The following is a 57191-nucleotide window of genomic DNA, read 5'->3' on the forward strand; positions in this document are numbered from 1 at the left end:
GAATAAGGATTCTATAATTATCGTTTACTACATGGTTTTAAGGTTAAGAATAATGGTCTAAATATAATGCACAGTGACGCGCATTTTGACTTACTATAACCAATTATTTGATTGTGAAATTGGAAAAGGTTACGAGTATGTGAAACTCGGAAAAGAGCTTCTTTTGACTGATAAAGAGATATAAATAGTTGTTTCTGTACTATAAAGTCAATCACATTGAAGCTAATATTATTTATTCTAGTTGAAATTTATAGAGTAAAATGAGGTAAATTGCCTCTTGATACTAACTCAGGAGGCTCAGAATTAATAATATAGATTAATAGAGAACGGTAAGTTATAAACCTTAGTCACGTTGGTGGATATAGCCATCTTTGGATTAGGGTTAATTGTTAACTCACTTGTCATTGTTAAATAATGCATATTTTAATGGCAAGAAAAGTTGAATAGCATATGAAATAATCACAAAAAGCAGTAAGATATATCAACCAATTAAAAATAAGAGATAAAGAATATTTAATCTTGAGCAGATTGGGCATGTGGTAAGAAATAGCATGCAGATTATTGCTGATGAGCTTAAGCTTAACCTTGCTGTAGGGGATATCTCTGATGATGATTACAGAATCCTTTCTCGCGGATATGGCGAACTAAACTGGGATGAATGTTTATCTAGGATAGGAAACAGAGAAGATAAATTTGAATTTTGCTTAAAGCTGGTAGAGTGTGGAAATGTACAAGGACCTCCTTCTGAGCTAGCTTTATGTACGTATTCCATTGATGAGGAAAGTTTTGAGATTCATATGATAGAGAACTTCTATCGTGATGATGCAAAACACCCTTTAAATGGGAAAATGTTTCAACTTACCCTGATGGCTGCTTATTATGGATTTAACATGATTAAGTGTAGTTACATTATGGAGGCTGATATTGATACGTTTGAAACAATATTCAAGATAATCAAAGATCGATGAAAAAAAGACTAGATACTAGGGTTTATAGGGATAGCATACGGAAATCAATAATTGTTAGTTTGTTTTTTGTGCAATGGAAAGCTTTTTTAATGTGAATATCCCTTATGGGCTCAAAGCTATTGGAGAGAAAATTTCTTAGGAGTCAGTCTGGAAAACCTAAACCATCACGGAGTTACAAAATACAGGTTGAATGGGCTGATTGGTCGCAGGCTAAACGTACAGTGCTTCGTAAAGAGCTGGAAGCCGCTCAGGAAGAAGCAAAGGATGCCCGGAAGAAAGGGCTCAAAGACAAAGCCCTGGTCTTTTTCATCGGTGAGCAAAGTGCCGATAACCACGAGATATTCTACGTTAGCGATTACCGGTTAATCTGTGCGATCATCGGGTATATCACTTACCCATAAGCTTAACAGTTAATGGTTTTCCCACGCAGAAAAGGCAAGTTCAAGGGAGGCTATAGCAAAAGTTTCCTTCGTTTCTTTTTATATATAAAAACAATAAAATATACTCGACTAGTTAATGCCCGTAGATCAAGATGAACTTGTGCCAGAGAGGAATGATGAATAGTAACCTAACGAAAATATGCTACAAGGGAGAGGCAGGTGAAAGCGATTTGAGAACTCTGGTAATTGATGAGATATTATATATTTCCTTACGCGATGTATTAGTCACTCTTAACAAAGAGAATAGAGAAATAAATGCTGACTATACCGTAAAATCAATGGTAGGGATCATCAGGGCTCAACTACAGGCGCTTGATCCTGACGAATATATGGCGATTGACGTCGAAAATGGAGTCTTTGAAGGGCAGAGAGAAATCTTTGTCACTCAACCCGGTTTGTATCGCGTAATGTCCAGTGATAGAAGTGCAGCAGGTAAACGCTTTCAGAAATGGTTATTTCATGAAGTAATACCATCCTTGACTAAACATGGTGTTTACCCCCCTCCGCCAGAAGCTAAAGGTTCTGCTTTTGCTCAAATGGCAGAAATGCTTGCTCAAAATTCCAGAATGCTTGCTGACGCTATTCACAAACATGAAAAATTAGCTGAAGATGTGTCTCAGGTAAAAGGTAAGGTTGCTGATGTTGAAAGCCGATTGGAAATTTTAGAATCCGGTTCATCACATCTTACAGAGGATGTACAAACCCTCAAAGATCGACTCGTTTTTTTAGATATTTGCCTAGAAGAAAAACACGTTCCAGAAACGCTGGCCTGGTGTGAAAATATTTCCATGAAAAATAACAGAAAGGTAGTTCGTGGAGATAGCAGAGAAAATTCATTATTTACGACGCAGACTATTGATGAAGCCATCTCTATAATGAATGACAACGGCAGGATATCATCAAAATAACTCTAATTTAATTTACCTACACTTAACCATTACCTTTTCATTGGATGAGAAGGTAATGGAGCGACCTTATATACCCGTGCTCATTGAAACTGCTTGATTTTCGCCCAAATGAGGTTCATGGTATCCGTCATGAAAATATTCATTACCGATGAACAAAAAGCCGAACTTGAACACCTCCATCACACCTGCCGTGATAAGCGGGAGTGTGATCGCATCAAAGCGGTCCTGCTGGCCTCTGAGGGCTGGAGTTCTGTCATGATCGCTCAGGCCCTGCGCCTGCATGAAATGACCGTTAATCGTCATATCAGCGATTACCTTAATCACCGCAAACTCAAGCCCGACAATGGCGGCTCTCAGAGCCACCTCAGCGAAACACAGACGCAGGAACTTATCGCTTATCTGACCGCGAATCTTCTGCCTACCACACAGGCGGTTATCCACCTTGTCAAAGAAGCGTGGAATATCAGTTACACCGTTCCCGGCATGAATAAATGGCTGCACCATAATGGATTCAGTTATAAAAAACCGACCGGCGTACCACACAAGTTCAACGCGGAACAGCAGCGGGCCTTTATAGAAACCTACGGGAAACTCAAGCAGGAAGCCGGAGACAATGAGCCCATCCTGTTCATTGATGGCGTCCATCCTACTCAGGGGACGAAACTGGCTTATGGCTGGATGCGTAAAGGCCAGAAAATCGTAGTGAAAACCACAGGAAGCCGTACCCGTCTGAACCTGATGGGAGCCCTGAATCTGGCCGATATCAGTAAAACAGTCGTACGCGAATATGACCGTATCGACAGTTATCACATCGCAGAATTTTTCATTGCGCTGCGTGAAACCTATCCGGTCAGTCAGAAGGTTCATATTATCCGTGACGGAGCCGGTTACCATCGAAGTGAGCTGGTGAAAGACTGGGCTTATGTGATGAATATTGAGCTTCATTACTTACCGCCATATAGCCCGAATCTGAACCCGATAGAAAGGCTGTGGAAAGTGATGAATGAAACAGTCAGAAATAATTGTTACTTCGCCTCGGCGGCCTTGTTCAGGCAGGAGATACATCGCTTTTTTACGGAAATATTACCGGAACTTGCCGGGAGGCTGTCGTGCCGTATTAATGACAATTTCCAAATTCTGAATCCTGCATCTTCAAGTTAAGCGAGTATATATGTCTATTTATGCAAAGATATGGATGTATTACTTACTACAAGCTCTTCTTTCATTAGATCACCCTTTCTTTAATCGTAACATTCCCACCTAAAATGCAAATAACAACTGGATAGATACAAATCCAAAACTATCAGTTAGTTAGAGAAAATGACTTATCTTCGCTCATATCTAAAACCAATGAACTTACACTGGTCTTACGAGGTTGGATAAGTTACTTTCGATACACAGAAGTGAAAGGGGGGTTGGAGGAACTGCATAGCGGGATTAATCGTAAACTGCGTTGCCTCCTGTGGCGACAATGGAAGCGTGCTTACATCCGAGCCAGGATGTTAATGTTTGCAGGATGAAATGAAGAACGCGCGTGGAAATCAGCTTGCAACCAGCGTGGTGCGTGGTGGAACTCAGGCGCTAGCCATATGAACCAAGCAATAAAGACAGTGTTGTTCAGAAGGTGGGGCTTAATATCACTGTTGGAGCCGCAACGGCAGTTCCAGTATTAACATGAAGGCCATATATGGAACCGTACGTACGTTACTGTGAGAGGACGGCGGGAGTGATCCCGCTTCCTACTTGATCTTGCCATAGCCGGGTTTCCATAGAGTTTTAGGCACCTCAAAAACACGAGGTGCCTAAGATTGTTGGATTTGATAGGGTGACATCAGACTACGCAGGACATAAAAAAGCCCATAACTCGTTGTGACTACGGGCTTTTCTGTCTTTTTTGGATTGGTTTAGAACCAAATTTGGTGGAGCTGGCGGGAGTTGAACCCGCGTTAATTGTTTTACATCTTATTGTTATAAATAATATTTTTATGAAATATCTTTGCCGCGTATTCTTTGTAGTTCCTTTCATGTCCTACTACTGGCCTGTTTAGGTTTGTATGTGCTGTTATCATATTCCTTCAGATATGAGCCATAATGTCTGAAAAGCATCTCTGGGCCTTTATGCCCCATTTGAGCGGCAAGCCAGAAAAGATTAACCCCTTGGCTGATGTGCTTTGTTGCAAATGTGTGCCTTGTTTGATAAGGGTTGCGATACCGAATTCCCGCCTTTTTTAGTGTGGGTACCCAGGCTTTTTTACGAATGGCATCTGCACCTGCCCAAGCCTCACCTTTTTTGGGGTCCTCAAAGACCACTTCGCCTTTCATAAAAGTGAATGCCTTCTGATTTAATAGGGCTGACATAGCGTTAGTGTCCAGTTCAACTTTTCTGGTACCGGCTTTTGTCTTTGTTCCTTTTATTATTCCTACTACTCGTGCCGATTGGACATGTACGGTTTTGCCAATGAAGTCGATATCTTGCCATCGAAGCGCGCATAACTCGGAGCTTCTAAGCCCTGTATGTATCGCAAAAAGGAATAAATTTTCCCATTGTTTTTGTTTATTGCCTGCTGCTGACAGTAATGCAGTAACCTCGTTAGGAGATAGAGGGTCAACAATATATTCGTTATCGTTTTCTATTCGTTCAGTTTGATACCGTGATGCTGTGACTAAATTCACAGGATTCATACTAATCAGGCAATCAGTAACTGCTTCATCTATGGCGCTTCGTAAAAATGACAGATTGTTCCTGATTGTTTTCAGAGCAGTTGATCGTTTTTGAATCCAAGTTTTTAATATTGCTGGTGTTAGCTCTACAACGGGAATTTTATGTAATTCAGATAGAGCAGTTTTACATTTTTTATATCCATTAATTGTGGATGGTGATAAATTGCGGGTTTCACAGATTTTTAAATACTCATCTAAATAATCTTTTATTGTTTTGCCTTTATTGACATTTCCGAATATTTTTAAACGTATTGGGTTCGTATATCTAACGCAATAAGCGAGTTAATAGATCGAGATATTCATATTCTTGATACTAGTGAATTAAGCGTTGAGCAGATATGTGCTATCAGTGAAACTCATAAACGCAGGTATCCGAATCTGAAAGGAATTTTTGTTGATTATCTGGGATTGATAGAAAAGCCCAAAGCCGAACGTAATGATCTTGCTATCGCTCAAATATCTAGGGTCCTCAAAGGACTGGCTAAACGACTGCATACACCAGTTACCGCATTGAGTCAGTTATCAAGAGAAGTTGATAAGCGGCCAATGCATCAACGTCGTCCTGTTGCGGCTGATTTAAGAGATTCAGGTAGCTTAGAGCAAGATGCAGACAGGATTATTTTTACTTACCGGGATGTTGTTTATAGCCCACGAAGTCCAGCCAGAAATTATGCTGAGATTATTTTGGATAAAAATCGTCACGGTGAAACCGGAACGATATTCCAGGAATTTAAAAACGGGCATTACTTACCAACTGATCAAATTGTTGCTGCTGAAATATGTCGTACACAGCAACAGACTAAACAAAAAGAGCGCCGATACGCGGACAAAGCATTTTAACTAAAGACCAAAAGAGGCAGACCAATATGACCATAAACAGTAAACTGATTTTATTAGATAATTGGGGTATTTACAGATTATTGACAAAGTGCTGGTTTTTTATCCGGCACTTTGCTTTAATCAAATTCCGTTTACCCGACGGAGCTTGCCGCCATGTTAAGAATCCCCCCTCCCCAGACGTTTCCCCCCGAAACGCTCTCACTCGATGACCTCGTGCCTCAAAATCACCTAGTTCGCAAAGTCGATGCCGCCGTTGATTTCGAATTTATCCGGGACTTAGTTGCCCCTTTGTATTGCCACAATAATGGCCGCCCGGCGATAGACCCGGTTATGCTGATTAAGATGATGTTACTGATGTACTTATTTGGCATCCCCAGCGAACGCCGGCTGGTGCAGGAAATTCAGGTCAATATGGCCTACCGCTGGTTTTTGCGGCTCGGGCTGACAGAGAAAGTCCCCGATGCCTCCACGCTCAGCCAGAATCGGCGGCGCCGATTCAACCATTCCGATGTGTTCCAGCACATTTTCGACAACATTGTCGAACAGGCTATCGGTAGAGGTTTTGTCGGCGGCCGGGAACTTTATACAGACAGCACTCATCTGAAAGCCAGTGCCAATCCCCATAAATCCGACAGTATTCTGCGTCCCGTTCCTCCGGGCGCTTATCTGGACGAGTTGGAAAAAGCAGTGAATGAAGACCGGGCTAAGTCCGGAAAAAAAGCCTGAAGCCAGCCCATAAGGAACGGCAAAGACAGACCAAAGTCAGTACGACTGACCCGGAAAGCGGGTTTATGCACCGGACGAACAAACCCAAAGGATTCTTCTATCTCGACCACCGTACCGTGGATGGAAAAGCCAATATTATTCTGGATACCTATGCCACAGCGGGCAATGTCCACGACAGCCAGCCTTTGATAGGGCGTCTGACGCGTCAGTTGGATCGTTTTCCGCTTAATCTGGTCGCCATCGTACTGGATGCAGGCTATTTTACGGCCCCAGTTTGCCACCTGACCCTGGAGCTGGGTCTGACACCGGTCATCAGTTATCGGCGCCCAAACAAAGGGCCGAATCTCTTTCAAAAGAAACAATTTATTTATGATCCGCAACAGGATTGCTATGTTTGCCCGCAGGGCGAAAAGCTGATTTATACCACCACAAGTCGTCAGGGATACCGTTATTACCGGACGGCGGCGGGTATTTGCCAGAATTGCCCGCTGCGGGCGGCCTGTACCCGGGCGAAAAAGGGAAAAACCATCACACGGCATATCTGGGAAACGGGCAAAGAAAAGGCCAGAGAAATCCGTTTGAGTCCGTGAGGTAAAAAGGTGCACAAGCGGCGAAAAGAAACGATAGAACGGAGTTTTGCGGATGCGAAGCAGCATCATGGGCATCGTTATGCCCTTTTTCGCGGGTTGCGGAAAGTTCAGATACAATGCCTGTTGGCGGCAACAGCACAAAATATCAAGAAGATAGCTTTACTGGTGGCGGCACTTTATTGGTTTTATCTGTGGTTTACCCGTGAATGTATTGGGGCAGAAAGCCAATCCTGTGCAGGAAAAGGGCGTATCGGGGATCTATAAGGAAAAATCGGAAGATAATGAGTGATAACGACAAACCCCGTTACTTTCAACGAGGTTTGTCAGCAGTCTGGGTATTTATTAATTATCCCATTTTGGTGTAGTGCCGAAAACATCGCTATCTTACAAAGTTAGACTTGAAAGCTAGTCGATTCAATGTAAACGCCAGCAGGATGCTGGCTTTACCAAAATAGAATTGCTGGTGGATAACTAAGAGCTGGAGATGCTGAAGCTCAATTGTACTCTTCGAAGATCGGATAGGGAATCTTACAAAGTTAATGAATACCTCACTATGCTGATTAGGATGGATGATCATTCATGAAAAAAGTAGGTAGTTCAGTTGCATAAACAGCAAAGTGAAAAGTGTGTGGGAAAGCCTTTTTGTAGCTGAATATTGTTTTTCTAGTGAAGTGGCCTGCTGGAACACACTGGGATGGTATAAGAGTTGAAGTTGTATTTGTAACGTACAAATTACATATTAAGTATATTGCTTGCGTTCAAAACGAAAAAAAAATACCATAAAATCTGCTTAACGCAATCAGGGTATCTAAATGAGCATTAACGACACACAAAGTGATATTACCGATTTGATAATAAACGCTTTCAGGCGTGATTTTTGGCTTAACGTACAAGATGAATTATATGCTAAGTATGCCGCAGCACAGGAAGTAACTATAGGCGATATATTAAAACTTGGTGAGCCGGAGCAACGTAGATTTAGGCCTCAGGCTAGGCACTATGGCCTTAACTCAGCTTTGAGGGAAGCTGCAAGTCGTTCAGGTTATCTTTGTTACGATGCTGATACATTCCCGAAAGGGGAGCATTATATTATTATTGATTCAGAAGGTGTTAAAATTAGCCGTATTGGGTTAAATCACGATGAGCGCCACATAAGGGGCGCGAAACATCGTTCATTGATAGCCCAATTGAATGAAAAATTTGAAGGCTATACTCCAGATCTTTTTAGAGAAGAAGATAGTAAACATCATAATGACATTGATACGTTAGGTGTGTTGTTAATAAATATTAATCCACCATATCATGAATCTCAGGCCAGCATGATGGATTTAAGGATTGTGGTTCCTTTTACCAATATGAAAGGTTTTCACTATAATAAATCTGTAACGGAGCTTTTTGCGCTCTATACTGGAGAGAAAAAGATAGTCATTCCTGATATGGTTTTACCTAAGCTCAAGAAGCGCCTGAAGGATCAGGAAAAATAGAATAGGTGAGACATTATGAGAGTGGGAATTTCTGGTTTCCAATCTGAAAGGTTGACACAGATAAGAGAAGCGAGGGGATTATCGAAAATTAACCTTGGTAGGTTAGTGGATCGTTCGCCATCAACTATTACCAAATGGGAAAACGGTAATCATTCCCCCGATGCAGAAGTATTGCATAGCTTAAGTCAGATTCTTAATTGCCCGGTAAGTTGGTTCACAAAGCCTATTGTTAAGTACGAAAAAAAACCAGTATTCTTCCGAACACTTTCAACCACGGCAAAAGACTTATGTATTGCTTCAGAGCGATACATGGGATGGTTTCAAGAGTTATCATGTAAGATGCAAGAATATCTTGATTATCCAGAAGTTAACATTCCTCATCTTAGCGTAAAGGATTACAGAGCGATAGATGATCAGTTGATTGAAAGAATGGCTTTTGAGTGTAGGAAAGCTTGGGGATTAGGTATTGCACCGATAGATGATCTATTGCTTGTAATGGAGAATGCGGGGATAGTCTGTTCCAGATTTGAACAAGGTAGTTCTGTAATGGATGGCTATTCTCAATGGAATGATTTAGATAATAGACCGTATGTGGTTTTAGCTAGTGACAAAGATAACTATTATCGTAGTCGATTTGATGCTGCTCATGAATTAGGTCATATAGTCTTACATCGATATATAAATAAATTTGATACTATTAATTTTAATCCAATAGAAGAGCAAGCACATAAGTTTGCGTCGAGTTTCATGTTGCCGGAAGAGTCATTTTCTGTAGAGCTTCCGCCATATCCTACATTACAGAATTTCATATCTTTAAAAAATCGCTGGGGGATGTCGGCACAATCTATGATCCTTAGAGCGAGAAATTTAGAGTTAATATCTTCTCTGGAATATCAGAGGTTATATAAAAATATTTCTGCTAGAGGTTGGCGAAAAGGAGAGCCGCTTGATGATCTTAGAAAACCAGAGTCGGTTCGTTTGTTACCTAGGTGCTTGAACCTATTATTAGATTCTGGAACTTTTAGTAAAAAAACACTTCTTGAGGAATTTGGTTTCCCAAAAGGAGATTTAGAGGATTTATGTTCAGTTCCTAAGGGATTTTTGTCAGAATCACAGGTACTTGATTTTCAATCCAGAATACAATTGAAGAGTAGTATTAATATATCTACGACACAACAAGATACAAACGTCGTTAACTTATTTAATAAAAAGTAAAATTGGGAATTAATACTAACACCTGTTATTCTATTCGTATCGGCCTGAACATCCGATAACCTAAACAAAAGCTGCTGTGTCATAACTTTGAGGATAAGTGATGACGCAGCATAGTTTTATCAAAATCTCGAATGACACCCTGAGACCGGCGACTCCCATAGCCAGGGAATACCTGCACTTCAAAGTGAAGTGTGGCGATGTGCTTTATGCGGATTTTAAGAAAGCACGTAACCCGCGTTTCCATCGTAAATATTTTGCCCTTCTGAATCTTGGCTATGAATACTGGCAACCTACTGGAGGCACTATTTCCCCGAAAGAGAAAGCGCTTGTGCGTGGCTACGTACAATTTCTTGCACACTTCGCGGGCAGTGAAGATGTCTTACAATCCGCTGCGGATGAATATCTTGCTGGCATATCCAAAAACCGAGCCCAGAACATTACTGCCACTAAATCCTTTGATACCTTTCGGCGCTGGGCAACAGTGGAGTCAGGGCACTATGACACTTACGAGATGCCTAACGGAAGTCTATATCGTGAACCTCGTTCAATCAGCTTTGCTAAAATGGAAGAGCTGGAATTTCAGGAGCTTTATAAAGCCACATTAAACGTGCTTTGGAACTTTATATTGTATTGCAATTTCCCGACTAGAGAAGCTGCTGAGAATGTCGCCTCTCAGCTGTTCGATTTTATTTAATGCAGAGCGAGACTGATGACCAAAAGTGAAAAAGGAAGTTGAAGAGGTACGGCTATGTCGGGTGTGATGTTTCCAACGGATGGGCTACAGTTGAGCCAATCACAAGAAATCTGGTTGCAGGATTGGTTATCTAAGTTTGGCGCGTGGGTTTACTCTGGCAGGTTTGATAAACGTCAGAGCAGTATGATTGCTGAGTTTATGGCGACAGTAGAGCGAGAGGTTATCCAGAACGTCCGATATGTAATGATGATGATGGTATGTTAATCGCTAGGGTAGTAGACCATATTTACCATATTGATCGGGTTGCATTTGGGATGTTGCTTAGTCGATATGTTTATTGTGTATCTGATAGAGCAATTGCTAGGCATTATCATGCAACGGTTCAGCCAAGAATTATGATCCGCAGAAATGGTATGTTGCGTAAGCGAAAGCCATCAATGTCAACTTGTCGGCGTGAGGTTGAGGAAATATTAAGAACAACGGAATATTTGATTTATCAACCATTGCAAGATGCCTTTATAAGACGGGAACAGGAAAGAAAATCAAAACTTTTGTCACGAACGTGTTGACATCTTTGAACTTATGAGCCACCATTTTAGTATATGTTGCGATAGTAGCATTCGTGACTGATAGCCTCGCCCAGTGCGGGGTTTTTTATTGCCTGAAATCCAGATAAAACTTGCTGTTGTCATCGGTCAGAGTTACATGTGTGTCTATGCACATTAACTGACCAAAGGTTTAAATTATCATGCTAAAACATGAAGATATGACAACAATAGCCTCATGTGTTTTAGAAACCGTACCGATGTATGACTGGGTTTCTATTCCTGATGTTTCAACTCTGACGGGGCTATCAACGCCGCGTTGCCAATTACTTTTAACTCAATTTTGTCTGGCTGGATTGATGGAAAGCCGGGACAACGACACCTTTTTCAAGCGTTGCCCCTGATGGGGTAACTTCTTAAGCGGTGAAATGGACGGCTGGTGGAGTTGACAACACCAGCCATTCGCCTGTTCTGTGCTAACCAGAGAGTAAGCCAGTATCGATTTATGGAAAATATTGTGAATTTAAGTGATATCACATTAATTAATGACGACTCTCTACGATTTATCAAAATGTTACCAGACAACTGCATAGACTTAATTGCCACTGATCCGCCCTATTTTCGGGTAAAAGAGTGTGGTTGGGACAGACAATGGGAGGATGTAACGGTTTATCTTGCATGGCTGGATGAAGTACTGACTGAATTCTGGCGTGTGCTGAAACCCAACGGCAGTTTGTATATGTTTTGTGGTTCGCGTCTGGCGTCTGATACGGAAATCCTTGTTCGTGAACGGTTCAATGTGCTTAACCACATTATCTGGGCAAAACCTTCTGGTCCGTGGCGCAGACAGAATAAAGAAAGTTTAAGGGCTTATTTCCCTGCTACTGAACGGATCATATTTGCTGAACATTATCAGGGGCCTTATCAACCCAAAGGTGATGGGTATTTCCATCAGTGCCGCGAACTTAAGCAATATGTCTTTAAACCGCTTGTGGACTACTTTCGCAACGCACGGAAGGCGTTAGGTGTCACAGCAAAAGAAATTCATAAGGCAACGGGAAAGCAGATGGCCAGCCACTGGTTCAGCGATAGTCAATGGCAATTACCCAATGAAGTAGACTACCAAAAACTGGAGGTACTGTTTGCCCGAATAGCCAAAGAAAAACACCAGAACGGAGAATTAAACAGGTTGTATCATGAGTTAGTAGAATCTCATCTTACTTTATCACGCCAGTATGAAGAATTGAGTCGGGAATATGGGCTGCTGCGTCGCCCGTTTTCTGTAACTGTTGATGTTCCCTATACCGATGTATGGATGTTTCCCTCTGTTCAGTATTACCCTGGCAAACACCCTTGTGAAAAGCCAGCCGATTTGATGGCACATATTATCCAGTCTAGCAGCCGGGAAGGAGATCTAGTGGCAGATTTCTTTATGGGATCGGGTGCAACACTAAAAGCAGCACTAAAGCTGAATCGTCGTGTCTTGGGTGTAGAATTAGAAGAAGAATACTTTAATCAAACTAAGCAGGAAATTGGGGCGATGATATGAATAACTACCTCGCTGCGGTGAGGGGTTATTTGAGTTTCTCTCATTAGTTGTTATGGCGAAATAATGAATTGTTGGATAGTATTTGGCGGATTTCATCGTCAGAAAGTGGTAGTAATCGCGGTGAACAGAGATTAACGTTTTGACTTGAAGTAATTCTCTTAGCGAGATCTATATAAGCTCTGAATTCAACTTGACTGTGTCCACCTTCATTCATTTCCATCGGCTGAATAATCACATGATGGTTTGATAAAAAAAAGTTATACCAAGTATTTTTCCTCACTTTTTTTATTAGTTTTTTAAGCAAAAACATTGCAGGTATCATTTGCCCTAGCAATAAACGAGATGTAGTAAAGGGAGTGTCGGGGGTACCAGAGACTTCTTTACCAGTACTGACGTTGCGAACAACAATTTTATTAATATATAGTCGTATGTAAATTAAGCTCATAAAAATGTGTATGTCAGGTAATGCAAATTTGTTATAAGTATACGTTCTTCTCTTAATACAGTGAAGTCTGATTCTCACTGAGTCTTTTAAATCAATACCGGGCAAATCAGCCCAAACAATTAAATTAACTAAATGATCACCCCATCAGTAGGATGGAATTATGCGTATGGACAAATACACCAGCCCCATTGCATATACTTGGGGCGCTTTTACAGCAATGCTTGGCGCTCTGTCGCTGAACGACTGGGCCATCATTATTGGCATTATCTGCACTGTTGGTACCTTTGGGGTCAACTGGTACTACAAGCATCGGGAGTTTAGCCGCAATGACAAAGACCAGTAAATTAAGTGCTGCGGTTATCGGTCTGGCTCTCTCTGGTGCAGGTGCTATGGCGATACTGTCTCAGTTTTTGGACGAGAAAGAGGGTAACCGGTTATCAACGTATCAGGATGTGGGTGGAGTCTGGACAATCTGCCGAGGTGTGACTCGGATTGATGGAGCTCCCGTTCGTCAAGGGATGAGGTTAATACTGAATCAGTGCCGTGACCTCAATGCACAAGAAGCAAAGCAGGCCATCGCATGGGTAAAACGCAATGTGCGGGTGCCATTAACTGAACCTCAGATAGCAGGTATTGCCAGCTTTTGCCCGTATAACATTGGCCCATCGAAATGCTTCTCTTCCACGTTCTATCGAAAGCTGAATGCCGGAGATAAGAAAGGTGCTTGTGCTGAGGTAAAGCGTTGGGTATTTGACGATGGTCGAGATTGCCGACAAACCAAAGGGCAGGCAAGCGGCTGTTATGGTCAGGTTGAGCGACGCGCCCAGGAATCGGAATTAACTTGCTGGGGGTTGGATGAATAGACATTCGTTGGCCGGAAGATTGTTTCTGTTTGGTTTTGTTCTTACTTTGATAGGTAAAGATGGATGGGGTTGGTTTCTGGGGCGTTGTTGCTATGAAATTTAGCTTTCATTACTACACGATACTAGCGTTGATCCTTATTTCATTGACAGCGTATTGTTATCACTCTGAGTTACAGAAAGAACGGCATATTGCAAAACAGTGGCAATCAGAAATCCAACAACTTACGGACACACTTAATTATCAAAACTCACATATCACAATGTTGAACGAACTAGATATTAAACACACACGAGAACTTGCTAATGCTAAATCTGAAATTGATGGCCTTCGTGATGATGTTGCCGCTGGTCGTCGTCGGTTGCGCATCGCGGCCACCTGTCCCGTGTGTGAGGCCACTACCTCCGGCGGCGTGGGCACTACAACCACAGTCGAACTCACTGGAGAAACTGGATCAACTGTTCTTGATATCCGAGAAGGCATCATCAATGACCGAGCAAAATTAAGATATTTGCAGGATTACATAAAAACTGAATGTTACAAGGTGACAAAATGAAAACAGAAGTTGATCTGATTTACTTCGAGAAAGACAGGGAAACGCAAACACGACTCAGTAAATACTATGTATAGCACAACAATTCAGAGACGATCCTTGATCAAACGCTTATCATCAGCAAAGGCGAATTCGGTAAATACATTGCAAAAATGGCGTTTACTAATGTCCCTAAACTGAAATCAGAGAAAGAGACAGCAATTAAAACTGGCGGACTGGATGAAACGTATGAGTGAAGTGATAAAAGAACACTGGCAGGATAAGATACCGCATCCAGAGGCAGCTCCTTCTAATTGAGGAATAGAACACATTGCCACCTCAGAGCAAATGATACTGGGGTGGCTGGAGTATGTTAGGGGGCAGTGCATTAACTGGGTATTGGAATTTTTTCTTAAAATCGGCTTTACGTCAGAGGACGAAGAAAAAAATAGTGCTATATATTTAGTTAGCGTTTAAAGTTCCTGGCCTCAAAAACGGTTACATTAACACCTTGGAAAGAAAGACAAGATAATGAAAGACATAGACGTGCGGCGTGCTGTTCATTCTAAGATACTGAAGGAGCATCACAAAGATCCAGATACATTGATTATTGACGAGTTTACAATGAGTCTCGGAGCAAGCCGTGCTGATATTACGGTGATTAATGGACTTATGCATGGTTATGAAATCAAAAGTAAAAGTGATAACTTGCTCCGTTTACCATTACAGATTCAATATTATTCATCGGTTATGGATAAGGTAACTCTTGTTGTTTCTGAAACTCACTCTAAGCCAGCAATGGAGATTATTCCTGATTGGTGGGGAGTTAAGATAGTAATGCAAGGTACAAGAAATGGTATACATTTACATACTGAGCGCCACAATCGCCTTAATCCGTCTATAGATAAAGTATCCCTTTCTATGTTGCTATGGAAAGAGGAAATGCTGGAAATTTTCTCTGATTTAGGTAAAGACCGTGGTCTAAAAAGCAAACCACGGCGTGTGTTATGGAATAAATTAGCAGAAACTGTAGATACAGATGAGCTTCGTGATTTGGTCAGGAAAAAGCTTAAAGCCCGTACAAATTGGAGAGCTGAGAGACTACCTTAGTAATATGGTGGTTTTGTCCAATTCTCCTCCAAACTTCTGGACTGCCAAACTTGTGATTTCCCTCAGGATCTTGAAGGTATTGCGTGTATTCTCTCGCGTAATTATCAATATCTTTATCACCCGTAGAGAATGAATTTCCTGAGTATTCAGGGTGGGTCACAATTGCTTTACTATGAGCGCCATACTGTTCATAGCCATATCGATTCGCAACTTGCCCTCTAAATACTAAAAAATCACTATCGGCAGTATATCGAACACTGGCGGTAACACTGGGGAATCGAGTTGCAAGGCGAGAATAATCAGGGTGCTGTATACCATAGTCACTATAAATGACGTTTCTTAATAACTGTCCGCTAGAGTGAAGAGCTTGCCACAATGTCCATTCCAAGCGAGTTTGAGAGTAAGTTCCTAATGATATGCCGCTCAAATCAATAGGGAAAGATCCTGATGCTAATGATATAGAACGGAATCTCTGGAGGTTGCTAAAGTTATTAATCAAGCCCAACGCAAGTATTTTGCTATGCCCTGAGCTGACATCACTTTCTGATAGCATATCTCGTAGATCGATAATTACATCAATATGCTCAGGGGTAATTTGTAATTCATGGATATAATCAGTAATTAGCTGAGGATTGACTAAATCAGTGGTTGTTAATCTGAAGCAAATTTCGCTCTGCACAAGGGTGCTGATAGATTGTTTATAATCAACTGATCTGGTCGGAGATGTTACCGGAATCACTCTAAACCCAGCGTTTCTTGCTTGGATTATCGCATTTTCAATTGGATATGTGTCTGTTGAAGCAATAAATTGCTCTTCGATTAAAATCCCATCTAAAAATACTATAGGAATACCATCACACCCAGAAAGAATTTTTCTCTCAAACCCATTTAACATTTCATTATATGTTTTATCTGGGATATCTGTGTCAGGGTCTATGGGAACTGGCTCAATTTCTAATAGAGGAATAATCTTTGATTTCGTAAAAGTGTCGAGTTGATTTAATGCATTAAATTCAGCTCTTTTGGTCTTTAAGATAGGGATATATGAAATTGTTTCAAGCACTGTTTATCTCCTAATTTTGATAAGGTTAAAGAATAGACAGTCTATTACCTTTCGTTAGATAACACATAGAGAGCTGGATCGTATATTCTTAATATAGATGAAGATATGAATTAATAATCGTGATGTTATTCATGTTTCCTCACTAACATAATTTTCTAACGATAAATTCTTATTTCTGTGTCCATTCCCTGAGTAGCTACAGGAATATCCCCATGCCATCACATCTCGTGGTGGCGTTTTGTATCCATCGCGTACTAGTGATAATACTGATGTATAATCCTCCCATGTAAGGAGGAAGTGATGTTAAAAATATTCAATTGTGTAAAACTTATCGGATTGCTGATTGTTTTTATTTTACCTTGTATTGGGTACTCGGAAACCCAATACGCAGATCCTATGACAACATGTCTAAATGATTATGTTCTTCCTAAATTATCAGCAGACATACTGCCTGAGAAGTTAGTGAGTGATGCTTTTATTACGTGTAAATCTCAGGTTGATGAGTGGCTTAAGCCTTTTGAGGCTATTGATAAACGTGAAGAAAACTATAAATCTATGCATGATTTTTATGTTCGAATGGTAAATATCAGACGGAAAGCCGAATTAAGCAATAACTGAGTGATGATTCTTTGTTATTGAGTAAATATTGCATGTTGACCACCTTTCACGGTGGTTTTTTATTTTAAGGTAAAGAGATGGCAAAAAATACTGACTGGGAGGGAATAGAGCGTGATTACCGTTTTGGCCTTCTCTCAATCAGGGAGATTGCCAAACAACACGGTATTAGTGATGCAGCGATTCGAAAGAGAGCGAAAACTGAGGGATGGGTTCGCACTATTGTTGAAAGTACGCAGTGCGAACCTGATGTGAACCAGGCGCAAAGTCAGGTAGCAAGTAGTACCAGTAATATCTTGGAGTCTGAAAAGTTCGCAGAAAGTTCGCAGGGAACCGCAGGGATTCTAAAGCCGCAATACGAACAGTTTGCTCAGAACATAGCTGCGGGTATGCCGATGAAAGAAGCGGCAATCTGTGCGGGTTATTCTCCCTCTCGCGCTGATTCTCAATCATCCATATTGATACGTAGACCGGAAATCAAAGCCCGCATTCGAGAACTGAGAAACGAAGCGGCGCTCCTTGTTTCATTCAATGCTGGACACTTGGCTGAGTTGTCGTTTCGTGCAGGGAAGGAAGCGTTAGCAGATAAAAAGTTTGGGCAAGTTGCGCTGAATATTAAGAACGCTGCGCAGCTTACAGGTATCGACATGAGCAGCAATAAGACTGAGGTCAATGTCGATCTTGCTGGACTGAGTTACGGAAAAGTCTGCATTGTGACCCCTGCGAATTGCCCGGCTGATGTGTGGGCTTCTCACATGGAGAAGCTCCGCGAGGGAAAACAGATAGCCCGGTCATAATTGATGGTGTTCTGTACGCCTTTAGTAGTGACTGGGCGACAGAGGTTTTATATGACCGTGCATTAGGTTCTGTCCGTTGGCGTTGGACGTATGGCGGGCGGGGTGGCGGTAAATCGGTAGAGATTGCCCGTGCGCTGGTATTGTTGGGCGCAATAGAGCCAATGATTATTCTCTGCGCGCGCGAATTCCAAAACTCTATTAACGATTCCGTCCTTGCCCTGCTTGAGGCTCAAATCATTGATCTTGGGCTGTCCCACTTCTACAAAGTCAAGAACAACGAGATAGAAGGTCGGAATGGCACTCGTTTCACGTTTAAAGGTCTTCGAAACAACATTCAAAGCATCAAGTCGATGCATGGCATTAAGATCTGTTGGGTAGAGGAAGCTCAAACGGTATCACAAGATAGTTGGGATATCCTCGGTCCGACAGTTCGCGCCAATAAATCCGAAGTCTGGGTTTCTTTTAATCCTCGCGAAGAGGAAGACCCGACATATAAACTGATGACCCGGCATCAGGAAGATCCGCCCGATGGTGGCGTGATTATCCGCAAAGTTAACTATTGCGATAACGCCTTTTTCCCTGACGTACTCCGGCAGGAAATGGAATACTGCATCCGATCCCCTTTGGGAAGGGTTAGGGCAGCGCTACAAATTATATTACCTTTTCCCAAGAGAGGTGACTCCATGACGTACAAGCAACGCAATATCAAAGTTGAATTTCAGCTAGTTGACGGCAAGACATTTGATGATAGCGGTAACAATATACTGACTATCGAAAATGCACGCGCTTATGTCAACATAGCGGCGTGGGGCGGCATATCAGGGACACAAATAACATTACAAATCTGGGGGTTAACAACCAGTCAAATGGCAACGTTGAGCTATCGCGGGATCTGGATTGGTAGTGCAAAATTCAACTTAATGCGTGTATGGGCGGATGGTAATGCCATATTCGAGGGTTTTATCAGTGATGCTTATGCAGATTTTAATCAGTTACCTGATGCCCCTGACGATAACAGCCAGTGTGATGTTTGGCCTAAGAACAAAGGAAGTTGAACCGCTCACTGCATCGGGAGATGTGGATATTGTCGATATTATTACTGCAATGGCTAAAAAAGCCGATCTAACGGTTGAAAATTATGGCGCCAAAGGTGTTATCTCAAATCCTAATTTTACTGGAAATGTTGTTAATCAAATCCAGCAAGCCGCAAATGCGTTAGATATAGATACTGACTTCGGGATTGATAAAGTGACTATTTGGCCGCATGGTCAACCGAAAGTTGAAAAATTGTTATTTACGTCTTCCAAATATGGGTTGATTGGCTATCCCATATTTACTGGCGTAGGAATAACAGCAACTATTCTTTTCAGTAATGAAATTATTTTAGGTCGTAAGATACAAATAGAAACCTCTTTACCGAATGCTAGCGGCACTTATCTGATAACAGGGGCGGAGCACTATCTTACATCTTGGCTTGATGGTGGTCAGTGGCACACATCATTTAACGGTACTCCCGTAAAAGAGGAGGGTGACAACAATGCCAAAATTAACAACAAAGCCAGCTGATTTTTATAGTGAGGCGAATACCCTTGATTTTGTTATGAGGCAATTTCTTAGTCAGCATGTTTTTATCACTCTGGGTCTTATCATTAAATCGAATAGGAAAACCGTAGATGTCAAGCCGATGGTGCATAATATGACGGGAACCGGGAGAAAAATCGAGAATGGAATAATCTATAATGTTCCAGTATTTCGCCTCCAGCGTGGTAACAGTGCTGTCATTATGAACCCGGTTGTGGGAGATATTGGACTAATCGCTATTTGTGATCGCGACATTAGCAGCGTCATAGCAACAAAAGCACTGGCATTGCCGGGTTCAAAAAGAACACACAATTATTCAGACGCAATTTACCTGGGTGGAGTTTTAAACGCAGAACCACAACAATATGTTGAATTCGTAGATAATCAGATAAATATTGTCTCACCGAATAAAATTAATGTAGTCGCACCGACAACGGAAATTACTTCATCAAATTCAATCACAATAAACTCACCATCTATTATATTAAATGGTGCGGTTATTCAAGGTGGTGGCGGTAACGGTGGAAATGCAACATTCGGTGGAACCGTAACAGCGAGGGGTGAAATTACAGGAGATGGGATTAAACTTTCATCGCACGTTCATGGCGGTGTAAAATCTGGAGGTTCAAAAACCAACAAACCGGAATAAAAATATGTGTAGAAATCTAACATCAAATATTATTGTCACGGGGCTTTTTTTGTCAGCGTATTTAGCGCCGGGGCAGAAAACAGTGACATTTCTCGGCAGGAAAAGATTTCCGCTATGTGTGTGTCCCAGTCTATATTCCAGTAGTATGCCGCGAGTGCAGGACTGAACTATATAGATCCTTCTACTCCCGCAGAAGAGGTCCTGTTACGCACAGGAAGTTACTCGACTGAAAGCCCGGTATATAAAGCTCAAAAGGAAAATGCTGTAAATCAAGGAATAAAATTGATGCTAAACGAGAAACAAGTAATGAATGTTATCCGGTATTGCTATGAGAACCGTGATGAAGCAATGTTGTCTCAGGGAGAAGAGGCTTCATCCGCTTTTCAGCAGCTATGTGTCGTTAATCCAAAGCGTTATCTTCCTAGCTACAACACGTTAAAAGCAGCGGGAAAAATATAGAATTTATTGATTTTTAAACCCCCAAGCCAAGGATGGCTCAAATCTGAGCCATCATGCTAAGCGTGTTTAGCGGGTTTGATTAAGCTTTCCGCTGGTATTCCGAACATTTTATGTAAATTCCATACCATCGGTAGCGTAAGGCTACGTTTGCGATTAAGTATTTCGTATACACGATTGACTTTACCGATGGCGGGTACCAGGTCTTTTGCTGTTAACCCAGATTGTTCCATTCTGAATTTGATAGCTTCAATCGGATCTGGCGGGTCAATCGGGAAATGCTCGGTCTCATATGCTTCAATCAGCAAAACCATTACTTCCATGTAATCAAATTCAGGTGTTCCGATTTCTGATTGGTTATCAAAAAGTGGCGAAACAGCCTTCAATGCTGCTTGATAGTCTTGTTCGGTGCGGATGGGTTTAATATGCATGATTTACTCCGGTTCTACGATATTGGCATCTATAGCATCGTATTGCTTATGTGTGCCAATGAATTTTACGTACACCCAGCCAGCGGGGTAAAAGATGGAAACTATCAGGCGGTAGCTATTCCCTTTAATGTTAAATACCACGCGATTGTTTTTTAGAATACTCGCATTGCGGTACTGGGCTTTAATTTCAGCAGGGGTTTTCCAGGTTGCTTTCTTGGCCTCGTCAAACCATGCTTTTAACTGTTGTTCAGCATCGGGATACGTTTCCCAGAACTGTTTTAATGTACTGACTGAGATGATTTTCATAAAGTCATGTTAGTCCCAATTTGGGACAAAAGCAACTGTTTATGCCGCTAATTGCGGTTTTTTTATTTCTATAAGGATCGAAAATGCAAACTCGCTCATTTCTTCTTGATATCAAATCATGGGATTTAACGTTAGATGATTCTGGAAATGTCTCTATTACTGATAACCCTTATGCTGTGGCTCAGGATGTCGCTTGTGCCTGTAGTACATATTTGGGAGAGTGTTGGTACGACACAACATTAGGTCTTCCTTATTATCAGCGCATTCTTGGTCATTGGCCCGGAATTCAATTAATTAACAGCAAAATGCAACAAGAAGCAATGAAATTACCTTATGTTCAGTCTGCCATTTGTGAAGTTATAAGCGGGGACGAAAGAACTATTGTGGGTACGATGACAATAACGGACACGAATAATCAATCAGCGGTGGTAAATTTCTGATGACTAACTCTGTAGTACTGACAACAAGTGTTCCTAGCATAACATTTACAAAGACGGGTTTAACTGTACCCGACGAAGTTGATATTTTAAATGGGCGGCTAAATGATTTAGCTACCGCAATGGGCGGTGCAATGAGTACCAGTTTAACAACACCGCAGGGTCAAATGGCAATGAGTGATACGGCTGTCATTGCTGACAAGAACGATCAGTTACTTGCTATCGTCAATCAAATTAACCCGGATTATGCAACCGGACGTTTCCAAGATGCCATTGGGCGGATTTATTTTTTAGACCGAATTCCAGCATCGGGAACAACGGTAACAGCAACATGCACTGGGTTCGTTAATACAGTTATTCCAATTGGTAGTATTGCTCAAGATAAAAAAGGGTATCTTTATCATTCAATAACAGAGGCTAAGATCCCTGACAGCGGCTCTGTTGATGTTGTTTTCCAAAACTCAACAACAGGGCCGTTAGCATGCCAAATTGATGATTTGAACACGATTTATAGCTCGGTACCAGGCTGGTCTGGTATCAGTAATGCGAGTGCTGGCGTACCTGGCACAGATGAGGAAACTCGTGCTAATTTTGAGTATCGTCGTAAACAATCTGTTGCTAAAAATGCGACAAACTCATTACATGCCATTTATGCGGCAATATTAGCAGTAAATGGGGTAGCAGATTCATACGTTATTTCAAATGATACTTCGGTAGTAAAAACAGTCGGGGTATCAAAATACAAAATAGCGCCAAACTCTCTTTATATTGCTGTGTATGGGGGAAAGACTGAGGATGTCGCTAGAGCAATATGGAAGAAAAAGCCTCCAGGTATTCCTACGAACGGGAATACAACTCACACCATTGTGGATGATGAAAACTATGTTCAGCCTTACCCTGAATATGAAATTAAATATGTGATACCGACGCCCATTCGTGTTTATGTTGACGTCTCACTTGCTGATAGCGATTACCTTCCTGCTGATATTGAAACGCAAGTTAAATCAGCTATAGCGCAAGCATTTAACGGTGAAGATGGTGGAACGCGAGCAAGAATAGCATCTACATTATTTGCTGGTAGATATTATTCAGGCGTTTATAACATAGATACATCAAGTGTTGATATTTACAGTATTACACTTAGCCGTGACGGTACTGCTTATTCAACATCAATTAGTTTTGGTATTGATGAAATCCCAACGCTTGACACAGATAATATATTCGTGAAATTAGTAGGTTCATAAATGGAAAATGTGGAAGCAACTATTCTTGCTCAGTATGCCGCTAGCCCAAAACTCAACTCACTTATTCGAAGTTTCAATGCCGCTGTTTCCTCTACTGAATTTATTAATACATTTTACGACCTGATTTGGAATATTGACACGGCAAACACGTATGGGCTGGATGTGTGGGGAAAAATAGTGAATGTTAGCAGGCGGCTGACTGTTAATGAAAATGCAAAATATTTGGGCTTTGGTGAAGCTTTGCTGGGCGTCCCGACAACAACAGATCCAAATCCATTTGACCAGGCGCCATTTTACGCCGGGGAATCAAAAACAAAAACTATTGAACTATCAGATCAGATGTATCGAAAGCTGATTATGATGAAAGCCATGTCAAATATATCTGATTGCACTATACCAAACATCAACAGAATGCTTGTTTATATGTTTAGCGATAGCGGACGTGCATATATCACTGATGGTGGAGATATGAAGATGAGTTATGTATTTGAATTTCAGCTATCAACAGCAGAATTAGCAATTGTTCAAACATCGGGAGCACTACCGTATCCAGCCGGTGTCAGCGTCTCTATTGTCGAAAGAATACCGAAAAATGAAATTAACTGAAAAACCTACTCTTATTACTGTTCCGTTCGCAAAAGATGGGAGTTATAACGAAATTGCAACAAAGTCTACTGAAAACAGTTTGGCGAAAGGCATAGCTACATATCAGAGCGGTTTTCCCCCGTTAACGATGACAGCAATATCTGCTGGTGGAATTCCCCCATCTGGCAAAGATATGAACGGGATATTGAATGATATTACTGCCGCAATACGTTATTCAATGTCTGGTGGCCTGTATTCGTATGATGCTGATTTTAGCGCTGCCATTGATGGTTATCCTAAAGGGGCTATTGTTGCCAGTTATGATGGAAGTAAAATTTGGTGGAATGGGGTAGAAGATAACAATACAGATCCGGATAGCACATCAGCTTCCGGTTGGAAAAATCTATTAGCAGATCCTAACGGGTTATTTCTACAGAAAGCCAATAACTTATCTGATGTTAATAACAAAGCGACAGCGCGTAATAATTTAGGACTGGGAGAGCTTGCAACTCAAGATTTTATTCCCGATGCCACATTAGCCCAAAAAGGAATTATTCAGCTCACAGATAAAACCGGTAACAGTAATATACTTGCAGCAACTCAGAAACTTGCTTCCGATGTAAATGATAATGCAAATAGTAAACTCGCTAAAAATCAAAATGGCGCTGACATCTTCAATAAAACTGAATTTGTAAAAAATATCGGTTTATCGGAAACGGTAGAATTGGCGAAAAGTGCCGTGCCGAGTAGTCGGAAAATTAACGGGAAGCTGTTGGCTGGGGATATTAGTTTGAATGCTGAAGATGTGGGAAGTTATGCTAAATCTGAGAGCGATAATACTTTTTTGCGTATTTCTAGCAATAAAACCGCAACTGTTGGTAGTTTACTGATTGACAGTAAAACTCCTTTTCCTAAATTGCGTTTCAAATCGAAAGATGGGTATGTATTGGGAATTAACGGTTCTGAAGGGAAATTGTTGCATATCTATTCTGACGATCCCAAAAATCAGCGGCGTTACAATATATTAACGCCTGAGAAAAGTGGTACTCTTGCATTACAAAATACAGCTATAAAATCCGAAAATGGCTGGTGGCAATGTGGAGATACGGGGATAATTATTCAATGGGTTAAAGTCCCATCAGCTCAACAATCATGGATAAAGGTAAATTATCCAATTTCTTTTAAAAATAAGCTTTTTGGCTATATTGCAAGCATGTCGAGTATCAATACATCAACTGGCCACACATTAGTACGTAATGCAACACTATCGACATTTGAATATCAAGCAGGCACTCCCAACAATGATGAGAATCCAGGCAAAGTTGTACATATATTATTTTGGGGGGTATAAATGGTCTATTTTTCCAGAAAAGAATGTGTTTTTTATAATGAAGCTCATGAAGAGTGTGTTGAAATAACAGCAGAAAAACACAATGAATTACTTGACGGTCAATCACGCGGTTTTGCTATCGTCAGTGATAAAGACGGTTATCCAATTCTTACAAAACAAGCGCCATCTGTTTATCACAAATGGGATAGTGAAAAGTGGATAATATCAGAAAGTGATAAAATAAAGCTCAGACGGGAACAGCAGCAACAATCAGAACATAAGAAACAGCAACTTATGCTCACTGTAAGTAAACAGATCGCTCCGTTACAAGATGCTGTAGATTTGGGGATGTCGAGTGATGAGGAAAAATCGCTGTTAGCAGAGTTAAAAAAATATAGAGTATTATTGAACCGCGTTGATGTTAATTCAGCGTCAGATATTAACTGGCCCGAAAAACCCTTAGAATAATGGAATCAGGGCCAATTGAACCGACCCCCAATAGCTAGATAAGTCTAATCAAATGTGGTTTTTCTGCACTACTCTGATTGAATCGTCCTCAAAATGTTGGATAACCATCCAACATTTAAAGGTGTAGTCCATTTATGCTTTAGTCTATTAGATAAGCATCAACCCACCAGGATAATACTTAATCCAGTCAATAGCAGCATTGGGGTTAAATGGCTCAATACTCAGTCCTTCCAGGCATTGCCAGAGTTCCTGGGTGTTCTGGGCGGTAATAACAATACAGTCCGGCATCACCCGGATTTTTAGTGGCATTCCGAAGGTAAATCCCGCCTCCTGTAACCATTTTCTTTTTAAAGAAATGCCGTTTTTAGCTACTTTGCCCAAACGTTCAGCTTGGGAAATTCGGCGAATTGCTTTATTATCGCATTTAGCCATAATTAACTACCTCATATAGTTAGTTGTGGTAAGCAGGGTTATCGGGTGCCCGCCCGGTAGCTCTGCGTCAGTGAAAATAGTCTCTCAATGTTGAATTATGAACTATAGGTCACTTTTCTGCAATAAAAATGTGACCTATAGTTTACCTAGACTTTTCGTTTTCAGGTAGTCCATTGAGGGCATCATTCCAGTGTTGATCTCGTTCTATATTATTCACTATTTTGCTGATCCATGTTTCTGATTTACCCCACCGTATAGCCAGTTCGCGGCGCGTCCAGCCTTTTCGTTTCATCTCAGACTTAAACAATTCTGGCGGTATACGTTTCAAAATTACTCCACAAATATAAACTGTTTATCGGCACATCATAGTATAGCCATTTCGCCGATAGGGTGACATTGGTAAATAAAATGACCGCTTAAGTGAGACAAACAAGACTCCATGAACATTAGGATATGTCATACCAGAAATACCGATCACTAAGGCGATTGTTATATGAAGTTGAGTTACATGTGTGCATCAAAAGCTGGTGGTATCAGGTGCTGGATTTATAAATAATGCCCTATGAGGCAGAGATCTGATGAGGCATTTTATTTTGCACTACGCATTATGATAGAGGTGTTGGCCCTTTTAATGAGTATAGTATTAACACCTGACTGTGAGGAGTTGGTTGCTGTGCTACGGGCATAAAAAAACCAACCTAATTATGGTTGGTTTTTCCAAAAGCTCCGCGGCTCCTTTGCGTATTCTTTTGTGTCCCTTCATCGTCCGGTCAGTGTCCAATCAACTTTGCTAACTCGCTGTTTTTAAAGCTGTTGTCCTGTCACTGTCCCTACTAATTTGGTGGAGCTGGCGGGAGTTGAACCCGCGTCCGAAATTCCTACATCCTTGGTACTACATGCTTAGTCTAATCTTTACATTCGCTTGCCAGCTGCGGATAGACACGCCACTAACAAACTAGCCTGATTAGGTTTAACGCTTCAACCCCAGGCAAGGCATCCACGCGATCTCTTTTGGGTTTGACCTCTCTTGATCCCCGTCCTAAGAGCGGAGGCTAGGGAGAGAGGGCTCTGCGCAGGTTATTAAGCTGCCAGTGCGTATTTTTCGTCGTTTGCGACTATTTTTTTGCGGCTTTTTACGAGGCCAACCGCCCCTCGGCATGCACCTTGGGTTTCGCGAATCCCGTCGAATCCAGAATCAGCCCCAAGTGTCTTAAAAACAAGTATATCAGAATACTAAACTATAATGCCAGAATTTATCGCCCAGCATTCTTCATAATACGTGCTTTGTCTAATTTCCATTCACGTTCTTTAATGTCCGAACGTTTGTCGTGTGCCTTTTTACCCTTTGCTACGCCAATTTTGACCTTGCACCAGGCGTTTTTCCAATAGAGAGATAAGGCAACAACGGTATAACCTTCACGATTGACTCGACCATATAATGAGTCAAGTTCGCGCTGGTTAAGTAAGAGTTTGCGTGAACGCATTGGATCACAGACGACATGGGAAGAAGCTACATTTAACGGGGTGATGGTGGCGCCAAAAAGATAAGCGTCGCCATCTTTGAGCAAAACGTAACTGTCGCTGATGTTGGCTTTACCAGCGCGCAGTGATTTGACTTCCCATCCTTGTAACGAGAGACCCGCTTCAAATTCTTCTTCAATGAAGTATTCGTGACGAGCTCGTCTATTCATGGCAATGGTTGCCGAACCGGGTTTGTGTGCTTTTTTCTTTGTCATAGTGTATGCATTATACTGAATGCTTTGGTGAAAGAAATCTTTTCCCGCGCATATTTGCTGATTAATGAGTGTTTATTGCATTATACGCTGACAGATTTTTCTTTGATCACGTATAGGTGATATTATTCACTACAATTAAGCCTTACAGGAAATTATATGCCACAGATTAGTCGCTCTGCGTTAGTACCATTCAGCGTGGAACAAATGTACAGATTGGTCAATGATATCGGTTCTTACCCGGATTTTTTACCGGGATGTGTCGGTAGTCGGGTGTTGAGTGTTAGCAGTAATGAAATGACCGCATCAGTCGATGTTTCAAAAGCGGGTATAAGCAAGACTTTTGTTACCCGGAATATTCTGGCCGATAATCAAAGTATCAATATGCAACTGGTAGACGGGCCGTTTCGTAAGTTGATGGGAGGCTGGCAGTTTATACCACTGAGTGAAAGTGCCTGTAAAGTTGAGTTGCACCTTGATTTTGAATTCACTAATAAACTGATTGAACTGGCTTTCGGTAAGATATTTAAGGAATTGGCTGGAAGTATGGTGCAAGCTTTTACCCTGCGTGCACGCGAGGTTTATCGTGTCTGATATCAATATTGAAGTCGTTTATGCATTGCCTGATCGCCAATATCTGCGTACGGTGAAATTAGCTCAAGGCGCAACTGTTGAACAGGCAATAGTTGCATCAGGCTTGCTGACTTTGCGTAATGATATTGATCTGCAAAAGAATAAAATCGGAGTTTATAGCCGCCCTGTCAAGTTGACGGATATTTTGGAAGAAGGTGATAGGGTGGAAATTTACCGCCCATTATTGGCTGATCCAAAAGAAATGCGTCGTAAGCGTGCTGAGCGGGCTAAAAATAATGCTCAATAATTACCATAGACAGTCAGCCATCTATTTTTTTGACTGACTGTCTATTTATATCTCTTTGGTTATTGGAGATCTTCGGTAAGTGAGTTTTCGTTTTTAATGTCAGTCAGTACACCATTACTGTCAAATGTCAGTGTCAGAGTTTGCTGAGTCACTTTTTCGTGCCCAGGCTGTTGACGAAATACATAAAACCACGTTTGAGTCCCAAACGGGTCTTGTAACATTGGTGTTCCTAATGTGTAAGCTACCTGTTGCTGGGTCATTCCCTTGTGGATTTTTGATACACTAGCAGGTGTTAGGTAGTTCCCCTGATTAATGTCAGGGCGATAAACAGCCCGTTCCAGCGTAGAGCAACCCGCAGTCAGCATGACAAATGATACAGCAGCGGCAGTCAACATTTTACAGCGCATGGTAATTACATTCCTTTAGGAGTCAGGGTGTTGATAATAATAGACCTTGACGAGATTGAAAACCTTTACAAGCTGTAGCTATGACCCTAAATATACGCAAAAGTTGTGTCAAATTATGCTGCTAGTAGCTCTTTGGCATTTGCCAGGGTATTTTTTGTCACTTCACTGCCTGCGAGAAGCCGCGCCAGCTCTTGTAATCTGGCTTTTTTATCCAACAACTGCATTTGGGTTTCAGTTTCTTCACCATCAGTCTGTTTACTGACATAAAAATGTTGGTGCCCACAACCGGCTACTTGAGGCAAGTGGGTGACGCACATAACCTGCGTAGATTCGCCTAATTCACGTAACAGACGGCCGACAATTGCGGCTGTTGGGCCACTGATACCGACATCCACTTCATCGAAAATCAAGGCGGAAGTTTCCATTTTCTTAGCCGTTATAACCTGAATTGCCAGCGCAATACGGGAAAGTTCACCACCTGAAGCGACTTTTGCGAGAGATTGGTGTGGCTGACCGGGGTTAGTGGTGACGTTAAATTCAACTTTATCTGAACCGTCGGCATTCAGATGTTCAGGTGCAAAAGAGACATCAATGGTAAAGCGACCATGAGGCATGGCGAGTTGATGCATACTGTGAGTAATGAGTTCGCTTAATTCTTTGGCATATTGCTGGCGAACCAGATGCAATTTTTCTGCGACTTCCAATGCCTGCTTATGGTGTTGATTAACCTGCTCGCTAAGGTGGGTGCAGTCGTCTTCTTGTTGCGCCAACAATTGTTGTTCTTCCAGTAATTGTTGATGCAGTGAAGGAAGTTCTTCCGGTGCAACGTGGTGTTTACGGGCCACTCTAATTTGTTGTGAAATTTTTTGTTCCAGTTCAAAGAGACGGTTTGGGTCCATATCCAGTTGATCGCCGTAGTGGCGGAGTTCATCGCTGACTTCATTAATCTGAATGGATGCTTCTTCCAGCATAGAGAGTAACTGATTGAATTTATCGTCCATAGTGATGAGTTCTGCTAGCTCGTGTTTAGCATAATTCAGCAGGCTGATAATATTTTGTTCATCGTTATCACTTAGTAATTGGAGTGCGGTTTGGCTGACAGAGAGCAACTGACCGCGGTTTGCTAGCCGTTTATATTCATTATCTTGTTCCTGATATTCACCTGGTTGCGGCGCCAACTCATTGAGCTCTTTTAAGTGATACTCCAGTAACTGTTGACGAGATTGACGTTCAAGCGCCTGTTGTTGGAATCGAGCCAGATCCTGACAGCTTTGGTGCCATTGCTGATATGCCTGTTTCATTTCATGTTGTAGATTGAATTGATTAGCGTAAGTATCGAGCAGCCGTTTTTGGTGACCGTTATTCAATAGTAATTGGTGAGCGTGTTGACCATGAATTTGAATAAGGTGAGTACCTAGTTCACGTAGTTGGGAAATCGGTACGGCAGTGCCATTGATAAAGCCTCTGGAGCGGCCATCTGACGTTATTGTGCGGCGTAGTAAGCATTCATTACTATCATCCAGTTGGTGTGCTTCTAACCATTGACGAGCAGAAGGCGTATCAGAAAGAGAAAAGCGGGCGCAAATATCAGCACGAGAAGCCCCGCTACGCACCATATTGGCCTCGCCACGATTACCCAGACATAAACCTAATGCATCAATTGCGATGGATTTACCCGCGCCGGTTTCACCCGTGATGGCTGTCATACCTGGCTGGAAGTCAATTTCAAGCTCACGAACAATGGCAAAATGGCTAATAGTTAACTGGGTGAGCATCATACTTCTCCTGTGTATAAAAACACCTCTGTATCTTCATACAGTATAAACTGGTTTTTTATACAGTAAAGTAGTGAAGCCTAATTTTTTTAGAACATTTTTTTAGACCAGCTTAGTTTTGTACTTAATGTATTGAAGTAATTATAGTCTTTAGGGTGAATGAGATTGAGCTTCTGTTTACTGCGGCTGATAATCACATCTTCTCCATCCTGTATAGGCAGAACTATTTGGCTATCGCAACTGACTTCATAGTCGTTGCTATTTTGGGAAAATTTCAACCTTATGTTGCTTTCGCTACTGATAACTAATGGCCGGGAAGACAATGTATGTGGGAACATCGGTACTAGGACGATAGCATCCAGATTTGGTGTCAGAATTGGCCCACCTGCGGAAAGTGAGTAAGCTGTGGAACCCGTTGGTGTTGCGATAATCAGTCCGTCAGAACGTTGGGAAAAGGCAAAACGTTCATCAATATAGACTTCGAATTCAATCATATGTGCCACTTTCCCCGGATGGAGCACGACTTCGTTGATCGCGGTACTAATACGGGGTTTTTGGCCGTTTCTTCTGACTTGGGCTTCTAGCAAGAAGCGGTGTTCGTTTCGATATTCGCCATCTAATACTTCAGAAAGTTGCTGTAGGGCATTATCAGGATCTAAGTCGGTCAGAAAACCCAGATTGCCCCTGTTTATGCCAATGACTTTAATGTCATAACGGGAAAGGACCCGGGCAGCACCCAACATATTGCCGTCACCACCAACGACGACAGCTAAATCAGCTTGTTTACCAATTTCGGTCAGACCTCCAGTCTGTGCATCTTTTAAACCAATGTCTTTGGCGACTTGACGATCAATAATGACAGAGTAACCTTTGGATTTTAACCAATGATAAAGCATCTCATGAGTAGCAAGTGCTTCTGGATGGCGAGGATGACCAACAATACCTATGCATTTGAATTTTTTATTCATCGTTGTAATTTCCTGCTAGCAAGAGGTTTTATCCTCACAATACGGTGGGTTCCCTTGAATCCCCAGTTTAGATCCCCATAATAGGCTAAGTAGCGAGATTAATGCCAAATACGCGGAGATATTCATGAGTAGTAAAGAACAAAAAATGCCTGACGAGCAAGTCTCGGAAGATATGGAAGTTGTATCTGAACAGCAAAATAGTGCGGATAAAGCAGAAGCATCAGAGACTGAAAGCGTTGTTGATCCGCGTGTTGCAGAGCTGGAAGAACAGCTCCAGCAGGCGCAACAGCGTGAACGTGATGCCATTTTGCGTGCTAAGGCTGAAGTTGAAAATATCCGTCGTCGTACTGAACAAGATGTGGAAAAAGCCCATAAGTTTGCGTTAGAAAGATTTGCCAATGAACTGTTACCAGTGATTGATAATCTTGAGCGCGCTTTGGAGGCAGTAGATCGTACTAATACCGAAATAGCACCTATGGTTGAAGGCATCGAGCTGACGTTGAAGTCTTTCCTTGGGGCCGTAGGGAAATTTGGTATTGAAGTTGTTGGCGACACAAATATTCCTTTTAATCCTGAAATTCATCAGGCCATGACCATGATGGAGTCCGATCAGCATGAACCGAATCATGTGATGATGGTCATGCAGAAAGGGTATACCTTAAATGGTCGTTTGTTGCGCCCGGCAATGGTAGCCGTATCAAAGTAATTTTAGTTCAGTAGTAATTTTAGTTCAGTAATAAGTATCAATGCCGCTCCAACAGGGGCGGCATTTTTTTACTGTGGCAACTCAGGTGTCCAGTTAATTGGTGGGATGCCTTGTTTTTCTAGCAATGCATTGGCTGTTGAAAAGTGTTTGCAGCCAAAGAACCCTCTATGGGCAGATAGTGGAGATGGATGAGGCGCTTTGAGAACATGGTGTTTATTAGCATCAATAAAGTAGCCCTTTTTCTGCGCATGGGACCCCCAAAGCAGAAAAACGACGCCTGAACGGTGCTCATTGATAGCGGCAATGACTTTATCAGTGAAAGCTTCCCACCCCAGATTCGCGTGGGAGTGTGCATTACCACGTTCTACGGTGAGTACAGTATTGAGTAATAACACCCCTTGTTTAGCCCAACTGACTAGGCAACCGTGATTTGGATACTGAAAGTCAGGTATATCGGATGTCAGTTCTTTGTACATATTAACCAGTGAAGGTGGTGCAGGAATACCCGGTTGCACAGAAAAAGAGAGGCCGTGTGCCTGATTAGGGCCGTGGTAAGGGTCTTGCCCAAGTATTACCACCTTAATATCAGCCAGTTCGGTGTAGCGGAATGCATTAAATACATCCTGTTGTGGCGGATAAATGGTTTTACCTGCCTGACGTTCTTGTGCGACATAGGCTAGTGTGTCGAGAAAATAAGGTTGTTTTTTCTCGTTGCCGATTACGTCGTGCCATGTGAGAGGTGCGGACATAGCAAATCCTTTTTATATGGTTACCAAATGGATGTTAGCTTACCGATTACAAAATCAGAGGAAAACCTTTAATGCACACTAAAACTAACTTCTTGATAACTATTTCAATGTTGTAAAGTATTTTTGAAAGTTTATCCAAAGAATTGTTTTGTGGTTAGCTGTAAAAATTTATTTAAAACATAAGGTAGCAATATGTTTTATAGTAACTATATGAAATTAACTGTTCTGAATCAATGAGTATCCTCATTTGTATGGGTATATGGGAATTGGACATATTGGCTTGGCCCAATAACTAAGATAAATCATTGATAATTTGGTTTATTGTGTGAGAGTTAGGGATAGAAATGATTACTGGTACTCAATACATAAAAGCCAGATTGTGGTTAAAAATAAGCTGGATCGTTTGAAATCGTATGAAGCCAAAGCGGTACGTGTTGTAAACGGTCAATTCACCTTGATTCTTTCTTTAGCATAAATAATAGGTAGAAATTCCTGTGTTATCAGAGAGAGGAATCACAGTTGATTAATTGTGTTAACAAATTTTAAACATTTATTTAACTTTGTGGCATTCCCTGCCGATAGATTAATTGAACTAATTAAATCGTCGATTATTTTCAGCTATCTTTAGGGGAATTTTATGAGTTTATCAATTGAAATGAATCTATCAGTCGATTCAAGTTTTCCCGTTTTAAATAATCTTCAACTTGTTACACCGCCTTCTGTTCCAGACCAGAATATTGAAAAAGCGACCACAGAAGTTTTTTCCCTCTCTGAAACAACTAAACAAAATAATAGAGTCTATCAATCATTAATTAATGAGCAGAATATTAACATTAATTTAAAGTCAATCACAGGAATTAAGTCTGAACAAATTAGTGGTAAGCAATCTCATGAAATTGATTATATGTTGACCTTAATTTCTGATGATGTCTACATACGCACCACGATGGGAATAGGTGATTATGTTCGTCTTTCTGATGGTGAATTATTAAAGGCAGGAATAGAACCGGCAAATTTAAGAGATGAAACAACGGGTTTTCAGGCGGGTATTTATCGGAATGATGATCTCTATATAGTTGCTTTTGTGGGCACTAATGATTTGAAGGATATATTAACTAATTTACGACAAGGTTTTGGATTTGATGAAGCTCAATATCATCAAGCCATTGATTTAGCTCGTACCGCCAGAATGGCATTTGGGGAAAACTTATTATTTACCGGGCACTCTTTGGGAGGGGGATTAGCCGCAACAGCCGCATTATCAGTTGGAAAGCCTGCGGTAATATTTAATTCAGCCGGTGTTTCTGACAATATGATGAAAAATTTAGGTCTTTCACCTCAAGAGGGGAGGGCTATCGCTGAAAATGGATTAGTACGTCATTATGTTGTGGAACATGATTTGCTTGATGTATTACAACAGAAACTGCCCGTATCTCAGCCGATAGGACATAAAATCTTACTGAAATATAATGATAATTCAGGAGAATCAGATCAAGGGTTTCCTCATAATCTGATACGTGGACTAAAAGCGCATTCTCTTAAAAAGATGCTGGAATTATTAACGATATACAAACCGTGGTCATCTTTAAATGATGAACCGCAAGAAGAATCTCTAGTCATGCTTAATGAACCTGAGCTGAGTGTTTCCGCATAATTAAAGAGAGGCGCGATGAAAATTGGTGAAGTAATTGAGCCTGAATCGGAACTGGATTGTCAGCGGAGTGAAGAAAATATAACTCCGTTACAATGGACTATATTCAATCAGCGAATGGATGATGTTAATAATTTGCTGAAAGAGGGCGCTGATCCTACTCAACCTGGTTTGCAACAAGAAAGTGCTTTACATACGGCTGCGAAAATTGGCAACTTTGATTATCTCAAATCTTTATTATCAGTCGCGCCTGATGTAAATATTATGCATCCTGTAACCTTAGCGACACCTTTACATGTTGCGGTTCAGGTAGGGAGAAAAATGCAAGTTGAATTATTGTTGGCTGCCAGCGCTAATCCTAATCAGGCTAATCGGATTGGGGATACTCCGTTACATATTGCAGCCAAAATTAATTCGCCGGAACTGGTGCTGATATTGTTGAAGTCAGGCGCTGATCCTAAATTGCAAAACAAGCAACAATCAACGTTCCAGATGTATCTCAATCTTACACCGCTAAAAGTGCGGAGCCGTGAGATGCAAGCAGAATATGAAAAAGTCAATCATTGGCTGAAAGCTCAGCAAATCAACCGGTATTATTTGAAGTAAGATAAAAACGGGCTATTTGGCCTAATGCCAGTCAGTTAAGCTGACTGGCCTCTCTTTTTACCGAGTATTTTTGCGGTTTACGCCTCACTACTCTCGGATATTTTCTGTCAGGAAGCTTCGCTGGTAATTCAAACATGCTTAATGTTTCCAATAAGTAAGCATAGCACTTAGGTAAATTACCTGCACTAGGATATTTTTGTTGAGAAGAGTGAATCATCATGATGAGGTTACCTTGTCAGGAATGACATTGTTTATATTTCAATCAATTTCGCGATCAAGGGAAGTATTTAGAGGTTCTCGTAAGTTGTTTGGCGTAGAATGTTAAATTATTTATTTTTTCGAGAAAATGTTTCTTTATTTATGACTAATAGGGAAAAAATCAAATTAATTTACTGATGTAGCATGTTTTTGTGAAAAATAAATAATAGAACTCGTAATTAACATTAAATAATATTCACTTATTTAAATTATCTTTGATCTTTATCTCAAAAAAACAGTTCATATTTATTTGAGTTTGACTTTAATTTAAATTAAAGGTAGAAAAATAAACTTGTGATAAGTGTTATATTTATATTGTATTCACGCATATAAATTGGCGGTAGCATGGTTTTTTTGAAAGTAATTTTTCTCTAAATAACTGTTAGCTGTGAAGCGGAGTTTATGGCCTCTTTAAGACTGCTCATTTATTACAGATGATCAAAAATTGGCGTGATTGCCAAAATAAACTTACTAAAATTTAAGGAATTCATTATGGACAAATCTGATCTGAAATTTAACAATAATCTGAAAGAAACTCTAAAACTGGAAAGAGGTACGAGTGAACCTGGTGACATAAATAGCTTTCCATAATACCGATACACCTATGTCTTTTGTTTTCTTTTTAAGCAATGTTGGTTCTGTAGCTTATTTCACTGATTCTACGGACTGCTTGGATGAAAAGACTGTATGTCTTAGTACACAAGGGCTGGTTGGAGATGGAGCATAATTATGAAAATTTATTTATTCCTTTGAGGTTATTATATTAATACTTGCTGTTTTTTAAAGAAACTATATTCATCCATAAGTGAATAAAAGTTGGAATTAAAGTAGTGAACCAAGTAGTAAATTATAATTATTAAATAGCATACTGAAATAATAGCTAATTAATTTACTTCAATTAGCGTTGGGAAGAGGAGCTTCATAATTATGAAGCCTTACTTAATTACATGAGATATCTATTTTGAATAGTTTATTCAGGAGTATTTATGAGGAATTATGATGATAAAAATTAACGAAACACGTGTAGGTAACGTATTGGCTGGTTGGAACCATTTGTCTGTTATCGGACCAATACAAATTCGTAATGCTTCTGGTCCTAGGATACAGCTATTATCGGGTGAATGGTGCGATGATTATATCATGGGATGGGGTTCATGTTTTCTTGGTCATGATAGCTCTGTTATACGAAAGGCTATTACTCATGCACTATCACGTGGTTTTCTTCAACAATATGAAACTGAAAAACATCAGTGGTTGAGTGAACGCTTCTGCACTGTGGTACCGTGCGCAGAAAAATTACGTCTTGTAAATTCAGGGCTAGAAGCCACTATGTATGCAACTCGAATAGCTCGAGCCGCAACAGGTAAACGCATTATTTTTAAATTTGAAGGCCACTTTCATGGCTTAAATGACACTCTTACATGGAATATAGATTCCTCTCCACGAAGTGGCGTTGTTTTTGCAAATGGTGAGCTAGAACGTCTTGAAGGTACTACTGGTATTCCTGCCGAATTAGGTCAATTAACTGTGCCATTGCCATGGAATGACCTAAATGCAGTGCAGAAAGCATTTGAAACATATTCTGGTGATGTGGCTGGCATCATTCTAGAACCGGTGGCTCTGAATATCGGTTGTATCAAACCAGATGAGGGATTTCTGCAAAACTTGCGTGCACTTGCGACAAAACATAAAGCGTTACTTATATTTGACGAGGTGTTAACAGGATTTAGGGCAAATATTGGTGGTGCTCAAAAAGACTATGGTGTCATTCCGGATATAGCGACTTATGGTAAGGCATTTGGTGCTGGAATGCCGATAGCTGGAATCGCTGGTAAAGCTGAATATATGGACATGATCGCTCCGCGTGGGCCTGTACAGATAAGTGGCACAAATACGGGAAGATATCTGTCGGTTTCTGCTGCTTTGGCAGTTCTCGAGCACTTAGAAGATGGCATTCTCTATCAACATGTTGCAAATTTAGAAAGCCAGCTCATAAAAAATATGAGAGAAATTTTTAAGCAACACAATATTCCCTGTCATATTGATGGCTATGGCGGAAGAGTTGGGGTTCATATTGGGTCTTCAGTGCGTCCAAAAACAATGAAAGATATAGAAAATACCTACCCTGTGAAATTCGCACATAAATTATTCCGCTTGTTGTCAACAGAATATAAGTTATACGGATTTCTATTACCTCTAACATATTGCCCAGAACCCGTGACGTTATCTGCTTTGCATACTACCGAAATGATCGATAGCGCATGTGATAGGTTGGATTCTGCTCTGACTAGGCTGGAATACCATGACAATTAAAAGCGTGCGCGCAATTCTTATTCGACGTTTTAATATCTCTGATATGGAAGCGGTTCTTAAACTCATAGCACAAATTGGTTCAGAGGATGATCTAACCCAATCTGCGAGTATTCAATTCATACGTGAATTGGAAAACCCACATCAAGAGGAGATTCGGTTTGTTGCAACTGAAGGTGAGGAGGTTATCGGGACAATGGGGTGTAGTTTGGGAGCAATACCATCAAAGTATGTTCTTTGGGCTGACTGGTTGGTTGTTGATCAAAGTTATCGTCGATACGGTGTTGCTTCGTTGCTCTATAGCGAAATTGAGGCATTCGCATTAAGTCTCAGGAAAAAATATCTGTGTCTAGATATTGGTAACATTGACAAAGAGCGTGCTGCATATCTCTTTCATCTTCGTAATGGATTCCAAATAGTCGGGCAAATACCAGATTATTGGGGGAAATCTGAACACCTAAACATAATGGCAAAATATCTTATTTCATAGGAGGCATTGACATGACTGTTTTGAACAGCGTCACCGAGTTAAAAGCTCTTGCTGAGAGCTACCGAAAAGATGGCCTGACAATTGGATTATGTCACGGATGTTTTGATATCGTCCATATTGGTCACATACACCATTTACGGCAAGCCAATTTACTGGTTGATCGTCTTTTTGTGTCAATTACCGCTGATAAGTATGTCAACAAAGGTTCTGAGCGTCCCATTTTTTCCGATTATCATCGTGCCAAATTTATGGCGTCGATTCGCTATTGCCATCATGTAATAGTGAGCGATTCACCTACTGCCGAACATATCCTCTCCGCTCTTCGTCCTCATGTGTTTTTTAAAGGTGCGGATTACGGTACTAGTAAAGATTTAAGACTGAATGCAGAACGAATATTTGTTGAAAGCCATGGAGGGCGTATGGCTTTCACTGATGGAAGGGTAATGGATTCAACTTCTCGGATCGCAAACATAATTATGAGCAAGAGTATGTAAAACTCTTACAAATAGTGGAGCAAAAATGCAAACACTTCTATTGATTGATCTCGACGGGACACTCATTGATACTCCGCACTACGAAGCTTGGCGTAACGTTGCTCATCAGTTCGGGCTAACGGAGCTTACTCATGAAGAATATCTTGCCAATATCGCAGGACGACCTCGATTAGAAGGTGCTTCCCGCCTTTTGGATTAAAAAAAGGCTGGATTGCTTTCGGGTCTTGATAGATTAAACAATGGCGACATAAGTATGCTTGCGGAAATCAAGCAGGCTGAATTTCTTAGGCTTTCTGTATATGCCCGACTTTTCGATGACGCAGTACGACTTTTAAAGCGGGTAGAATCGTCGTCTCAAGAGGTTAAGTTTTATACGGCCTCACAAAATGCATCTTCCCTATTCGACGATATGCTACGTAAGGAAAGCATAACACTCAATCAACAAAGCATAGTAAGGCAAAAACAAGATCAGACTCGAGAGGAGTTGTTTTTATCTCTCATTGAAGGACGTATCCCAAAAGAGATCACGCTTATTGATGATTCTCCACATTCTATTGACGTAGCCTGTAATCTTGGAATTCGAGCTTATCAGATACATCGTAATGAACTCCTGCCCATGGCTACAGATCAACGCGCTTTTATTATTCCATCCCTCAATGACATCGCTATTCCGATTGTCGAAACAATATAAGGAAATGATATGCAAACTGGAGATAAAACAATTCTTGTAACTGGTGGAGCAGGATATATAGGTTCGCGACTGGTACCTAAGTTATTGGCAACAGGCTATAAAGTTAGAGTATTGGATGCCCAATTCTTTCCTAACGGACTTAATTTATTTCTTGAACATCCCCATCTGGAATTCGTTAAGGGGGATATTCGTGATAAAACTATTGTTGAAGATTCATTACGGGGAGTAACAACAGTAGTACACCTTGCTGCAGTAGCAAATGACCCTAGTTTTAACTCAGATCCGGAAGTCAGTCGATCTATAAATATCGCTTGTCTTCCTCATCTCATGACAAGTGCCAAGAATCTGGGGTGTCGGCGTTTTATCTACGCATCATCAGCGAGTGTTTACGGTATAAATGATCAACCTATCGTCGACGAAAGTCAGCCTTGTGTTCCTATCACGGACTATAACCGATATAAATCGGTAGGTGAGGAGGTTCTTTTCGGTCTAACGAGCCCAAATTTTGAAACCGTTGCAGTGAGGGCAGCAACAGTTTGCGGTTGGTCTCCCAGACAACGTTTAGATTTGACCGTAAATATTCTGACTGCTAGTGCACTTTCACAAGGAAAAATTACCGTTTTTGGCGGGAATCAATACCGGCCTAATGTCCATATTTGCGATTTAACTCGCCTGTATGTAACACTTGTTCAACGTAATTCTCTTGGTTCAGTCAGCGGGCGTGCCATTAACGTCGGTTATGAAAACCATACTGTGAGCGATATAGCATTGCAGGTTAAAGATGTTGTTGATCGTTATTTCAATACCAATGTACCTATTGCCACAACAGCTTCTAATGACACAAGATCTTACCGATTAGACTCTCGTTTAGTACAAAATGAACTGGATTTTCAATTTGTTTATACAATTCGGGATGCTGTTTTGGAAATATGTGAGAAATGGCAATCGGGTTGGTTTATTAACAGCACAAATGTTCTTATAGATCCTTGCTACCATAATATGCTGAATATGAAATACACAGATTGGTCTTTCAATGTATCAAGGAGTCTTTGATGCTGACCATTACTTATGGAAGAAAAGAAGAAAATATATCTGAAGTCGGCCCTGATTCGTCAGCATTTATTTCGTGTGTGACAACATTAGCTAATAGTTTTATGGGACTGCGACCGCACGTACCAAAAGCATCTGAACGAGCTCAGCGGGTTCAGCTACTTATGGACAGGGTATATACATCAGGTGTTGGGGTTTCACGTGAAATAGTATCATTGCCAGCACCAAAAATTCTCCGGTTGTATGATGTCGAAACTGGTGAACCAGCAATTCACAAGAATGGCTGAGCCGCGAAAATTATTTTATCTCTCGATGCAGCATTTGTTACCAGCACTGAATATTTGTGCGTAAGAGGAGGAGAATTCGAGTTAATCATAAGGCAGTTTATTGATGTTCCCAATAAGCTTGAAGTCTCAACTGTTATTGAATTACGTCAATTAAATACTGAAATTGGTCCACGGAGATTACGGTTGGATTACGGGCTTGATATTTCTGCGGGTAATGAATACCTCGGTATGGCTCCTTGGCTAGTCGCTCGTCATTATGATATTACTCAATGTTATTCCAATAAAAATGGTTTTAGCGCTATAGTCACAACCACAGAACAAAAATTGCACTATGATGTTCAATTATTCTCTGCCAGATACGCAAGCACATGGTCATGTCTGGGACAGAGTTGTGCAACATCCGTAACCTTCGATTTTTCCCAGAATGAACATCACCCTCTATTTATACATTGGAAGGTACGTTCAGGGGATTGCAGTGTAGGACTTGAGATATCCCCGGAGCCATTTAACTTCATCTCCTCCCAGAATGAGCATCAAGCAAGGTGGGACAAATTATGGGAAGAGCATGATGTGACAATTAATGCGTCCGATAAATCCATTGAACTCGGTATTAAATATGCACTTTTCCAACTTTTACAGCATGGTATTGGTGCATATAACCATGAGTTAGGTTTTATTTCACCAGCTCGGGGGTTGACCAGCCCTTATCATTCAGGAGCGACTTTTTTTGATACTGAACTTCATAAATGTATATTTTGGATTTGGAATGACCCACGTGTAGCAAAAGCATTTATTGACTACCGATACCATAGTATGGAAAAAGCGATTGAATTTGCAAAATCCACAGGATTTTTTGGGGCGCGTTTTCCAGAGGCTTCTAATGATCATGGTGTTGAAAACGGACCTCACTATGTCCTTTCCTATCCTGATGCTGATATCGTGCGTGAGTGGAGTGTCGATGAAGTATTACACATTTCTGCAGATGTCTGTTACTCCCTATACAGATACTGGTCTGTAACCTACGATGATGCTTATATGAACACTCGTGGTTATAAAATAGTTGCAGAATGTGCAAGATTTGCTGCATCTGTATTTAAGTGGTCCGATAAAAAACAGGCATATGTCATTAACTCTGTAATGGGACCTGATGAATATCATTATCATGTCGACAATAGTTTTTTTACAAACTATCTTCTCAGATGGTGCATAAAATTTGCACTTTCGCTAATTAGTTACAAATGCTTCCCCGAGATTTCTAAAAACGAGATCAAGAATTGGAAAACAATTAGTGAAAATGTCTATCTTCCTTGGATGGTTATTGATGGCGTTTCAATTCCGGAGGAATTCGATGGGTATGCAATGCTTCAAGATACTGAGTTAAGAAACGAAAAAAAATATGGGCCGCAGTTCACAGATGAACATGAACGGTATTCTGCCGAAAAACTGCAAAATTTCACATCCAAAATCATAAAACAGGCTGATGTTTCTCTGCTTATGTCTTTATTCCCTGATGATTTCTCTGATGAGGTCAAGCGAGTAGCATTCAACTTCTATGAGCCCCGTACTGTTCATGAATCATCACTTAGTTATGGCCCTTATGCCGTGCTTGCTGCGGATATAGGTAAGATAGATGTCTGTGCCGATTTTATATCACGTGCAAGTCGATATAATCTGGATTTCACTCCTATATTAAATTACAGCAATGGATTACATCTTTCAGCTTACGCGGGTGCATGGCAAGGGCTTGTTGAAGGTTTAGCCGGGCTACGTGTTGCAGAGAAAAGACTTTATTTTCGCCCTCGGTTACCATCCGATTGGGATTCCTATCGGTTCATGCTTTATTTTTGTGGGCAACGACTTATGGTCAGTGTACTTGCAGACGGTATCATTGACATCCACTGTGGAGGGAAGAAGCTCACTACCGAATGTTGTCCAGATGGACGTATCTATATTTGTGGAGAAACAAATGACTTCATTCGCTGAACGAGCATCGCCTTATTCCGAGGCATTACGCTCCTCATCATTTCGGAAATTGCTTATTGGTCAAGGCTTGTCAATGATTGGTGATGCAGTCTGTTTAGCTGCCCTTCCTGTTGCGTTGATTCATGCCAAACTTAGTGGGGAGGTTTTTGGTGTCGTCATGGCTGCGGTAGGATTAGGGACGGTCATTGGGGCTGTCGCTGGAGGTCTGCTAGCAGACAGAAAGTCACCAAAACACATTCTCATTGCGACAGATACTGCCAGAGGATTGGCGCAAGTTGCTGCAACTATGTTACTTGTGTTAAACGCTCCGTGGTGGGGATTAGTACTTGCCTATTTAATATTTGGTATTGGCATCGGTGTTTCTCGCCCATGCGCTCAAGTTCTGCTTGTAAACTTGCTACCTAAGCAAGCCTTAGTGGCAGGAAATGGAGCCATGAATTTTATAGATAACTTTGTGGCAGTAGTCTTTCCTGCCACAGTAGGAGTTATGATCATATTGTGGGAACCAGCATGGGGAATACTGGTTGATGGTATTACGTTTTTCGCAGCAGCTCTTTTTACTGCCCTGATACCCGATATAGGGATTCGTTGTTCCGATGATAAATTCTCTATACGTGAGGTATTGAACGGTATCACAGTCATTACTGGTAACTCTGTATTGTTACTCGGATTTATCGCGACATTGATCCTGAATGTGTTGTGTTTCCCTATTTTCTTAGTCATCGCTCCATATGCAATCAGTGATCGATTCAGCGATACGATGTGGGGGTTTTGTCTGGCAGCTTCGGGAGCTGGTGCATGTATTGGATCTGTTATCACAGTACTTACTGCTGGTCACCAACGTCTAATACGACTTGCCGTGATCTGTGGTTTATTTCTTTGTAGTGCAATGCTTTTATTGGGTATGGGGGAGGGTGCTTGGATGGTCATTCTGGGGGCAATGTTTGTTGGGATTGTTGAAGCATCCTGGCTTACTGGTTGGGCCACTGCTATGCAAACCCTCTCTCCGGAAAAAGACCTTGGAAAAGTTGTAGCGGTAGATACTTTTGTTACCAGTGGTGCGCACCCATTCATTTATCTTGGAGCAGGAATCATCGGTGCAATGGTGGGATATTCTGAAACACTAACATTGGCTGCAATTGTCAGTGCTATTGGAATCACTGCTATCGCACTTGCTGCTGTCACTCGAAAAATTTAAAAGGCAATAACATGATTAAATGTAATAATATTCAAGAGCAGGCTATCGATTTGTCCGGACTAATTTTCAAGCAATGGCAAAATGTTTTGACAACTGGTGATTTTGTGCTTGGTGAAGAGGTTTCAATATTAGAAAAATGGATGTCACAATGTTGTGGAGGAGCACATGCCATCGCACTCAATTCTGGTACAGATGCTTTGTTACTTGCATTGCAAGCTTTAGGTATAGGTTCGGGTGATGAAGTTATTACTTGTGCTAATACGTTTATAGCAACAGTGGGGGCAATAGTTGCTGTTGGCGCTAAACCAATCCTGGCTGATATTGGAGAGGATGAGCTCATTAATGTTGACACCATTGCCCCTCTGATTACTGAACGAACAAAGGCTGTTATACCTGTTTATTTGCGCGGACGCCCCGTAGATATTGCTCCGATTGTCACGCTGTGCCACATGAGGGGAGTATATGTTATCGAAGATTGTGCTCAAGCCATTGGAACTACTATCAATGACCAGCAAGTCGGTACATTAGGTGATGCTGCGGCTTTTTCGCTACATCCACTGAAAACGCTCGGAGGTTTTGGTGATGGTGGGATTCTCATCACTACTAACTCGAAAATAGCTGAGTATGCAAAGTTTGCTCGCAATCATGGATTGCAGACACGTAATGAATCTATTTTATTTGGTATAAATTCACGCCTTGATACTTTACAAGCAGCTGCATTAAATATCAAAACTCAGTATCTAAACCAGTGGTTACAACGTCGCAAGGAAATTTCAGCTTTTTATGACAAAGAATTGTTCAATACAAAAACTGGAACAGATTTAGGGGCAGGAAAACCGGGAAATGCTTATTATCATTATGTGGTAAAATCAAAAAACCGAGACAAATTGCAACAGCACCTAGCTAAATATGGTATTGAAGCCGCTATCCATTATCCAACACCGATTCATCGACAACAAGCATGGCTGAGTAGCCAGCCTCAAATAGCTCTTCCCACTACTGAACGTTTAGCGCAAGAAATTCTCACTATTCCCTGTCATCACCATCTTTCTGACAACGATATTGAGAAGATAGTAATGTTGATAAAGCAATTCGATTTAATTAAGGTTTAATAGAGTCGTACGAATTTACATAAAATTATAATAAATAGAAAACTCCATGAAGTGTGTTTTTTTATTCTATTATTACTATATGCCTTTTTCGTGTATTTAAATAGTGTTTTGTGGAGTTTAATATCTTTAAAAAATGAAAGGTTATGTATACTTAAATATTTATTTAATCTTGGCGTGAATCGTTTTAAATAACATATATGGACACCAACTTTAATTTTTGTCGGCGTCCATATATTATTTAGGTATAAATAAGGAAAAATTAAAAATGTACGATGTTATCATTATTGGAGCGGGATTGGTTGGTCTTGGTGTTGCAAATGCTTTGCAAGAACATAATCCACAATTACATTTATTAATATTAGATAAAGAAAATAGAGTAGCTGCCCATCAAAGTGGACATAATAGCAATGTTGTCCACTCCGGTATTTATTATTCTCCCGGAAGTTTAAAAGCACGTTTAGCAAAACAAGGAAACCAAACTATATATCACTTTTGTCAGGAACACGGATTATATTATGACCGCTGCGGTAAAGTAATAGTGGCAACACATCAAAAAGAACTTCCTTTGCTCGAGAATATCTATCAGAGGGGATTACAAAATGGGGTTGAAATTAATCGATTATCACGATCTGATTTAAAAAAACGCGAGCCTTATGTCAATGGGTTGGAAGCTATTCTGGTTCCGGATGCAGGAATTGTGAATTACCCAGAAATTGCGGAAAAACTAGCTGAGATTATTCAAAACAGAGATGGGAATATTTATTATCAACAGCAGGTGTGTTCAATTCATGAATATACCGACTACGTTGAAATACAAACTTTACATGCGAGTTATAAGGCCAAACAGATTGTGAACTGTGCTGGATTACATAGCGATAGAATTGCTAGGTTAGCGGGGTATGAAACAAGAATGAAAATTGTACCATTCCGTGGTGAGTATTACGTTCTGGATAGTAGTAAAAATTATTTGGTCAATCATCTGATATATCCTGTTCCTAATCCTGATTTTCCATTCCTTGGTGTGCATTTCACACGAATGTTCAATGGCAAACGAGATGTTGGTCCGAACGCGGTATTAGCTTTTAAACGAGAGGGATATTGCAAAACTGATTTTTGTCTGCAAGACATGATGGAGATACTCACTTATAAAGGTTTTTGGAAGATTGCTACACGTTATTTCAGTGAAGGTATAGCAGAAATTCGACGTTCGTTTTCGCTCCAACTTTTTACCGAAAATGCCCGTCAGCTTATTCCTGATTTGCAATCAGAGGACATCTCTTTGGGGGCAGCTGGAGTTCGTGCCCAAGCATTGACAATTGATGGAAAATTGGTAGATGATTTTCATTTTGTAGTTGGTCATCGTTCATTACATGTTTGCAATGCACCTTCACCAGCTGCAACGGCATCAATAGAAATTGGACGAGAGATTGTAAGAAGATATTTTCCAATTTTTTGAATATAATAGAACGGTAAAAGTAATCATCAATCATCCCCCAGGCGTCTGTTTTTTAACCTTATACTTTGATTATCACTTTAACAGGGCGATAATCAAAACATAAAGTTGGTAGATTTTGAAAAATATCACCCGACATTCCTGAATTGGGTGCGGAATGTCGGATTAAAAAAACATTTACTCACAGAATAATCTTACTATGCGAAACTGCATATTATAATTAACGGGCCAATCGGCCCGTTTAAAGATTTACGCATCGCTACTGGCTGGGGTTTCTGGTTTTCCATTACCAGAAGGTTTACGGCGTTTACCGATATTTTTGCTATCTCGATGACGTATTTTGACTTTTTTCTTTGATTCTTCCGCTTTCTTTTTCTCTTTGCGTTTAGCCAATACTTTTTTCGAAGGCTTATTGCGGGCTTTGTCACTTGGTGTTTTGGTTGTTGGGCGAAGTTCATCAACCATCCGCGACTTCAGCGGCTCATTCAGATAGCGACTGATTTTGCCTAATAAAGGATGATCATGCGCTTCCACTAAGGTAATTGCAGTACCTTTGCGACCTGCACGAGCTGTTCGGCCAATACGGTGTAGATAAACATCGGCAGTGCGCGGTAAATCGAAATTAAAAACATGGCTGATATCATCAATATCTAATCCACGGGCAGCAACATCTGTTGCAACCAGAACAGTGATACTGCCATCATTCAGGCGTTTAACCGCTTCTGTTCTCTTCGCTTGTACCATTTCCCCTTCAAGGAACCGGGCTTTAATGCCGGCTTGATGCAATTCATCCACAAGTTCGTGTACACGTTCACGTTTGCGAACAAAAATAATGGATTTAGTGACATCGGGTTGTTTTAGTAAATGGCAAAGCAGGGCTGTTTTGTGTGCAAAATCATCTGCACGGTAGTAAAATTGCTGGATTTTTTTGCGTTCACGGCGTGATGGTTCAGCATCAATCTCAATTGGATCTTCCAGTAAGCGTTCAGCAAAATCACGAATGGCTTCCCCTTCCAACGTCGCAGAGAACAGCATGGTCTGCTTACGCCAACGGGTTTCACCCGCTATGGTTTCAATATCGTTGGCAAAACCCATATCCAGCATACGATCGGCTTCATCAAGGATTAGTGTTTCAACTGCCCGGCAATCAAAGTTTTCTTCCTTGATATATTGCAGCAGACGGCCTGTAGTGGCGACGACAATATCTTGATTTTCACTGAAAATTTCTGCGTGATTCATATAGGCTACGCCGCCAGTAATGGTAGCGATATCTAAATTGGTATGCGCAGCGAATTCTTTTGCTTGATCTGCCACTTGCATAGCCAGTTCACGGGTAGGCGTCAGGATCAGAATGCGTGGTGGCCCAGATTTTTTGCGTGGAAAATCTAATAAGTGTTGCATAGCTGGCAGCAGGTAAGCTGCGGTTTTGCCGGTACCGGTAGGCGCTGATCCTAGTACATCACGCCCGTCCATTGCTGCTGGAATAGCCGCAGCCTGAATTGCTGTTGGGCGGGAGTAACCTTTATCATTCAGGGCGTCAAGCAGGCGTTCATCAAGCTCAAGTTCAGAAAAGTTTGTTGCAGTCATTATATACCTCTGTTTAGGCCGCCGATTATAAACAGGTTGGGCGTATTGTTCATCTATTAAAGCAGTCAATTAAGGTAGATATACCCGTTATCTTTCAAGTTGCCTCTCTGTTGGCTGCACTCACTCACCCCGGTCACATAGTTATCTATGCTCCCGGGGATTCGCTCCTTTGCCGTCGCGATGCACCTTGAAATCCATAGGGTATAGCTTTTACCGAAACATAATAACCCTTATCCTATGGCGAAATTTTTTTGTGCTAAAAATAGAGGCAGGTTATTAATTTGAAACAGGAACGAGCTTTACGCCGGGATGGATTTACTTTCAAGCAATTTTTTGTTGGTCATGATCGGTGTGCGATGAAAGTCGGGACTGATGGCGTTTTATTGGGAGCATGGGCTCCAGTGAGTGATAAAAAAGCGATTTTAGATATTGGCTGTGGCAGCGGACTCATTGCGTTGATGCTCGCACAGCGTACCGATGAAAATACCAGAATTGACGCAGTGGAACTGGATACAGAGGCCGCATTGCAGGCGCAAGATAATGCAGAGCAATCTCCGTGGCAGAGAAAAATAGATGTTTATCAGCAGGATATTGGTGATTTCGCTGAACAATATTCACAATGTTATGACTTAATTGTCAGTAATCCACCCTATTTTGAGCCGGCTGTTGCTTGTCGAAATGAGGCTAGGGAACAGGCTCGTTATACGGGGTCGCTGACTCACCAGCGGTTATTACAATACGCCGAGACGTTGATTACACCTGATGGTCTATTTTGTGTGGTATTGCCATATGCCATTGGCGAGGCATTTGAAATAATGGCATGTCATTTGGGGTGGTTTTCCCATCATCGGGTCAATATCCGTGACAGGCAAGGCAAGCCGTTGCATCGGATGTTATTGGCATTTTCCCGTCAGGAAAAAACGGGCTTAATCAGTGAATTGACTATTCGTCAGCCAGATGGTGCATATACGAAAGAATTTCAGCAATTGGTGACGGATTTCTATCTTTATTACTAAGTTATTAAGAGAACCACGCCGGAGCGTGGTCATGAAGAAGTTTTGCCAGCAAAAATCAGGGTGTCAAAATCGTTGGTTTTGATTCTGGCAGTAAATCGGGATAATCCAGTGTGAAATGCAGACCTCGGCTCTCTTTCCGTTCTAGCGCACAACGCACGATTAATTCAGCGACTTGCACCAGATTGCGTAATTCCAGCAGATTGTTGGAAATCCTGAAATTGGAGTAATAGTCGTGAATCTCTTGTTGCAGCATATTAATACGGCGCAGAGCTCGTTCCAGGCGCTTGGTTGTGCGCACAATACCGACGTAATCCCACATAAATAGACGTAATTCGTGCCAGTTGTGCTGAATGACGACCTGTTCATCTGAATTGTCAACCCGGCTCTCATCCCAGAAGGGGAGTAGCGGTACTTCTTCTATTGTTTCGATCTGTTGTTGGATATTTTCCGCAGCAGACCAGCCATACACCAGACACTCCAGCAGAGAGTTAGATGCCATACGGTTTGCGCCGTGCAGACCCGTATAGCTGACTTCACCGATAGCATATAAGTTGTTGAGGTCAGTATGCCCCTGATGATCGACGACAATACCACCGCAAGTGTAATGCGCGGCAGGAACGATGGGAATCGGCTCTTTCGTTAGATCAAAGCCCAGTGTCAGCAATTTTTCATAAATCATCGGAAAGTGCTGGATAATGAAATCCGCTGGTTTATGGCTGATATCCAGAAACATGCAGTCGGCACCGAGGCGTTTCATTTCATGGTCAATCGCTCGTGCTACGATATCGCGAGGGGCTAGTTCAGCACGTTCATCGAAATCAAGCATAAAACGGCTACCGTCTGGTCGTGTCAGATAGGCGCCTTCACCTCGCAGGGCTTCTGTCAACAGAAAATTGCGTGCTTGTGGATGGAAAAGACAGGTCGGATGAAACTGGTTAAATTCCAGATTAGCGATACGGCAACCCGCGCGCCATGCCATTGCAATGCCATCACCGGATGAGATATCGGGATTTGTCGTATATTGATAGACTTTAGCTGCCCCGCCTGTTGCCAGTACCACGACCTTAGCACGATAAGTTTCCACCTGTTCTTGCTGACGATTCCAGATATAAGCGCCGACGACTCGGTTATCGCCATCTAACCGGGCTTTATTTGACGTAATTAAATCCACTGCGTTGCAGCGCTCTCTCACCGTGATATTTGGATGAGACATCGCTTTATCAACCAGTGTGGTTTCTACTTCTTTGCCGGTTGTATCCGCATGATGCAGAATACGGCGATGGCTGTGACCGCCTTCACGGGTCAGATGATATTGTTTTTCTCCATCTTCGCTGGTTTCTGTATCAAACATGACACCTTGATCAATCAACCATTGCACGCAATGACGGGCATTGCTGGTGATAAACTCAACAGCGCTTTTATCGCAAAGCCCTGCTCCGGCAATAAGAGTATCTTCAACATGGGACGCAATACTGTCTGTTTTATCAAATACAGCGGCGATACCACCCTGAGCATAATAGGATGCGCCTTCGCTAAGAATACTCTTACTTAATACCGTGACTTGATACTGCGAGGCGAGCCGTAAAGCCAGAGATAGGCCGGCGACACCACTGCCAATAATAAGTACATCGCTGTAATGTTGAGAGAATAATGATTGCATAATTGATGATGTATGAATGAAGATGGGTAAAAATCATGTTAGCCTATCAGATATGATCAAAGCTATGATTGCAATAAAATGATGACAAAAATTGAACTTCGCAGAATTTTATTACTCAAAGCCATGCTTGCTCAGGAATAGGACATCATGGTTGGTTCAGTAAATATCAATGTGGAGCTTTGCTTCAGGAGATTAAACCTCGGATGAGCGAGCAGTTAACGGATCAAATGCTGGTCGAGCGAGTGCAGAAAGGTGACCAAAAGGCGTTTAACCTACTGGTAGTCAGATATCAGCATAAAGTGGCGAGTCTTTTATCCCGCTATATTCCGCAGGGTGATGTTCCTGACGTTGCTCAGGAAGCATTTATTAAAGCCTATCGGGCATTGGCCACGTTTCGTGGCGATAGTGCTTTTTATACTTGGTTGTATCGTATAGCAGTAAATACTGCGAAGAATTATCTGACCGCTCAAGGGCGCCGTCCTCCATCCAGTGATTTGGATGCCAGTGACGCAGAAAATTATGAAATTTCGAGTGCATTAAAAGAAATTTCGAACCCTGAGAATTTAATGTTGTCAGAAGAATTGAGGCAGGTGGTTTTCCGTACCATTGAATCTCTTCCCGAAGATTTGCGAATAGCAATAACGCTGAGGGAATTAGATGGGTTAAGCTATGAAGAAATAGCTACCATTATGGGTTGTCCGGTAGGCACGGTTCGTTCCCGTATCTTCCGTGCAAGGGAAGCCATTGATGATAACATTCAACCACTGATTTAAAATTAAAAATAGTGGAACAATACTGAAGGGTACTTTGGCATGCAAAGAGAAAAACTTTCCGCGTTGATGGATGGCGAAACTCTTGATAGTGAAGTCGTTAGTATTTTGTCTAAAGATTCTGTAATGCAGAAACGCTGGGAAAATTACCACTTGATCCGTGACACATTGCGCGGTGATGTGACAGAAGTATTGCATCTGGATATTGCTAGTCGGGTTGCATTGGCACTTGAAAAAGAGCCGATTCATTCCACTCCTGGGGCTATTCCTGAATCTCAGCCTCAACCAGAGAGCTGGCAAAAAATGCCATTCTGGCAAAAACTTCGCCCTTGGGCGAGTCAAATGGTTCAAGTGAGTGTTGCAGCTTGTGTTTCGTTGGCAGTATTGGTTGGTGTACAGCAGTACAACAGTCATAGTGCTGAGGATCTTGAATATCAATCTGATACGCCCGCATTTAACACCTTGCCAATGATGGGATCGGCTTCTCCGGTGAGCTTGGGGGTGCCTTCCGGTGACGATATGTTTGGTAGTGATCAACGCATTCAAATGCAGGAACGTAATAAACGTATTAACATCATGCTGCAACAATATGAACTCGATCGCCGTGTGCATTTTAAGCAAAATGACGAACGGGGAATGCCACCACAGGTTGCGATTCCGGTTCCCGGAACGCAATCTTTAGGAATGCAATAGCAGTAATGAAACATATTTGGTTTTCCGTCTGTTTGCTGGCGGGTTGTTTGTTTGCTCCTTTACAAGCCTCGGCGCAGCTTAGCAGCGCTGAGGTTTTGTTGCAGGAGATGGGTAATGCTACTCAATCTCTGACTTACGAGCTTGCTTTTATTAATCTCAACCAGCAATCTATCGTCTCCGTTCGTTATCGCCACGCCGTTATCAATGATATTCCAATTGCTCAGATTATGCAGATGGATGGTTCTCGTAGGGAGATTGTCCAGCGTGGTAATGAGATCAGTTATTTTGAGCCTGGATTGGATGCTTTCAGTCTTAGCGGTAATCATATTATTGATTATTTGCCGGCCGTCATTTTTGCTGACTTCAATCAGTTGAAAAAATATTACAATTTCATTGACGTTGGTCGTACCCATATCGGTGATAGGCCTTGTCGGGTTGTACGCATAACCTCCAAAGATGAAGTGCGTTATAATTATATTTTACTGATCGACGAAGAAACTCATTTACCATTACGTATTGATTTACTTGATCGTGATAGTGAGGCGCTTGAGCAATTTAGGGTTGTTTCTTCCACCATCGGTGGGGATATCACTGATGCAATGAGTGTGATTACGCGTTTGAATATGCCGCCAATGCTGGTCATTCCACCGTCAGAGAAAGTTGTATTTAATTGGAAAGTAGGTAAATTGCCGGCTGGTTTCGTTGAGGTTTCGCGTAACCGTCGTAAATTGCCAAATAGTGACTCACTTGAATCCATTATGTTCAGTGATGGCTTGTTTAGCTTTTCGGTGAATGTGACTAACACTGATAAAACCGGCAAGTTGGAATATCCTCTCCGTGGTGGGCCCCGAACGATTTATAGTGTGATACGTGGAGCAAATGAGGTGACAATTATTGGTGAATTACCATTGGCAACTGCCAAGCGTGTCGCCGCTGGCGTCGCCTTTATAGGAGCTGACTGATGGTCAAAGAGTGGGCAACAGTAGTTCACTGGCAGCAGGGACGGGCGTTATTGCGTTATGGTTCCTCTTCTGGCTGCGGCAGTTGTCAGGCGCGAGCAACATGTGGTTCTTATTTACTCAATAAATTAGGACCTGATGGCATACATCAGCTTGAACTTGAGATTTTACAACCGTTGCAACCGGGGCAAAAAGTAGAAGTTGGGATACCCGAAGGGAGTTTGCTGCGTTCCGCATTACTGGTTTATTTGACCCCGCTTATTGGGTTATTCCTTGGCGGCGCACTTTTTCAGTTATGGGTAACCAATCAATTGTGGGTATTTTGTGGTGGTGTTTTAGGCGGCGCGCTAGGATTCTTCTTTGCCCGCAGAATCGCCGCTTACTGGGATAATCGGCAGGAATATCAACCTGTCGTTTTACAAATCGGCTTGCCTCCTGATGTTATTCACATTCAGCATCGAGAATAAATCTATTTTAATCGTCCAAAACGTCTAATAATTCGTACCTTAAAGCCGCAGGCATGACTAGGTTTTCGTAGATTTGGCATGTAGAATACAGCCTTTCAGGCCGGTGGCCGACCTAATAAACTGTCGCTTTATGTCCCTCTGTGTGTCCATTAGGCGAATGATTCAGAAATATCAAGGCAGAAAAATATTTATAATGAAGCAAATACGAAATTTCTCCATTATTGCTCACATTGACCACGGTAAGTCGACGTTATCTGACCGTATTATTCAAATTTGTGGCGGCTTAACAGATCGTGAAATGGCAGAGCAAGTGCTAGATTCAATGGATCTGGAGCGTGAGCGTGGTATCACCATTAAGGCCCAAAGTGTTACCTTGGATTACAAGGCGAATGATGGGCAACTCTATCAATTAAACTTTATCGATACGCCGGGGCATGTTGATTTCTCATATGAAGTTTCCCGTTCACTAGCTGCCTGCGAAGGGGCATTGCTGGTGGTTGATGCGGGACAGGGAGTGGAAGCCCAGACGCTGGCTAACTGTTATACCGCGTTGGATATGGATCTAGAAGTTGTTCCTGTGCTGAACAAAATCGATTTGCCAGCGGCAGAACCTGAGCGCGTAGCGGAAGAGATCGAAGATATTGTCGGTATTGATGCTACCGATGCAGTGCGCTGTTCAGCTAAAACGGGTGTTGGTGTACAAGACGTCATTGAGCGCTTGGTTAAAGAGATTCCAGCGCCGGAAGGCGATCCTGATGCGCCGTTACAGGCGCTTATCATTGACTCATGGTTTGATAACTACCTTGGTGTTGTCTCTCTGGTGCGGATTAAAAACGGTACCTTGCGTAAGGGTGATAAAATCAAGGTAATGAGTACTGGTCAGGTATATAACGCCGATCGCCTCGGCATTTTCACCCCTAAGCGTGTTGATCGCGATGTGTTAGGTTGTGGCGAAGTGGGCTGGTTAGTTTGTGCGATTAAAGACATTCTTGGCGCACCTGTTGGGGATACCTTGACACTGTCCCGTCAACCTGCGGAAAAACCGCTTCCGGGCTTTAAAAAAGTGAAGCCACAGGTTTATGCCGGGCTGTTCCCTGTTAGCTCTGATGACTATGAAGGGTTCCGTGACGCATTGGGTAAATTGAGTCTGAATGACGCTTCGCTATTTTATGAGCCGGAAAGTTCTTCTGCGCTAGGTTTCGGTTTCCGTTGTGGTTTCCTTGGTCTGTTGCATATGGAGATTATTCAAGAGCGTCTGGAACGTGAATATGATCTCGACCTGATTACAACGGCGCCGACGGTTGTTTATGAAGTGGAGACAACTAACCGCGAAATTATCTATGTGGATAGCCCCTCTAAACTACCGCCGCTGAATAATATTGAAGAGCTGCGTGAACCCATTGCTGAGTGTCATATGTTGTTGCCTCAGGAGTACTTGGGGAACGTCATTACATTATGTGTTGAGAAACGCGGTGTGCAAACCAACATGGTTTACCACGGTAAACAGGTTGCGCTAACTTACGAAATACCGATGGCAGAAGTGGTTTTGGACTTCTTCGATCGATTGAAATCTACCTCTCGTGGTTATGCTTCGCTGGATTATAATTTCACTCGTTTCCAGTCATCTGATATGGTTCGTGTGGATGTATTGATTAACGGTGAACGAGTTGATGCATTGGCGTTGATTACTCACCGTGGCAATGCACAGTACCGAGGCCGGGAGCTGGTGGAGAAGATGAAAGAACTTATTCCTCGTCAGCAGTTCGATATCGCAATTCAGGCTGCGATTGGTAATCATATTATTGCTCGCTCAACAGTGAAGCAATTGCGTAAAAACGTCTTGGCGAAGTGTTATGGTGGTGACGTCAGCCGTAAGAAAAAGCTATTGCAGAAACAGAAAGAGGGTAAGAAACGAATGAAACAAGTGGGTAACGTTGAGTTACCACAGGAAGCTTTCTTAGCCATTCTTCATGTTGGTAAAGACAATTAATAAGCTTAAGGAGTCTAAATGGCTAACACTTTTGCCCTGATCCTAACGTTGGCAACGTTAGTCACCGGCATTATTTGGTGTATTGATCGTTTCAAATGGGCACCAGCGCGCAAGAAAAAACTTGCCAGATTGCAAGAGTTGACTGAAGGTACAATGGATCAGGAGCATTTGGCTGAGACTATTAACAAGCCAACATGGGTGGATACTTGTTCATCTATTTTTCCTGTGTTAGCCGTGGTTCTGATCCTGCGCTCCTTTGTTTATGAGCCTTTTCAGATCCCATCGGGTTCCATGATGCCGACTTTATTGATTGGCGATTTCATTCTGGTGGAGAAATATTCATACGGATTGAAAGATCCCATCACTCAAACAACACTGATTAAGACTGGCAAACCAAAGCGTGGCGATGTTGCCGTATTTAAATACCCGTTGGACCCGAGTTTTGACTACATCAAACGGGTGGTTGGTTTACCGGGCGATAAAATTATTTATGATCCGGCAAAGAAAGAGTTGCGTATTTTTTCTAATTGCAGCAAAACAGGGAATTGTCAGGAAGAATTACCGGTTTCTTACGGTTCACTATTCCCAAGTGAATGGACAATGCAGCAGTATGGTGTCGATTCCAAGGGTGAAAGTTTGAAAAAGGTAGGTGTTTTCCAAATCCCTGTTGAAGAAACGTTGCCGCCTTACAGTATGCGGCAGGGTGAACGGATTGAGAATCTGGACGCGGTAACCCACCATATTTTGGAGATTCCAGGTGTACTATCGGTACCTAATTTCCGTCAGCCTGGCTTGCCAGAGGGAATGTGGATTGTGCCTGAAGGCCACTATTTTATGATGGGCGATAACCGTGATAATAGCGCTGATAGCCGTGTATGGGGTTTTGTTCCTGAGAAGAATCTGGTCGGCCGCGCTTCAGCTATCTGGATGAGTTTTGAAAAACAGGAAGGAGAATGGCCTACCGGAGTTCGCTTCAGCCGTATTGGTGGAATTAATTAATATTTTTATATTAGCGAAGCATTAATTTTACTCGCAGTGTAGAATGTCCTTTCAAACTTAATGACTGGCTCCTACGAGGAGCCAGTGCAAACGCAACAGTTTTGTCAGGGTTTCTGAACAGGTTTGTTGCGTGTGCGTTTTTACTTGACGAATTCTGACCGATATTGGTAGCACATGAATCCCATTGTAATTAACAGATTGCAGCGTAAGCTGGGGTACACTTTTGA

The 57191-nt window shown here is 41.6% G+C and carries 62 protein-coding genes, 1 other RNA gene and 4 pseudogenes (1 of these 67 cut by a window edge); 52 read left to right on the forward strand and 15 right to left on the reverse strand.

The genetic code is table 11. The annotated features are described in order from the left end of the window. The first annotated feature begins 551 nt into the window (after positions 1–551). The 5 genes from OO184_RS03600 (at position 552) to OO184_RS03620 (ending at position 3836) form a co-directional block, all read left to right on the forward strand. On the forward strand, positions 552–968 hold the full coding sequence (locus tag OO184_RS03600; protein ID WP_265378014.1) for a hypothetical protein: 417 nt from the start codon (positions 552–554) through the stop codon (positions 966–968). 104 nt (positions 969–1072) lie between these two features. Beyond that, complete coding sequence (locus tag OO184_RS03605; protein ID WP_265378015.1) at positions 1073–1369, forward strand: hypothetical protein; 297 nt, start codon at positions 1073–1075, stop codon at positions 1367–1369. A 152-nt stretch (positions 1370–1521) separates the two neighbouring features. After that, a complete protein-coding gene (locus OO184_RS03610) occupies positions 1522–2316 on the forward strand; it encodes a BRO-N domain-containing protein (RefSeq protein WP_265378016.1) in 795 nt (264 codons plus the stop codon). A gap of 129 nt (positions 2317–2445) precedes the next feature. After that, positions 2446–3477, forward strand: a complete 1032-nt coding sequence (locus OO184_RS03615; RefSeq protein ID WP_265378017.1) for an IS630 family transposase — start codon at positions 2446–2448, stop codon at positions 3475–3477. Positions 3478–3653: 176 nt separating this feature from the next. Further along, a complete protein-coding gene (locus OO184_RS03620; RefSeq protein WP_376712538.1) occupies positions 3654–3836 on the forward strand; it encodes a group II intron maturase-specific domain-containing protein in 183 nt (60 codons plus the stop codon). Between the two features lie 502 nt (positions 3837–4338). On the opposite strand, the pseudogene OO184_RS03625 reads toward OO184_RS03620, so the two are convergent. Then, a pseudogene (locus tag OO184_RS03625) lies at positions 4339–5289 on the reverse strand (site-specific integrase); the annotation flags it as partial. Here OO184_RS03625 and OO184_RS03630 point away from each other — a divergent pair. From OO184_RS03630 to OO184_RS03665, 8 genes and pseudogenes are all read left to right on the forward strand, one after another. After that, positions 5290–5877: pseudogene (locus tag OO184_RS03630) on the forward strand (DnaB-like helicase C-terminal domain-containing protein); the annotation flags it as partial. A 153-nt stretch (positions 5878–6030) separates the two neighbouring features. Continuing rightward, positions 6031–7457: pseudogene (locus OO184_RS03635) on the forward strand (IS1182 family transposase). A gap of 548 nt (positions 7458–8005) precedes the next feature. Beyond that, positions 8006–8677, forward strand: coding sequence for a hypothetical protein (locus OO184_RS03640; RefSeq protein ID WP_265378018.1), 672 nt, complete (start codon positions 8006–8008; stop codon positions 8675–8677). 15 nt (positions 8678–8692) lie between these two features. After that, on the forward strand, positions 8693–9892 hold the full coding sequence (locus tag OO184_RS03645; RefSeq protein WP_265378019.1) for a helix-turn-helix domain-containing protein: 1200 nt from the start codon (positions 8693–8695) through the stop codon (positions 9890–9892). A 100-nt stretch (positions 9893–9992) separates the two neighbouring features. Then, complete coding sequence (locus OO184_RS03650; RefSeq protein ID WP_265378020.1) at positions 9993–10586, forward strand: DUF1367 family protein; 594 nt, start codon at positions 9993–9995, stop codon at positions 10584–10586. A gap of 66 nt (positions 10587–10652) precedes the next feature. Then, positions 10653–11155 (forward strand): annotated as a pseudogene (locus OO184_RS03655) (antiterminator Q family protein). Positions 11156–11334: 179 nt separating this feature from the next. Beyond that, a complete protein-coding gene (locus tag OO184_RS03660) occupies positions 11335–11535 on the forward strand; it encodes a hypothetical protein (RefSeq protein ID WP_074524840.1) in 201 nt (66 codons plus the stop codon). A gap of 101 nt (positions 11536–11636) precedes the next feature. Further along, positions 11637–12680, forward strand: a complete 1044-nt coding sequence (locus OO184_RS03665; RefSeq protein ID WP_265378087.1) for a DNA-methyltransferase — start codon at positions 11637–11639, stop codon at positions 12678–12680. Positions 12681–12723: 43 nt separating this feature from the next. Here OO184_RS03665 and OO184_RS03670 read toward each other — a convergent pair whose 3' ends face one another. Further along, positions 12724–13125, reverse strand: a complete 402-nt coding sequence (locus OO184_RS03670) for a YjaA family stress response protein (RefSeq protein ID WP_265378088.1) — start codon at positions 13123–13125, stop codon at positions 12724–12726. Between the two features lie 160 nt (positions 13126–13285). Between OO184_RS03670 and OO184_RS03675 the strand changes: the two genes are divergently transcribed. From OO184_RS03675 to OO184_RS03690, 4 genes are all read left to right on the forward strand, one after another. Beyond that, on the forward strand, positions 13286–13468 hold the full coding sequence (locus tag OO184_RS03675; protein ID WP_049582239.1) for a phage holin family protein: 183 nt from the start codon (positions 13286–13288) through the stop codon (positions 13466–13468). Further along, positions 13452–13988: a lysozyme gene (locus tag OO184_RS03680; protein ID WP_265378021.1), complete on the forward strand. Its 537-nt coding sequence runs from the start codon at positions 13452–13454 to the stop codon at positions 13986–13988. The genes OO184_RS03675 and OO184_RS03680 overlap by 17 nt, the downstream gene beginning before the upstream one ends. A 92-nt stretch (positions 13989–14080) precedes the next feature. After that, positions 14081–14542, forward strand: coding sequence for a lysis protein (locus OO184_RS03685; RefSeq protein ID WP_265378022.1), 462 nt, complete (start codon positions 14081–14083; stop codon positions 14540–14542). A 507-nt stretch (positions 14543–15049) separates the two neighbouring features. Next, positions 15050–15628 carry a sce7726 family protein gene (locus tag OO184_RS03690; protein WP_265378023.1) on the forward strand — a complete coding sequence of 193 codons (579 nt, stop codon included), beginning with the start codon at positions 15050–15052 and terminating at the stop codon, positions 15626–15628. Here OO184_RS03690 and OO184_RS03695 read toward each other — a convergent pair. Next, positions 15588–16691, reverse strand: coding sequence for a beta family protein (locus OO184_RS03695; protein ID WP_049582235.1), 1104 nt, complete (start codon positions 16689–16691; stop codon positions 15588–15590). The two genes, OO184_RS03690 and OO184_RS03695, sit on opposite strands and share 41 nt — an antisense overlap. 300 nt (positions 16692–16991) lie before the next feature. Here OO184_RS03695 and OO184_RS03700 point away from each other — a divergent pair, with 300 nt between their 5' ends. From OO184_RS03700 to OO184_RS03725, 6 genes are all read left to right on the forward strand, one after another. Beyond that, the gene (locus OO184_RS03700) at positions 16992–17309 is read left to right on the forward strand and encodes a hypothetical protein (RefSeq protein ID WP_265378024.1); all 318 of its coding nucleotides are present in this window, start codon (positions 16992–16994) and stop codon (positions 17307–17309) included. Between the two features lie 77 nt (positions 17310–17386). Continuing rightward, entirely contained in the window at positions 17387–18103 is a 717-nt protein-coding gene (locus OO184_RS03705) for a terminase small subunit (RefSeq protein ID WP_265378025.1), read from the forward strand. Positions 18104–18114: 11 nt separating this feature from the next. After that, a complete protein-coding gene (locus OO184_RS03710; RefSeq protein WP_283256214.1) occupies positions 18115–19158 on the forward strand; it encodes a PBSX family phage terminase large subunit in 1044 nt (347 codons plus the stop codon). Further along, a complete protein-coding gene (locus OO184_RS03715) occupies positions 19079–19669 on the forward strand; it encodes a baseplate hub protein (protein WP_265378027.1) in 591 nt (196 codons plus the stop codon). The genes OO184_RS03710 and OO184_RS03715 overlap by 80 nt, the downstream gene beginning before the upstream one ends. Further along, a complete protein-coding gene (locus OO184_RS03720) occupies positions 19641–20333 on the forward strand; it encodes a Gp138 family membrane-puncturing spike protein (protein ID WP_265378028.1) in 693 nt (230 codons plus the stop codon). Before OO184_RS03715 ends, OO184_RS03720 begins: the two co-directional genes overlap by 29 nt. Before the next feature lie 285 nt (positions 20334–20618). Further along, positions 20619–20792: a hypothetical protein gene (locus OO184_RS03725; protein WP_265378029.1), complete on the forward strand. Its 174-nt coding sequence runs from the start codon at positions 20619–20621 to the stop codon at positions 20790–20792. 56 nt (positions 20793–20848) lie between these two features. On the opposite strand, the gene OO184_RS03730 is transcribed toward OO184_RS03725, so the two are convergent. Continuing rightward, a complete protein-coding gene (locus OO184_RS03730; protein WP_225816663.1) occupies positions 20849–21220 on the reverse strand; it encodes a helix-turn-helix domain-containing protein in 372 nt (123 codons plus the stop codon). Between the two features lie 3 nt (positions 21221–21223). Further along, positions 21224–21526 carry a type II toxin-antitoxin system HigB family toxin gene (locus OO184_RS03735; protein ID WP_265378030.1) on the reverse strand — a complete coding sequence of 101 codons (303 nt, stop codon included), beginning with the start codon at positions 21524–21526 and terminating at the stop codon, positions 21224–21226. Between the two features lie 83 nt (positions 21527–21609). On the opposite strand from OO184_RS03735, the gene OO184_RS03740 reads away from it, so the two are divergent. The 5 genes from OO184_RS03740 to OO184_RS03760 are packed head-to-tail and all read left to right on the forward strand — an operon-like array spanning position 21610 to position 25590. Continuing rightward, entirely contained in the window at positions 21610–21966 is a 357-nt protein-coding gene (locus OO184_RS03740; protein ID WP_265378031.1) for a contractile injection system sheath initiator, read from the forward strand. Further along, complete coding sequence (locus tag OO184_RS03745) at positions 21966–23207, forward strand: baseplate J/gp47 family protein (RefSeq protein ID WP_265378032.1); 1242 nt, start codon at positions 21966–21968, stop codon at positions 23205–23207. The genes OO184_RS03740 and OO184_RS03745 overlap by 1 nt, the downstream gene beginning before the upstream one ends. Then, complete coding sequence (locus OO184_RS03750) at positions 23208–23813, forward strand: DUF2612 domain-containing protein (protein ID WP_265378033.1); 606 nt, start codon at positions 23208–23210, stop codon at positions 23811–23813. After that, positions 23800–25143 carry a phage tail protein gene (locus tag OO184_RS03755; RefSeq protein ID WP_265378034.1) on the forward strand — a complete coding sequence of 448 codons (1344 nt, stop codon included), beginning with the start codon at positions 23800–23802 and terminating at the stop codon, positions 25141–25143. The genes OO184_RS03750 and OO184_RS03755 overlap by 14 nt, the downstream gene beginning before the upstream one ends. After that, a complete protein-coding gene (locus tag OO184_RS03760) occupies positions 25144–25590 on the forward strand; it encodes a tail fiber assembly protein (RefSeq protein ID WP_225816658.1) in 447 nt (148 codons plus the stop codon). Between the two features lie 147 nt (positions 25591–25737). Here OO184_RS03760 and OO184_RS03765 read toward each other — a convergent pair whose 3' ends face one another. From OO184_RS03765 to smpB, 4 genes are all read right to left on the reverse strand, one after another. Beyond that, positions 25738–26022 carry a SymE family type I addiction module toxin gene (locus OO184_RS03765; RefSeq protein ID WP_265378035.1) on the reverse strand — a complete coding sequence of 95 codons (285 nt, stop codon included), beginning with the start codon at positions 26020–26022 and terminating at the stop codon, positions 25738–25740. A gap of 142 nt (positions 26023–26164) precedes the next feature. Then, positions 26165–26350 carry a helix-turn-helix transcriptional regulator gene (locus tag OO184_RS03770; protein WP_049582210.1) on the reverse strand — a complete coding sequence of 62 codons (186 nt, stop codon included), beginning with the start codon at positions 26348–26350 and terminating at the stop codon, positions 26165–26167. Between the two features lie 511 nt (positions 26351–26861). After that, positions 26862–27225: a transfer-messenger RNA gene (gene ssrA / locus OO184_RS03775) on the reverse strand. Positions 27226–27275: 50 nt separating this feature from the next. Next, positions 27276–27758, reverse strand: a complete 483-nt coding sequence (gene smpB, locus OO184_RS03780) for an SsrA-binding protein SmpB (protein ID WP_015833415.1) — start codon at positions 27756–27758, stop codon at positions 27276–27278. 156 nt (positions 27759–27914) lie between these two features. Here smpB and OO184_RS03785 point away from each other — a divergent pair, with 156 nt between their 5' ends. Together OO184_RS03785 and OO184_RS03790 are read left to right on the forward strand one after the other, a co-directional pair. Beyond that, the gene (locus OO184_RS03785) at positions 27915–28349 is read left to right on the forward strand and encodes a type II toxin-antitoxin system RatA family toxin (RefSeq protein WP_049582209.1); all 435 of its coding nucleotides are present in this window, start codon (positions 27915–27917) and stop codon (positions 28347–28349) included. Continuing rightward, positions 28342–28635 (forward strand): RnfH family protein, encoded by a 294-nt coding sequence (locus OO184_RS03790; RefSeq protein ID WP_049582208.1) that lies wholly within the window; start codon positions 28342–28344, stop codon positions 28633–28635. Before OO184_RS03785 ends, OO184_RS03790 begins: the two co-directional genes overlap by 8 nt. Positions 28636–28694: 59 nt before the next feature. Here the strand turns inward: OO184_RS03790 and bamE are convergent, their stop codons facing one another. The 3 genes from bamE to nadK form a co-directional block, all read right to left on the reverse strand. Next, on the reverse strand, positions 28695–29042 hold the full coding sequence (bamE, locus tag OO184_RS03795; protein WP_049582207.1) for an outer membrane protein assembly factor BamE: 348 nt from the start codon (positions 29040–29042) through the stop codon (positions 28695–28697). Between the two features lie 113 nt (positions 29043–29155). After that, a complete protein-coding gene (recN, locus tag OO184_RS03800; protein WP_265378089.1) occupies positions 29156–30817 on the reverse strand; it encodes a DNA repair protein RecN in 1662 nt (553 codons plus the stop codon). A gap of 89 nt (positions 30818–30906) precedes the next feature. Next, positions 30907–31785: an NAD(+) kinase gene (nadK, locus tag OO184_RS03805; protein WP_265378036.1), complete on the reverse strand. Its 879-nt coding sequence runs from the start codon at positions 31783–31785 to the stop codon at positions 30907–30909. Positions 31786–31909: 124 nt separating this feature from the next. Between nadK and grpE the strand changes: the two genes are divergently transcribed. After that, on the forward strand, positions 31910–32491 hold the full coding sequence (gene grpE / locus OO184_RS03810) for a nucleotide exchange factor GrpE (protein WP_265378037.1): 582 nt from the start codon (positions 31910–31912) through the stop codon (positions 32489–32491). A gap of 68 nt (positions 32492–32559) precedes the next feature. Here the strand turns inward: grpE and ung are convergent, their stop codons facing one another. Beyond that, positions 32560–33240, reverse strand: a complete 681-nt coding sequence (ung, locus tag OO184_RS03815) for a uracil-DNA glycosylase (RefSeq protein ID WP_265378038.1) — start codon at positions 33238–33240, stop codon at positions 32560–32562. A 637-nt stretch (positions 33241–33877) separates the two neighbouring features. Here ung and OO184_RS03820 point away from each other — a divergent pair. The 13 genes from OO184_RS03820 (at position 33878) to lhgD (ending at position 46826) form a co-directional block, all read left to right on the forward strand. After that, positions 33878–34894 (forward strand): Tle-like phospholipase domain-containing protein, encoded by a 1017-nt coding sequence (locus OO184_RS03820; protein ID WP_265378039.1) that lies wholly within the window; start codon positions 33878–33880, stop codon positions 34892–34894. 15 nt (positions 34895–34909) lie between these two features. Beyond that, positions 34910–35497 carry an ankyrin repeat domain-containing protein gene (locus OO184_RS03825; RefSeq protein ID WP_265378040.1) on the forward strand — a complete coding sequence of 196 codons (588 nt, stop codon included), beginning with the start codon at positions 34910–34912 and terminating at the stop codon, positions 35495–35497. Between the two features lie 1254 nt (positions 35498–36751). Further along, positions 36752–38068: an aspartate aminotransferase family protein gene (locus tag OO184_RS03830; protein ID WP_265378041.1), complete on the forward strand. Its 1317-nt coding sequence runs from the start codon at positions 36752–36754 to the stop codon at positions 38066–38068. After that, a complete protein-coding gene (locus tag OO184_RS03835) occupies positions 38058–38555 on the forward strand; it encodes a GNAT family N-acetyltransferase (RefSeq protein ID WP_132345503.1) in 498 nt (165 codons plus the stop codon). Before OO184_RS03830 ends, OO184_RS03835 begins: the two co-directional genes overlap by 11 nt. A gap of 11 nt (positions 38556–38566) precedes the next feature. Next, positions 38567–39049: an adenylyltransferase/cytidyltransferase family protein gene (locus OO184_RS03840; RefSeq protein WP_265378042.1), complete on the forward strand. Its 483-nt coding sequence runs from the start codon at positions 38567–38569 to the stop codon at positions 39047–39049. A gap of 25 nt (positions 39050–39074) precedes the next feature. After that, positions 39075–39248: an HAD family hydrolase gene (locus OO184_RS03845; RefSeq protein ID WP_265378043.1), complete on the forward strand. Its 174-nt coding sequence runs from the start codon at positions 39075–39077 to the stop codon at positions 39246–39248. Between the two features lie 54 nt (positions 39249–39302). Next, positions 39303–39740 (forward strand): HAD family hydrolase, encoded by a 438-nt coding sequence (locus tag OO184_RS03850; protein WP_265378044.1) that lies wholly within the window; start codon positions 39303–39305, stop codon positions 39738–39740. Between the two features lie 9 nt (positions 39741–39749). After that, positions 39750–40793 (forward strand): NAD-dependent epimerase/dehydratase family protein, encoded by a 1044-nt coding sequence (locus OO184_RS03855; RefSeq protein ID WP_265378045.1) that lies wholly within the window; start codon positions 39750–39752, stop codon positions 40791–40793. After that, complete coding sequence (locus OO184_RS03860) at positions 40793–41077, forward strand: BTB/POZ domain-containing protein (protein ID WP_265378046.1); 285 nt, start codon at positions 40793–40795, stop codon at positions 41075–41077. Before OO184_RS03855 ends, OO184_RS03860 begins: the two co-directional genes overlap by 1 nt. 183 nt (positions 41078–41260) lie before the next feature. Beyond that, positions 41261–43060, forward strand: coding sequence for a glycosyl hydrolase family 65 domain-containing protein (locus tag OO184_RS03865; protein WP_265378047.1), 1800 nt, complete (start codon positions 41261–41263; stop codon positions 43058–43060). After that, positions 43044–44258, forward strand: coding sequence for an MFS transporter (locus tag OO184_RS03870; RefSeq protein WP_265378048.1), 1215 nt, complete (start codon positions 43044–43046; stop codon positions 44256–44258). Before OO184_RS03865 ends, OO184_RS03870 begins: the two co-directional genes overlap by 17 nt. An 11-nt stretch (positions 44259–44269) precedes the next feature. After that, the gene (locus tag OO184_RS03875; RefSeq protein ID WP_265378049.1) at positions 44270–45370 is read left to right on the forward strand and encodes a DegT/DnrJ/EryC1/StrS family aminotransferase; all 1101 of its coding nucleotides are present in this window, start codon (positions 44270–44272) and stop codon (positions 45368–45370) included. A gap of 265 nt (positions 45371–45635) precedes the next feature. After that, a complete protein-coding gene (lhgD, locus tag OO184_RS03880) occupies positions 45636–46826 on the forward strand; it encodes an L-2-hydroxyglutarate dehydrogenase (protein ID WP_265378050.1) in 1191 nt (396 codons plus the stop codon). Positions 46827–47072: 246 nt separating this feature from the next. On the opposite strand, the gene srmB is transcribed toward lhgD, so the two are convergent. Further along, positions 47073–48410, reverse strand: a complete 1338-nt coding sequence (gene srmB / locus OO184_RS03885) for an ATP-dependent RNA helicase SrmB (protein WP_265378051.1) — start codon at positions 48408–48410, stop codon at positions 47073–47075. Between the two features lie 281 nt (positions 48411–48691). Between srmB and trmN the strand changes: the two genes are divergently transcribed. Continuing rightward, complete coding sequence (gene trmN, locus OO184_RS03890; RefSeq protein ID WP_265378052.1) at positions 48692–49426, forward strand: tRNA(1)(Val) (adenine(37)-N(6))-methyltransferase TrmN; 735 nt, start codon at positions 48692–48694, stop codon at positions 49424–49426. A gap of 55 nt (positions 49427–49481) precedes the next feature. Here trmN and nadB read toward each other — a convergent pair whose 3' ends face one another. Beyond that, positions 49482–51086, reverse strand: a complete 1605-nt coding sequence (nadB, locus tag OO184_RS03895; protein ID WP_265378053.1) for an L-aspartate oxidase — start codon at positions 51084–51086, stop codon at positions 49482–49484. A gap of 203 nt (positions 51087–51289) precedes the next feature. On the opposite strand from nadB, the gene rpoE reads away from it, so the two are divergent. The 7 genes from rpoE to rnc form a co-directional block, all read left to right on the forward strand. After that, a complete protein-coding gene (rpoE, locus tag OO184_RS03900) occupies positions 51290–51859 on the forward strand; it encodes an RNA polymerase sigma factor RpoE (protein WP_265378054.1) in 570 nt (189 codons plus the stop codon). A gap of 39 nt (positions 51860–51898) precedes the next feature. Further along, positions 51899–52549: an anti-sigma-E factor RseA gene (rseA, locus tag OO184_RS03905; RefSeq protein ID WP_265378055.1), complete on the forward strand. Its 651-nt coding sequence runs from the start codon at positions 51899–51901 to the stop codon at positions 52547–52549. Between the two features lie 5 nt (positions 52550–52554). After that, positions 52555–53511 (forward strand): sigma-E factor regulatory protein RseB, encoded by a 957-nt coding sequence (gene rseB / locus OO184_RS03910; protein WP_265378056.1) that lies wholly within the window; start codon positions 52555–52557, stop codon positions 53509–53511. Continuing rightward, positions 53511–53975, forward strand: a complete 465-nt coding sequence (gene rseC / locus OO184_RS03915; RefSeq protein ID WP_265378057.1) for a SoxR-reducing system protein RseC — start codon at positions 53511–53513, stop codon at positions 53973–53975. Before rseB ends, rseC begins: the two co-directional genes overlap by 1 nt. Positions 53976–54168: 193 nt before the next feature. Then, complete coding sequence (gene lepA / locus OO184_RS03920; RefSeq protein ID WP_265378058.1) at positions 54169–55965, forward strand: translation elongation factor 4; 1797 nt, start codon at positions 54169–54171, stop codon at positions 55963–55965. An 18-nt stretch (positions 55966–55983) separates the two neighbouring features. Next, the gene (lepB, locus tag OO184_RS03925; RefSeq protein ID WP_049582192.1) at positions 55984–56964 is read left to right on the forward strand and encodes a signal peptidase I; all 981 of its coding nucleotides are present in this window, start codon (positions 55984–55986) and stop codon (positions 56962–56964) included. Positions 56965–57138: 174 nt separating this feature from the next. Continuing rightward, positions 57139–57191, forward strand: the beginning of a protein-coding gene (gene rnc, locus OO184_RS03930; protein ID WP_265378059.1) for a ribonuclease III. Its footprint extends 628 nt past the window's final position; 53 of the gene's 681 nt are visible here — the first part of the coding sequence; it begins with the start codon at positions 57139–57141; its stop codon lies off the right edge, out of view.

The sequence above is a fragment of the Photorhabdus aballayi genome (assembly GCF_026153155.1).
Classification (GTDB): Bacteria; Pseudomonadota; Gammaproteobacteria; order Enterobacterales; family Enterobacteriaceae; genus Photorhabdus; species Photorhabdus luminescens.

What these genes read in the sequence shown, in the direction of transcription:
- rseC (WP_265378057.1), top strand. Translation starts at nt 53,511, where the DNA reads ATGGTCAAAGAGTGGGCAACAGTAGTTCACTGGCAGCAGGGACGGGCG.
- nadK (WP_265378036.1), bottom strand. Translation starts at nt 31,785, where the DNA reads ATGAATAAAAAATTCAAATGCATAGGTATTGTTGGTCATCCTCGCCAT.
- OO184_RS03735 (WP_265378030.1), bottom strand. Translation starts at nt 21,526, where the DNA reads ATGAAAATCATCTCAGTCAGTACATTAAAACAGTTCTGGGAAACGTAT.
- OO184_RS03675 (WP_049582239.1), top strand. Translation starts at nt 13,286, where the DNA reads ATGCGTATGGACAAATACACCAGCCCCATTGCATATACTTGGGGCGCT.
- OO184_RS03830 (WP_265378041.1), top strand. Translation starts at nt 36,752, where the DNA reads ATGATGATAAAAATTAACGAAACACGTGTAGGTAACGTATTGGCTGGT.
- OO184_RS03850 (WP_265378044.1), top strand. Translation starts at nt 39,303, where the DNA reads ATGCTTGCGGAAATCAAGCAGGCTGAATTTCTTAGGCTTTCTGTATAT.
- OO184_RS03665 (WP_265378087.1), top strand. Translation starts at nt 11,637, where the DNA reads ATGGAAAATATTGTGAATTTAAGTGATATCACATTAATTAATGACGAC.
- OO184_RS03785 (WP_049582209.1), top strand. Translation starts at nt 27,915, where the DNA reads ATGCCACAGATTAGTCGCTCTGCGTTAGTACCATTCAGCGTGGAACAA.
- OO184_RS03840 (WP_265378042.1), top strand. Translation starts at nt 38,567, where the DNA reads ATGACTGTTTTGAACAGCGTCACCGAGTTAAAAGCTCTTGCTGAGAGC.
- OO184_RS03725 (WP_265378029.1), top strand. Translation starts at nt 20,619, where the DNA reads ATGCTAAACGAGAAACAAGTAATGAATGTTATCCGGTATTGCTATGAG.
- OO184_RS03680 (WP_265378021.1), top strand. Translation starts at nt 13,452, where the DNA reads ATGACAAAGACCAGTAAATTAAGTGCTGCGGTTATCGGTCTGGCTCTC.
- OO184_RS03835 (WP_132345503.1), top strand. Translation starts at nt 38,058, where the DNA reads ATGACAATTAAAAGCGTGCGCGCAATTCTTATTCGACGTTTTAATATC.
- lepB (WP_049582192.1), top strand. Translation starts at nt 55,984, where the DNA reads ATGGCTAACACTTTTGCCCTGATCCTAACGTTGGCAACGTTAGTCACC.
- recN (WP_265378089.1), bottom strand. Translation starts at nt 30,817, where the DNA reads ATGCTCACCCAGTTAACTATTAGCCATTTTGCCATTGTTCGTGAGCTT.
- OO184_RS03700 (WP_265378024.1), top strand. Translation starts at nt 16,992, where the DNA reads ATGTTAAAAATATTCAATTGTGTAAAACTTATCGGATTGCTGATTGTT.
- OO184_RS03820 (WP_265378039.1), top strand. Translation starts at nt 33,878, where the DNA reads ATGAGTTTATCAATTGAAATGAATCTATCAGTCGATTCAAGTTTTCCC.
- OO184_RS03600 (WP_265378014.1), top strand. Translation starts at nt 552, where the DNA reads ATGCAGATTATTGCTGATGAGCTTAAGCTTAACCTTGCTGTAGGGGAT.
- ung (WP_265378038.1), bottom strand. Translation starts at nt 33,240, where the DNA reads ATGTCCGCACCTCTCACATGGCACGACGTAATCGGCAACGAGAAAAAA.
- lhgD (WP_265378050.1), top strand. Translation starts at nt 45,636, where the DNA reads ATGTACGATGTTATCATTATTGGAGCGGGATTGGTTGGTCTTGGTGTT.
- nadB (WP_265378053.1), bottom strand. Translation starts at nt 51,086, where the DNA reads ATGCAATCATTATTCTCTCAACATTACAGCGATGTACTTATTATTGGC.
- OO184_RS03875 (WP_265378049.1), top strand. Translation starts at nt 44,270, where the DNA reads ATGATTAAATGTAATAATATTCAAGAGCAGGCTATCGATTTGTCCGGA.
- OO184_RS03685 (WP_265378022.1), top strand. Translation starts at nt 14,081, where the DNA reads ATGAAATTTAGCTTTCATTACTACACGATACTAGCGTTGATCCTTATT.
- OO184_RS03690 (WP_265378023.1), top strand. Translation starts at nt 15,050, where the DNA reads ATGAAAGACATAGACGTGCGGCGTGCTGTTCATTCTAAGATACTGAAG.
- OO184_RS03615 (WP_265378017.1), top strand. Translation starts at nt 2,446, where the DNA reads ATGAAAATATTCATTACCGATGAACAAAAAGCCGAACTTGAACACCTC.
- OO184_RS03660 (WP_074524840.1), top strand. Translation starts at nt 11,335, where the DNA reads ATGCTAAAACATGAAGATATGACAACAATAGCCTCATGTGTTTTAGAA.
- OO184_RS03645 (WP_265378019.1), top strand. Translation starts at nt 8,693, where the DNA reads ATGAGAGTGGGAATTTCTGGTTTCCAATCTGAAAGGTTGACACAGATA.
- OO184_RS03745 (WP_265378032.1), top strand. Translation starts at nt 21,966, where the DNA reads ATGACTAACTCTGTAGTACTGACAACAAGTGTTCCTAGCATAACATTT.
- OO184_RS03730 (WP_225816663.1), bottom strand. Translation starts at nt 21,220, where the DNA reads ATGCATATTAAACCCATCCGCACCGAACAAGACTATCAAGCAGCATTG.
- rseA (WP_265378055.1), top strand. Translation starts at nt 51,899, where the DNA reads ATGCAAAGAGAAAAACTTTCCGCGTTGATGGATGGCGAAACTCTTGAT.
- OO184_RS03870 (WP_265378048.1), top strand. Translation starts at nt 43,044, where the DNA reads ATGACTTCATTCGCTGAACGAGCATCGCCTTATTCCGAGGCATTACGC.
- OO184_RS03650 (WP_265378020.1), top strand. Translation starts at nt 9,993, where the DNA reads ATGACGCAGCATAGTTTTATCAAAATCTCGAATGACACCCTGAGACCG.
- OO184_RS03855 (WP_265378045.1), top strand. Translation starts at nt 39,750, where the DNA reads ATGCAAACTGGAGATAAAACAATTCTTGTAACTGGTGGAGCAGGATAT.
- rpoE (WP_265378054.1), top strand. Translation starts at nt 51,290, where the DNA reads ATGAGCGAGCAGTTAACGGATCAAATGCTGGTCGAGCGAGTGCAGAAA.
- OO184_RS03765 (WP_265378035.1), bottom strand. Translation starts at nt 26,022, where the DNA reads ATGGCTAAATGCGATAATAAAGCAATTCGCCGAATTTCCCAAGCTGAA.
- rseB (WP_265378056.1), top strand. Translation starts at nt 52,555, where the DNA reads ATGAAACATATTTGGTTTTCCGTCTGTTTGCTGGCGGGTTGTTTGTTT.
- OO184_RS03755 (WP_265378034.1), top strand. Translation starts at nt 23,800, where the DNA reads ATGAAATTAACTGAAAAACCTACTCTTATTACTGTTCCGTTCGCAAAA.
- OO184_RS03845 (WP_265378043.1), top strand. Translation starts at nt 39,075, where the DNA reads ATGCAAACACTTCTATTGATTGATCTCGACGGGACACTCATTGATACT.
- OO184_RS03860 (WP_265378046.1), top strand. Translation starts at nt 40,793, where the DNA reads ATGCTGACCATTACTTATGGAAGAAAAGAAGAAAATATATCTGAAGTC.
- OO184_RS03605 (WP_265378015.1), top strand. Translation starts at nt 1,073, where the DNA reads ATGGGCTCAAAGCTATTGGAGAGAAAATTTCTTAGGAGTCAGTCTGGA.
- lepA (WP_265378058.1), top strand. Translation starts at nt 54,169, where the DNA reads ATGAAGCAAATACGAAATTTCTCCATTATTGCTCACATTGACCACGGT.
- bamE (WP_049582207.1), bottom strand. Translation starts at nt 29,042, where the DNA reads ATGCGCTGTAAAATGTTGACTGCCGCTGCTGTATCATTTGTCATGCTG.
- OO184_RS03750 (WP_265378033.1), top strand. Translation starts at nt 23,208, where the DNA reads ATGGAAAATGTGGAAGCAACTATTCTTGCTCAGTATGCCGCTAGCCCA.
- srmB (WP_265378051.1), bottom strand. Translation starts at nt 48,410, where the DNA reads ATGACTGCAACAAACTTTTCTGAACTTGAGCTTGATGAACGCCTGCTT.
- OO184_RS03610 (WP_265378016.1), top strand. Translation starts at nt 1,522, where the DNA reads ATGATGAATAGTAACCTAACGAAAATATGCTACAAGGGAGAGGCAGGT.
- OO184_RS03715 (WP_265378027.1), top strand. Translation starts at nt 19,079, where the DNA reads ATGCAGATTTTAATCAGTTACCTGATGCCCCTGACGATAACAGCCAGT.
- OO184_RS03740 (WP_265378031.1), top strand. Translation starts at nt 21,610, where the DNA reads ATGCAAACTCGCTCATTTCTTCTTGATATCAAATCATGGGATTTAACG.
- OO184_RS03670 (WP_265378088.1), bottom strand. Translation starts at nt 13,125, where the DNA reads ATGAGCTTAATTTACATACGACTATATATTAATAAAATTGTTGTTCGC.
- grpE (WP_265378037.1), top strand. Translation starts at nt 31,910, where the DNA reads ATGAGTAGTAAAGAACAAAAAATGCCTGACGAGCAAGTCTCGGAAGAT.
- OO184_RS03640 (WP_265378018.1), top strand. Translation starts at nt 8,006, where the DNA reads ATGAGCATTAACGACACACAAAGTGATATTACCGATTTGATAATAAAC.
- OO184_RS03825 (WP_265378040.1), top strand. Translation starts at nt 34,910, where the DNA reads ATGAAAATTGGTGAAGTAATTGAGCCTGAATCGGAACTGGATTGTCAG.
- OO184_RS03705 (WP_265378025.1), top strand. Translation starts at nt 17,387, where the DNA reads ATGGCAAAAAATACTGACTGGGAGGGAATAGAGCGTGATTACCGTTTT.
- OO184_RS03760 (WP_225816658.1), top strand. Translation starts at nt 25,144, where the DNA reads ATGGTCTATTTTTCCAGAAAAGAATGTGTTTTTTATAATGAAGCTCAT.
- smpB (WP_015833415.1), bottom strand. Translation starts at nt 27,758, where the DNA reads ATGACAAAGAAAAAAGCACACAAACCCGGTTCGGCAACCATTGCCATG.
- OO184_RS03720 (WP_265378028.1), top strand. Translation starts at nt 19,641, where the DNA reads ATGCCAAAATTAACAACAAAGCCAGCTGATTTTTATAGTGAGGCGAAT.